The 56491-nt window shown below is 66.6% G+C and carries 52 protein-coding genes and 2 riboswitches (1 of these 54 running past the window's edge); of the genes, 28 read left to right on the top strand and 24 right to left on the bottom strand.

What is annotated here, in order from left to right:
* The first annotated feature begins 16 nt into the window (after positions 1-16).
* Genes mmsB through CVV68_RS03835 form a run of 4 tightly spaced genes read left to right on the top strand, consistent with a single transcriptional unit; the run spans position 17 to position 4610 of the window.
* Complete coding sequence (gene mmsB / locus CVV68_RS03820) at positions 17-985, top strand: 3-hydroxyisobutyrate dehydrogenase (protein WP_110499694.1); 969 nt, start codon at positions 17-19, stop codon at positions 983-985.
* A gap of 13 nt (positions 986-998) precedes the next feature.
* A complete protein-coding gene (locus CVV68_RS03825) occupies positions 999-2495 on the top strand; it encodes an aldehyde dehydrogenase family protein (RefSeq protein WP_110499695.1) in 1497 nt (498 codons plus the stop codon).
* Positions 2488-3768, top strand: coding sequence for a CaiB/BaiF CoA transferase family protein (locus CVV68_RS03830; RefSeq protein WP_110499696.1), 1281 nt, complete (start codon positions 2488-2490; stop codon positions 3766-3768). The genes CVV68_RS03825 and CVV68_RS03830 overlap by 8 nt, the downstream gene beginning before the upstream one ends.
* Positions 3769-3821: 53 nt before the next feature.
* The gene (locus tag CVV68_RS03835) at positions 3822-4610 is read left to right on the top strand and encodes an enoyl-CoA hydratase/isomerase family protein (RefSeq protein WP_110499697.1); all 789 of its coding nucleotides are present in this window, start codon (positions 3822-3824) and stop codon (positions 4608-4610) included.
* A 133-nt stretch (positions 4611-4743) separates the two neighbouring features.
* On the opposite strand, the gene CVV68_RS03840 is transcribed toward CVV68_RS03835, so the two are convergent.
* Positions 4744-5418 carry an ABC transporter ATP-binding protein gene (locus CVV68_RS03840; RefSeq protein WP_110499698.1) on the bottom strand — a complete coding sequence of 225 codons (675 nt, stop codon included), beginning with the start codon at positions 5416-5418 and terminating at the stop codon, positions 4744-4746.
* 3 nt (positions 5419-5421) lie between these two features.
* Positions 5422-6888, bottom strand: coding sequence for an ABC transporter permease (locus tag CVV68_RS03845; protein ID WP_110499699.1), 1467 nt, complete (start codon positions 6886-6888; stop codon positions 5422-5424).
* A gap of 162 nt (positions 6889-7050) precedes the next feature.
* Here CVV68_RS03845 and CVV68_RS03850 point away from each other — a divergent pair, with 162 nt between their 5' ends.
* Positions 7051-8124 carry a lipid II:glycine glycyltransferase FemX gene (locus tag CVV68_RS03850; RefSeq protein WP_110499700.1) on the top strand — a complete coding sequence of 358 codons (1074 nt, stop codon included), beginning with the start codon at positions 7051-7053 and terminating at the stop codon, positions 8122-8124.
* A gap of 576 nt (positions 8125-8700) precedes the next feature.
* Positions 8701-10155 carry a threonine/serine exporter family protein gene (locus CVV68_RS03855; protein ID WP_110499854.1) on the top strand — a complete coding sequence of 485 codons (1455 nt, stop codon included), beginning with the start codon at positions 8701-8703 and terminating at the stop codon, positions 10153-10155.
* 294 nt (positions 10156-10449) lie between these two features.
* On the opposite strand, the gene CVV68_RS03860 is transcribed toward CVV68_RS03855, so the two are convergent.
* A complete protein-coding gene (locus tag CVV68_RS03860; protein WP_438502609.1) occupies positions 10450-11304 on the bottom strand; it encodes a siderophore-interacting protein in 855 nt (284 codons plus the stop codon).
* Positions 11305-11386: 82 nt separating this feature from the next.
* A complete protein-coding gene (locus CVV68_RS03865; RefSeq protein ID WP_110499701.1) occupies positions 11387-12142 on the bottom strand; it encodes a uracil-DNA glycosylase in 756 nt (251 codons plus the stop codon).
* Between the two features lie 233 nt (positions 12143-12375).
* Between CVV68_RS03865 and CVV68_RS03870 the strand changes: the two genes are divergently transcribed.
* Together CVV68_RS03870 and CVV68_RS03875 are read left to right on the top strand one after the other, a co-directional pair.
* Complete coding sequence (locus CVV68_RS03870) at positions 12376-12678, top strand: DUF3263 domain-containing protein (protein WP_110499856.1); 303 nt, start codon at positions 12376-12378, stop codon at positions 12676-12678.
* A gap of 42 nt (positions 12679-12720) precedes the next feature.
* Positions 12721-13326, top strand: coding sequence for a LytR C-terminal domain-containing protein (locus CVV68_RS03875; RefSeq protein ID WP_110499702.1), 606 nt, complete (start codon positions 12721-12723; stop codon positions 13324-13326).
* Positions 13327-13439: 113 nt separating this feature from the next.
* Here the strand turns inward: CVV68_RS03875 and CVV68_RS23780 are convergent, their stop codons facing one another.
* Entirely contained in the window at positions 13440-13922 is a 483-nt protein-coding gene (locus CVV68_RS23780) for a TM2 domain-containing protein (RefSeq protein WP_245933319.1), read from the bottom strand.
* A gap of 430 nt (positions 13923-14352) precedes the next feature.
* Here CVV68_RS23780 and groL point away from each other — a divergent pair, with 430 nt between their 5' ends.
* Complete coding sequence (groL, locus tag CVV68_RS03885) at positions 14353-15981, top strand: chaperonin GroEL (protein WP_110499703.1); 1629 nt, start codon at positions 14353-14355, stop codon at positions 15979-15981.
* A 203-nt stretch (positions 15982-16184) separates the two neighbouring features.
* Positions 16185-17126: a ribonuclease HI family protein gene (locus CVV68_RS03890; RefSeq protein WP_110499704.1), complete on the top strand. Its 942-nt coding sequence runs from the start codon at positions 16185-16187 to the stop codon at positions 17124-17126.
* 332 nt (positions 17127-17458) lie between these two features.
* Here CVV68_RS03890 and CVV68_RS03895 read toward each other — a convergent pair whose 3' ends face one another.
* The 3 genes from CVV68_RS03895 to CVV68_RS03905 all read right to left on the bottom strand — a co-directional run bounded on the left by CVV68_RS03895 (position 17459) and on the right by CVV68_RS03905 (position 20202).
* The gene (locus tag CVV68_RS03895) at positions 17459-17752 is read right to left on the bottom strand and encodes a WXG100 family type VII secretion target (RefSeq protein WP_110499705.1); all 294 of its coding nucleotides are present in this window, start codon (positions 17750-17752) and stop codon (positions 17459-17461) included.
* Positions 17753-17922: 170 nt separating this feature from the next.
* Complete coding sequence (locus CVV68_RS03900; RefSeq protein ID WP_306415680.1) at positions 17923-19467, bottom strand: sensor histidine kinase; 1545 nt, start codon at positions 19465-19467, stop codon at positions 17923-17925.
* A 24-nt stretch (positions 19468-19491) separates the two neighbouring features.
* Positions 19492-20202, bottom strand: a complete 711-nt coding sequence (locus CVV68_RS03905) for a response regulator transcription factor (RefSeq protein WP_110499858.1) — start codon at positions 20200-20202, stop codon at positions 19492-19494.
* 254 nt (positions 20203-20456) lie between these two features.
* Between CVV68_RS03905 and CVV68_RS03910 the strand changes: the two genes are divergently transcribed.
* From CVV68_RS03910 to CVV68_RS03925, 4 genes are all read left to right on the top strand, one after another.
* On the top strand, positions 20457-21332 hold the full coding sequence (locus tag CVV68_RS03910) for a formylglycine-generating enzyme family protein (protein WP_110499859.1): 876 nt from the start codon (positions 20457-20459) through the stop codon (positions 21330-21332).
* A 105-nt stretch (positions 21333-21437) separates the two neighbouring features.
* Complete coding sequence (locus tag CVV68_RS03915) at positions 21438-22277, top strand: sugar phosphate isomerase/epimerase family protein (RefSeq protein ID WP_110499707.1); 840 nt, start codon at positions 21438-21440, stop codon at positions 22275-22277.
* 72 nt (positions 22278-22349) lie between these two features.
* A complete protein-coding gene (locus CVV68_RS03920) occupies positions 22350-22967 on the top strand; it encodes a TetR/AcrR family transcriptional regulator (RefSeq protein ID WP_110499708.1) in 618 nt (205 codons plus the stop codon).
* Between the two features lie 9 nt (positions 22968-22976).
* Complete coding sequence (locus CVV68_RS03925; RefSeq protein WP_110499709.1) at positions 22977-23816, top strand: maleylpyruvate isomerase family mycothiol-dependent enzyme; 840 nt, start codon at positions 22977-22979, stop codon at positions 23814-23816.
* Positions 23817-23824: 8 nt separating this feature from the next.
* Here the strand turns inward: CVV68_RS03925 and CVV68_RS03930 are convergent, their stop codons facing one another.
* The 4 genes from CVV68_RS03930 to CVV68_RS03945 all read right to left on the bottom strand — a co-directional run bounded on the left by CVV68_RS03930 (position 23825) and on the right by CVV68_RS03945 (position 29524).
* Entirely contained in the window at positions 23825-24616 is a 792-nt protein-coding gene (locus tag CVV68_RS03930; RefSeq protein WP_110499710.1) for a class I SAM-dependent methyltransferase, read from the bottom strand.
* 164 nt (positions 24617-24780) lie between these two features.
* Positions 24781-26439: a DNA repair helicase XPB gene (locus CVV68_RS03935; protein ID WP_110499711.1), complete on the bottom strand. Its 1659-nt coding sequence runs from the start codon at positions 26437-26439 to the stop codon at positions 24781-24783.
* Positions 26436-29249 (bottom strand): helicase-associated domain-containing protein, encoded by a 2814-nt coding sequence (locus CVV68_RS03940; RefSeq protein WP_110499712.1) that lies wholly within the window; start codon positions 29247-29249, stop codon positions 26436-26438. Before CVV68_RS03940 ends, CVV68_RS03935 begins: the two co-directional genes overlap by 4 nt.
* A 35-nt stretch (positions 29250-29284) precedes the next feature.
* On the bottom strand, positions 29285-29524 hold the full coding sequence (locus CVV68_RS03945; RefSeq protein WP_110499713.1) for a hypothetical protein: 240 nt from the start codon (positions 29522-29524) through the stop codon (positions 29285-29287).
* A 200-nt stretch (positions 29525-29724) separates the two neighbouring features.
* On the opposite strand from CVV68_RS03945, the gene CVV68_RS03950 reads away from it, so the two are divergent.
* The 3 genes from CVV68_RS03950 to CVV68_RS03960 all read left to right on the top strand — a co-directional run bounded on the left by CVV68_RS03950 (position 29725) and on the right by CVV68_RS03960 (position 31182).
* Complete coding sequence (locus CVV68_RS03950) at positions 29725-30105, top strand: cold-shock protein (protein WP_110499714.1); 381 nt, start codon at positions 29725-29727, stop codon at positions 30103-30105.
* Between the two features lie 11 nt (positions 30106-30116).
* The gene (locus CVV68_RS03955; protein ID WP_110499860.1) at positions 30117-30647 is read left to right on the top strand and encodes a DUF3027 domain-containing protein; all 531 of its coding nucleotides are present in this window, start codon (positions 30117-30119) and stop codon (positions 30645-30647) included.
* Positions 30648-30780: 133 nt separating this feature from the next.
* Complete coding sequence (locus CVV68_RS03960; RefSeq protein WP_110499715.1) at positions 30781-31182, top strand: nuclear transport factor 2 family protein; 402 nt, start codon at positions 30781-30783, stop codon at positions 31180-31182.
* A gap of 165 nt (positions 31183-31347) precedes the next feature.
* On the opposite strand, the gene serC is transcribed toward CVV68_RS03960, so the two are convergent.
* The gene (gene serC, locus CVV68_RS03965; RefSeq protein WP_110499861.1) at positions 31348-32463 is read right to left on the bottom strand and encodes a phosphoserine transaminase; all 1116 of its coding nucleotides are present in this window, start codon (positions 32461-32463) and stop codon (positions 31348-31350) included.
* 253 nt (positions 32464-32716) lie between these two features.
* Between serC and CVV68_RS03970 the strand changes: the two genes are divergently transcribed.
* From CVV68_RS03970 to CVV68_RS03980, 3 genes are all read left to right on the top strand, one after another.
* The gene (locus CVV68_RS03970) at positions 32717-33412 is read left to right on the top strand and encodes an iron-dependent transcriptional repressor DtxR (RefSeq protein ID WP_110499716.1); all 696 of its coding nucleotides are present in this window, start codon (positions 32717-32719) and stop codon (positions 33410-33412) included.
* Positions 33413-33560: 148 nt separating this feature from the next.
* Positions 33561-33788: riboswitch (cyclic di-AMP (ydaO/yuaA leader) on the top strand.
* 2 nt (positions 33789-33790) lie between these two features.
* Positions 33791-34600, top strand: coding sequence for a M23 family metallopeptidase (locus CVV68_RS03975; RefSeq protein ID WP_245933320.1), 810 nt, complete (start codon positions 33791-33793; stop codon positions 34598-34600).
* Between the two features lie 158 nt (positions 34601-34758).
* Positions 34759-34940: riboswitch (cyclic di-AMP (ydaO/yuaA leader) on the top strand.
* 3 nt (positions 34941-34943) lie between these two features.
* Positions 34944-35735 (top strand): NlpC/P60 family protein, encoded by a 792-nt coding sequence (locus CVV68_RS03980; protein WP_110499717.1) that lies wholly within the window; start codon positions 34944-34946, stop codon positions 35733-35735.
* Positions 35736-35862: 127 nt separating this feature from the next.
* Here the strand turns inward: CVV68_RS03980 and CVV68_RS03985 are convergent, their stop codons facing one another.
* Positions 35863-37569 (bottom strand): MDR family MFS transporter, encoded by a 1707-nt coding sequence (locus CVV68_RS03985; protein WP_110499718.1) that lies wholly within the window; start codon positions 37567-37569, stop codon positions 35863-35865.
* A gap of 95 nt (positions 37570-37664) precedes the next feature.
* Positions 37665-38312, bottom strand: a complete 648-nt coding sequence (locus tag CVV68_RS03990; protein WP_110499863.1) for a TetR/AcrR family transcriptional regulator — start codon at positions 38310-38312, stop codon at positions 37665-37667.
* A gap of 254 nt (positions 38313-38566) precedes the next feature.
* Between CVV68_RS03990 and mobA the strand changes: the two genes are divergently transcribed.
* The 4 genes from mobA (at position 38567) to CVV68_RS04005 (ending at position 41865) form a co-directional block, all read left to right on the top strand.
* A complete protein-coding gene (gene mobA / locus CVV68_RS03995) occupies positions 38567-39199 on the top strand; it encodes a molybdenum cofactor guanylyltransferase (protein WP_245933321.1) in 633 nt (210 codons plus the stop codon).
* Positions 39200-39235: 36 nt separating this feature from the next.
* Positions 39236-39526: a DUF6457 domain-containing protein gene (locus CVV68_RS24130; RefSeq protein ID WP_245933322.1), complete on the top strand. Its 291-nt coding sequence runs from the start codon at positions 39236-39238 to the stop codon at positions 39524-39526.
* A 273-nt stretch (positions 39527-39799) separates the two neighbouring features.
* Positions 39800-41011, top strand: a complete 1212-nt coding sequence (locus CVV68_RS04000) for a molybdopterin molybdotransferase MoeA (protein ID WP_110499719.1) — start codon at positions 39800-39802, stop codon at positions 41009-41011.
* Entirely contained in the window at positions 41002-41865 is an 864-nt protein-coding gene (locus tag CVV68_RS04005) for an alpha/beta hydrolase family protein (protein ID WP_245933323.1), read from the top strand. The genes CVV68_RS04000 and CVV68_RS04005 overlap by 10 nt, the downstream gene beginning before the upstream one ends.
* An 81-nt stretch (positions 41866-41946) precedes the next feature.
* Here CVV68_RS04005 and CVV68_RS04010 read toward each other — a convergent pair whose 3' ends face one another.
* Entirely contained in the window at positions 41947-43395 is a 1449-nt protein-coding gene (locus tag CVV68_RS04010; protein WP_110499720.1) for an MFS transporter, read from the bottom strand.
* Positions 43396-43475: 80 nt separating this feature from the next.
* Between CVV68_RS04010 and CVV68_RS04015 the strand changes: the two genes are divergently transcribed.
* Positions 43476-44159, top strand: a complete 684-nt coding sequence (locus CVV68_RS04015) for a TetR/AcrR family transcriptional regulator (RefSeq protein ID WP_170133079.1) — start codon at positions 43476-43478, stop codon at positions 44157-44159.
* Positions 44160-44185: 26 nt separating this feature from the next.
* Here the strand turns inward: CVV68_RS04015 and CVV68_RS04020 are convergent, their stop codons facing one another.
* A complete protein-coding gene (locus tag CVV68_RS04020; protein ID WP_110499722.1) occupies positions 44186-44617 on the bottom strand; it encodes an Lrp/AsnC family transcriptional regulator in 432 nt (143 codons plus the stop codon).
* Positions 44618-44744: 127 nt separating this feature from the next.
* Between CVV68_RS04020 and ocd the strand changes: the two genes are divergently transcribed.
* Positions 44745-45773 carry an ornithine cyclodeaminase gene (gene ocd / locus CVV68_RS04025; RefSeq protein ID WP_110499723.1) on the top strand — a complete coding sequence of 343 codons (1029 nt, stop codon included), beginning with the start codon at positions 44745-44747 and terminating at the stop codon, positions 45771-45773.
* A gap of 115 nt (positions 45774-45888) precedes the next feature.
* Here the strand turns inward: ocd and CVV68_RS04030 are convergent, their stop codons facing one another.
* Positions 45889-48216 (bottom strand): FdhF/YdeP family oxidoreductase, encoded by a 2328-nt coding sequence (locus tag CVV68_RS04030; protein WP_110499724.1) that lies wholly within the window; start codon positions 48214-48216, stop codon positions 45889-45891.
* Between the two features lie 125 nt (positions 48217-48341).
* Between CVV68_RS04030 and fdhD the strand changes: the two genes are divergently transcribed.
* Positions 48342-49178, top strand: a complete 837-nt coding sequence (gene fdhD / locus CVV68_RS04035) for a formate dehydrogenase accessory sulfurtransferase FdhD (RefSeq protein WP_110499725.1) — start codon at positions 48342-48344, stop codon at positions 49176-49178.
* A 2-nt stretch (positions 49179-49180) separates the two neighbouring features.
* On the opposite strand, the gene CVV68_RS04040 is transcribed toward fdhD, so the two are convergent.
* The 6 genes from CVV68_RS04040 to CVV68_RS04065 form a co-directional block, all read right to left on the bottom strand.
* The gene (locus tag CVV68_RS04040) at positions 49181-49579 is read right to left on the bottom strand and encodes a hypothetical protein (protein WP_146238816.1); all 399 of its coding nucleotides are present in this window, start codon (positions 49577-49579) and stop codon (positions 49181-49183) included.
* Between the two features lie 15 nt (positions 49580-49594).
* On the bottom strand, positions 49595-51049 hold the full coding sequence (locus CVV68_RS04045; RefSeq protein ID WP_110499727.1) for an alpha/beta hydrolase family protein: 1455 nt from the start codon (positions 51047-51049) through the stop codon (positions 49595-49597).
* A complete protein-coding gene (locus CVV68_RS04050; protein ID WP_110499728.1) occupies positions 51046-51894 on the bottom strand; it encodes a hypothetical protein in 849 nt (282 codons plus the stop codon). The genes CVV68_RS04045 and CVV68_RS04050 overlap by 4 nt, the downstream gene beginning before the upstream one ends.
* A 226-nt stretch (positions 51895-52120) precedes the next feature.
* Positions 52121-52966 (bottom strand): amino acid ABC transporter ATP-binding protein, encoded by an 846-nt coding sequence (locus tag CVV68_RS04055; RefSeq protein WP_110499729.1) that lies wholly within the window; start codon positions 52964-52966, stop codon positions 52121-52123.
* Positions 52953-53606 carry an amino acid ABC transporter permease gene (locus tag CVV68_RS04060; RefSeq protein WP_110499730.1) on the bottom strand — a complete coding sequence of 218 codons (654 nt, stop codon included), beginning with the start codon at positions 53604-53606 and terminating at the stop codon, positions 52953-52955. Before CVV68_RS04060 ends, CVV68_RS04055 begins: the two co-directional genes overlap by 14 nt.
* Before the next feature lie 23 nt (positions 53607-53629).
* On the bottom strand, positions 53630-54451 hold the full coding sequence (locus CVV68_RS04065; protein WP_110499731.1) for an amino acid ABC transporter substrate-binding protein: 822 nt from the start codon (positions 54449-54451) through the stop codon (positions 53630-53632).
* Positions 54452-54849: 398 nt separating this feature from the next.
* Between CVV68_RS04065 and CVV68_RS04070 the strand changes: the two genes are divergently transcribed.
* Positions 54850-56491 carry the 5' portion of an ABC transporter ATP-binding protein gene (locus tag CVV68_RS04070; RefSeq protein WP_110499732.1) on the top strand. Its footprint extends 260 nt past the window's final position, so only the first 1642 of its 1902 coding nucleotides appear in the window; its start codon is at positions 54850-54852; its stop codon lies beyond the right edge, outside the window.

The raw sequence follows: 56491 nt of genomic DNA on the forward strand, positions 1-56491 counted from the left end.
CAAAGGGGCTTTCATCATGGCAGTTGTGGCATGGATAGGTTTGGGCAACATGGGCGGGCCCATGACGGCGAACATGGTCAAGGCGGGGCACACCGTCAAGGGATTTGACCTCAGCCCCAACGCGCTCGCCGCCGCCGGCGCCCACGGGGTGGAAGCCGCGGCCTCGATCGCGGCGGCAGTACAGGGGGCCGACGTCGTCTTCACCATGCTCCCCAAGGGCGACCACGTCCGCAGCGTGTACTTTGGCGAAGCCGGCATCCTCGCCAACGCCGCCACGGCAACCCTGCTCATCGACTCCTCCACCATTGACATTGACTCCGCACAGGCCGTGCACGACGCCGCCGCTGCCGCCGGCTTCCGCTTTGTGGACGCCCCGGTTTCGGGCGGCATGAGCGGCGCCACTGCCGGAACGCTCACTTTCATGATCGGCGGCGAAAGCGGCGCCGTGGCGGACGCCTCCGGGTTCATCGAGCCGATGTCCGCGAACATTATCCCCACGGGCGGCGCCACCACCGGCCAGGCCGCGAAGATCTGCAACAACCTGATGCTGTTCATCAACCTGGCCTCCACCTCTGAAGGCGCGGTGCTGGCCGACCGACTGGGCCTGGACAAGCAGGTCTTTTGGGATATCGCCTCCGTATCCTCCGGCGACAGCTGGGCGCTGCGCACCTGGTACCCGGTGGCCGGCGTCGTGCCCACCTCGGCAGCCAACAACGACTTTGCCCCCACTTTTACTGCCGAACTGGCCAACAAGGACATCGGCCTGGCCATCGCCGCGGCCCGCAGCACGGACACCCCGCTGGAAATTGGCGAGCACGTCCAGCAGTTGTTCCAGCGCCTCATTGACGGCGGGCAGGGCGCCAAGGACTGCTCCATGATTGTGTCCCTGGTGGACGGCTCACTCCAGACGGGCGAGGCTGCACCCGGCCCCAACGCGGCCGCATCCAATCAGGCCACACCCGGCCCCGCCGCATCCAACGCATAGGAAGGCACCTGCCATGACTGAGGTTTCAACGAATGCCGCCGTCCGGGACTGGCCCATGTGGATCGGGGGAGAGGAACAGCCCTCTTCCGGTGCACAGTGGCGCGAGGTGTTCAATCCCGCCCGCCGCGAAGCGGTTATCGCCCGTGTCCCAGCCGGCACGGTGGAGGACGTGGACCGCGCCGTGGCCGCAGCCCGTGCGGCCTACCCGGCCTGGCGCGCCCAGCACTTCACCGGCCGGGCCAAGGCGCTGCTCGCCATCGCCGACGAACTGGAGCAGCGGACCGAGGAATTTGCCCGCCTGACCGCACTGGACACCGGCAATGCCCTGCGCACCCAGGCCCGCCCCGAATCCACCACCATGGTGGCGATGTTCCGGTACTTCGCCGGGATCGCCGGGGAAGTCAAGGGCACCACGCTGCCGGCCGGCGAGAACCAACTGCAGTACACGCGGCTGGAACCCCTGGGCGTGGTGGCCGCCATCCTGCCCTGGAACTCGCCGCTGATGATCGCAGCGTTCAAGATTCCGGCCGCGCTCGCGGCCGGCAACACCGTCATCATGAAGGCGGCCGACGACGCCCCGCTCACCATCCTGCTGCTGGCGGAGGTGTGCAACAAGCACCTGCCCGCCGGCGTCGTCAACGCCCTGACCGGGCGTGGCGCCGTCATTGGGGACGCCCTGGCCACCCACCCCGGCGTCGACAAGGTCTCCTTCACCGGCTCCACCGAGGTGGGCCGGATGGTGGCCGGCCAGGCCGGCACCCGGTTGGCGCACATGTCGCTTGAACTGGGCGGGAAGAACCCCTCCATCGTTTTCCCCGACGCGGCCGACGACGACGAACTCATCGACGGCCTGCTCCTGGCCTCCCGCTTCACCCGCCAGGGCCAAAGCTGCACGGCCGGCTCCCGCCTCTTCCTCCACGAGGACATTTACGACGACGTCCTGGGCCGGCTCAGCGCCAAGCTTGGCGCCCTGAAAGTGGGCGATCCCATGGACGAGGCATCGGACATGGGCGCCATCATCAATGCCAAGCAGCACAGCTCCATCACCGGCTTCCTTGACGAAGGCCGCGCCACCCCCGGCATGAAGGCCGTGCTGGGCGGCAGCGCCCCCACCGAAGGCGCCCTGACCGAGGGCTACTACCACCTGCCCACCATTTTTGGCGGGGCCAGCAACGAATTCCGGTTGGCACAGGAGGAAATCTTCGGCCCCGTCCTGGTAGCCATCCCGTGGAAGGACACGGCGGAGGTGATCGGCATGGCCAACGACACCAACTACGGGCTGGCCGCCTACGTCTGGAGCCACGACCTGGACAACGCCCTGAACACCGCGCACCGGATCGACGCCGGCTGGGTGCAGGTCAACCAGGGCGGAGGCCAGGTGGTGGGCCAGTCCTACGGCGGGTACAAGCAAAGCGGCATTGGCCGGGAAGTGTCATTGGAGGGCATGCTGGCCGGGTTCACCCAGACCAAGCAGATCAACGTGAAGCTGCGCGGGGTGCCCAATGCCTGACACCACGGGGCTGCCGCTGGAGGGCGTGCGCATCCTGGACCTGAGCCGCGCGCTCGCCGGCCCCTACGCCACCGCCCTGCTGGCCGATCTCGGCGCGGACATCATCAAGACCGAAAGCATCAAGGGCGGGGATTCCAGCAGGTCCTGGCCGCCGTTTGAAAACGACCACAGCCTGTACTTCGACTCCGCCAACCGCGGCAAGTCCTCCATCGCCATCGATTTCTACACGCCCGAAGGCAGGGAACTGCTGTGGCAGCTGGCGGTGGGCTCCGACGTCGTGGTGGAAAACTTCCGCCCCGGAGTGCTGGCCACCATGGGCCTGGACCCGGAGGCACTGCGGGCCGCGAAACCGGGGCTCATTGTGGCCTCCGTCAGCGGCTTCGGCGCCACCGGCCCGCTGAGCCAGGCACCGGGCCTGGACCAGGTGGCCCAGGGCATGACCGGGCTGATGTCAGTCACCGGCGCCGACGCCGACACCATGTACCGGGTGGGCGTGCCGATCATTGACATGGTCTCCGGCATTAACACGGCCCTGGCCATCGCCGCCGCCCTGGTGGGCCGGAACCGGACGGGCCAGGGGATGGAGGTCTCGACGTCGCTTCTGGAAACGGGACTGGCGCTCGGTGCCTTCCAGGGCCAGAAATACCTGAGCACCGGCGAGGTTCCCGTGCCGCAGGGCAACAACCACCCGGTCCTGTCCCCGTATGGGGTGTTCGCCACGGCGGACATTCCCGTCATCATCGCCGTGGGCAACCAAAAGCAGTGGCGGGACGTGTGCGTGCTGCTGGGGGACCCGAAGCTGGCCGACAACCCGGACTACGCCACCGGAAAATTGCGCAACGTGAACCGGGAGGCGCTGAAGGTGGTGCTCGAGGGCCTGCTGAAACACCGCGCCGCCGGCGAATGGCTGCCGCTGCTGCGCGGTGCCGCCATTCCGGCCGGGCCCATCTACAACTACGAACAGGCCTTTGCCGATCCGCAGGTCCGGGCGCTGGACATGGTGGACACCGTGCACCGCGCCGACGGTTCGGCGCTGCCGCTGGTCCGCGGCCCCATCTCCGTCAACCGGCAGGCGCCGCGGATCCGCAAGGCCCCGCCGTCGCTGGGCGAGGACACCCTGGCCGTGCTCGCCGGCCTTGGCCTGAGCCCGGAGCAGGTCGCCGGGCTGGTGGATGCCGGGATAGTGCTGGCGGCACCGGCCGGTGCGGCACCCGCAGTGCCGTCGGGTGCGGCGTCGGCTGCGTCCGGAGCACCGTCGGGCGCGGCGGCATGAGCGCGCCGCCGGCAAAACCGGCCGGGCCCATGAAGGCAAGGAGACGGACTGGCATGCTGCGCACTGAACAGCACGGGCCGGTGGCAACCCTGGTCATGGACAATCCCGGCATGCGCAACGCCATCACGGCGGACATGTGGCAGCAGTTCGCCGACCTCCTGGCGCAGCTGGAGGCAGACGACACCGTGAAGGTGGTGGTGGTGCGCGGGGCCGGGGGGCACTTCTCCGCCGGCGCCGACATCGCCTCGCTGCAGCAGATCCTGCACGATCCCGCCACCGGTCAGCGGGACGGCGGCGACATCACCGTCGCCGAGGATGCCCTGGCCCGCTTCCGCAAGCCCACCGTCGGCGCCGTCGACGGCTACTGCGTGGGCGGCGGCTGGCAGATCGCCGGCGCCTGCGACATCAGGCTGGCATCGGAAAACGCGATCTTTGGCATTACGCCCGCCAAGATCGGCATTGTCTACCCGCTTTCCGGGATCCGGCGGCTGGTGCAGCTGGTGGGCCCGGCGGCCGCCAAGTACCTGCTGTTCAGCGGCGACTTTGTCAACGCCGTGGAAGCCCAGCGGCTCGGCCTGGCCATGCAGGTGCTGCCCGCGGACAGCTTCTGGGATGACGTCCACGCCTTTGCCCTGCACCTGGCCGGGCGCTCGCAGTTCTCCCTCCAGTCCCAAAAGGACCTGGTCAACGCCATCAGCGACCGCGTCCCGGAGGCGGACCTGGCCGAACGCAACGCTTATTGGCAGCGCGAGATGGCCGCCAGCGCGGACCCCCGGATCGGGATTGCAGCCTTCCTGGCCAAGGAGACGCCGCAGTTCACCTGGCTCCGCCCCTCCGAGTGACGCGGCGGCGCCGTCGGCTGCATGCCCACCTACTTTCCGATGGACACCGGCTGCTCGTGCGCCGTTGTGGCGCAGTTGCTGAATTTTCAGCCGCTGCGCCACGGTGGTTTAAGCGTGTTTAGGCGGCCAGGTCTTAATGGTCTTCGGTGATCTTGCCGCGGGCCAGGCGGAACTGCCTGTCCGTCTGCGATGCCAGGGCCTGGTCGTGGGTAACCACCAGGATCGTGGTTTTCTTTTCGTGGGCCAGCTGGCGCAGCAGCGCAATGATGAGCTCGCCTGTTTCATCGTCCAGGTTGCCCGTGGGCTCGTCCGCCAGAATCAGCTTCGGGTTGTTGGCCAGCGCCCGGGCAATGGCCACGCGCTGCTGCATGCCGCCGGAGAGCCGGTTGGCCAGCCGGCCGTGCATCTCCTCCGTCAGCTCCACCTGGTTCAGCAGCTCGGCGGCACGCTTGGTTCGCTCGGAGCGGGAGACGCCCGCGAACTCCATGGGCAGCATGACGTTTTCCCGCGCGGACAGGTTTGGGATGAGGTTGTACTGCTGGAACACGAACCCGATGTCGTCGCGCCGGTACGCCGTCAGCTTCCTGTCCGGCAGCGTGGAAAGGTTCACGTCGTCCACGACGACGTCCCCCGAGGTTGCCTTGTCCAGTGCGCCCAGGAGCGATAGCAGCGTGCTTTTGCCGCTGCCGCTCTTGCCCAGGATGGCGGCGAAGGTGCCCTGTTCCAGGCTGAAGCTCACCCCGTTCACGGGCTTGATGGTGCGGTCCCCGGAATTGAACGACTTGACAACGTCTTTGACACTGAGCATGGCTTACTCTCCTCGCAGGACTTCGATGGGGCGGACCTTGGCGGTCAGCAGGGCCGGGATCAAGGCCCCGATGGCGGCGATCACCAGGATGCCGACGACGCCCAGCACCAGGGTCTGCCAGCCGATGGACGTGCTGATGGTGCCAATGAGCTGGTCGGCGCCGGCGAACGCGCCGCGGGTCCGGGTGAACCCGCCGCCGCCGCCGCCTCCGCCGAAGCCGCCGCCCGCACCGCGCACCGGGCCGGCCGCCGAACTGGTGGAGGCGGTGTTCCCGGCCACCAGGGCGCTGACAATCGGATTGCTGCTGAAGGCGGCCACCACGCCGCCCACCACGGTACCCAGGACCACCAGCACCATGGCCTCCAGGACGAACTGCACGCCGATGGTGCGGTTGGAGGCGCCGATCGCCTTCAACACGCCAATCTCCCGGCGCCGTTCACGCACCACCATGATCATGATCAGCAGGACGATCAGCCCGGCCGTGACCAGTGAGGCGATGAAGGCGATCAAGGAAATGCTCTGCACGCTGCCCAGCGAGGTGATGGCCGATTCCAGGTTGGTGGATCCGGCGGTGACATCAACCTTGTCCGCGCCCAGGGCCGTGGTGAGCGATGCCTGCGTGGCGGAGACGTTCTCGATGGTGTCCACCACCACGTTCAGGCTGCTCAGCTGGCCCGCCTGGGACGTCAAGGTCTGGGTGGCGGCGAGGGGCAGGTAGATGCCGTTGTTGTCGAACGCGTCGCCGGCGTCGAAAATGCCGGTGACCTTCATGGTCCGGTCCTGGATGGTAAAGGTGGAGCCGACCTTCAGGGAGTTCTTCGTGGCGAGCGTGGAGCCCACCAGCGCCTGGGTTGACGAGGCGGCAAAGTCGGTCAGCTGTGCACCGCCGGTCACGTTGATGGCCGTCCCGGTGGCGGTGGTGGAGGTGGAAACGCCCGTTGCCTGGATCGGGATGGTGAACGCCGGCCGGGTGGTGGTGCTGCCCGTTGTCCCTCCGGTGGCGTCCGAGGAACTGCCGTTGCTGTTGTTGCGCTGCCCGAGGACCCCCGGATCCACGGCCGACTTCAGGCTGGTGGTGCCGCTGGAGCCGAAGCCGCCGCCGGGGCCGCCCCGGTCACCGCTGGAGGAACCGGTGCCCGTACCCGTACTGCCTGACGTGGCGGCCGCGTTGGACAGCCGCACAGACAATGTCCCATTGACGCTCACCAAATGGGCAACGGTGGCCGCCTTGGTGGCGTCCGCCGTCGTCAGCGGGTTGCCGCCGCCCAGGCCGCCCCGGGAGCCGGCCGGGTTGACAGTGAGGTTGTTGCCCACCGACGCCTTGAGGGAGTCGACCTTGGCGCCCACCGCCTGGTTGGCCACCAGCATGGCCAGCGCCAAACCAATGGCCACCGCCAAAATGACCACCACGGCGCCGCTGCGCACCTTGTTGCGGAACGCATTGCCCACGCTCCGGGAAACCACACCCATGTCTTGCTCCCTGCACCTGTGGCTGCCCGAGCGGCAGCCGTCCTGTTTATATGTTGTGGCGGCATGCAGGGTGTTTCGTATGGACAGGCTGTGCGTGGGATGTGAGAAGCCCGGCCGCTAGACTTGAAGCAGCGAACACATGCCGACGTGATTGAGGGTCTCTTGCTGGAATTTACCGCCCGATTTGCCACCGCCGCCGAGATCGACCAGTGGGACACACTGGTCACCGCGAACCCCAACGGTGGCAACCTGCTCCAGTCCGCCTCCTTTGCGGCCGTGAAGAAAAACTACGGCTGGGCACCCCAGTTCCTGGCGTTTGAGAGCGCGGACTACACGAGCTACAACTTGGCGCTGGAGAAGAAATTCCCCGGTTTGGGCCGCCTGTGGTACCTGATCAAGGGTCCGGACACCAGGGACGTGGCGCACATTCCGGCCATGATGGAGGCGCTGCACGATTTCACCAGGCGCGCCCGGCTGAATGTGTTTGCCGCCAAGATCGAGCCGGACGTCATTGCCTCCGCCCAGGCACGCGCTGTCCTTGCGGGCGCCGGATTCATCAAGGTGCCGGACCTGCAGCCCAACGACAGCACGGCCCTGCTGGACATCTCCCCGGAACCGAACCAGCTCCTGCGCAACCTGCACTCGCGGGGTCGCAATGCGGTGCGCCGTGCCCTGCGCGAAGAGGTCGAGGTGGTCCGTCCCGAAGCCACCGAGGCCACACAGCGGGCCCTGTACGAGCTCATGGTGGGCACCTTTGAGGCCAAGAATGCCGGGGCGGCCCGCGAGTTTGCCTACTTCCGGCAGTTCTGGAGCGAGTTCGCAAGCCGCGGCCAGGGCCGGTTTTATTTTGTCCACGAGAACGGGGTCCCTTCGGTGGGCGCGTTCGTCATCAACTACGGCACCAAGGCCACGTACAAGGACGGCGGCTCGCTGCAAAAGCGCTCGCAGTACGGCGATTCGCACCTGATCCAGTGGGAGGCCATCCTGGACATGAAGGAGCTCGGAGCCGTCCAGTACGACTTCTGCGGCACACCGCCGTCGGACAAGCTCAAGGACCCCACGCACCCCCACCACGGACTGGGTCTGTTCAAGACCAGCTTTACGAAGACGGTCACCGACTTTGTCGGCTGTTGGGACGTGGCGTTCAGTCCCGTGCGGTATAAATTGTGGACGGCCGTGGGCGAACGGGTGCTCCGCCAGCTTTACACCCGTCGCACCGGACAAAAGTTTTACTAGCATTCGACAACGACAACGACAACGACAACGACAACGACAACGACGACGGCGGCCCGTCCGGCCGCTGTTGGATTCGGCGGGGCGTGGCCCCAGGGAGAGTGGATGAGCAGCAGCCCCAGTGATCGGGAACGGCAGGAACGGGAACGGCTAAACACGGGTTCCGCCGGTGACGGCGTCGCGCCCGCGGGCAGCCACGACGGCACGATGGCCGCCCGCGGGGCTGCGAAACCCGCGCGCAACGGTGCGAATGCTGCCCTCGGGGCCGTGAAGCCTGGTGGTGGCGGTGCGAAGGCTCCCCTCGGGGCCGTGAAGCCTGGTGGTGGCGGTGCGAAGGCTCCCCTCGGGGCCGTGAAGCCTGGTGGTGGCGGTGCGAAGGCTCCCCTCGGGGCCGTGAAGCCTGGTGGTGGCGGTGCGAAGGCTCCCCTCGGGGCCGTGAAGCCTGGTGGTGGCGGTGCGAAGGCTCCCCTCGGGGCCGTGAAGCCTGGTGGTGGCGGTGCGAAGGCTGCCCTCGGGGCTGTGAAGGCTGCCGGTGGCCCCACGAAGGCTGCCCGGGATGGCGCGGCGCCGGCGGCCGGGATGATCCCCCGCGTTCCGATACCGGTCGTATCGCCCTTGTTGCCGCCGTCGCGCCCCAACCGGGCCGCCCGCAATGTGCTGCGCCGCCTGGTGCAGGGCGAGACGCCGCCCACGGCACCCATGAACATTGTGGAGCGGTTGGCTGGCAGCCCGTACGCCAACCCCATGATCCAGGTGGGGAAGGCGGACGAATCCGCCCGCAAGACCATCGACTTCGCGCTGCGCCTGGCCGAGACCATGTTCCGGTACGGGGCCGGCGCCCTGGAAGTGGAGACGTCCATCATTGCCGTGACGGCCGCCTTTGGCCTGCGCAACATTGAAGTGGACATCACCAACCAGTCGGTCATCATCAACTACGCCCACCGCGACGGCGTGCCCATCACGCTGCTGCGCGTTGTCCGGTCCTGGACCAACAACTATGCCGGACTTGTACAGGTGCACGAGCTCGTGACGGACATTGTCACCGGCGGCGTGGCCCGGGCCGAGGCTTATCGCCGGCTGGACACCATCATCAAGCGGCCCAAGCCCTTCCCTCGATGGATGGTGTCACTGGCCGAGGCCGTGTTCGCCGCTGCCGTGGTCGGTGTCATCGGCGGCAGCCCGTTTGGCATGGGCGTGGCGTTGCTGACCATCCTGCTGGCCGGGCAGGTTGCCAGGGTGCTTGGCAAGTGGCGGGTGCCTGACTTCTTTGTCACTGCCTTCACCTCCTTCATCGTCACGATGGTGGCCGTGGTGTGTTTCATGGTGCACGTTCCCCTGAGTCCGTCGATGGTGGTGGCCGGCGGAATCCTGCTTCTGCTGCCATCGGGACGGCTGGTCTCGGCCGTGCAGGATGCCATCAACGGCTTCCCGGTCACGGCCTCCGGGCGGTTCCTCTCCGCGTTCCTGACGTTTGGCGCCATCGTTGCGGGCATCGCCGTCGCACTCGTCGCGGCCGCGATGCTGGGCGGGGACCGGATCACCGTGGCCGAGCCGATTGTCGGCGCACTGCCCCTCTATGTGATTTTGCCGCTGGTGGCGCTCGCCACGGTGGCCATCTGCATCGCCGAACAAACGTCGGTCAGGCTGCTGGTGCCGACCATGGCCGTGGCCCTGGTCGGCTACATGGCCTACTATTTCGGCATGCAGCTGGGCCTGGGCGGACGGTTTGCGCCGGCACTGGCTGCCGTGGTGATCGGCATCCTGGCCCGCGTCATTGCGCTGCGGCTGGGAGCGCCGCAATTGGTGGTGGCCGTGCCGTCGATCATCTTTCTGCTGGTGGGGCTGTCCATCTTCCGCGCCATGTTCGTCATGACGCTCACGCCGGGGGACTCGGTGACTGGCGCCGTGGGCATCTTCAACGCACTCGTGGTCATCCTGGCCGTGGCCGCCGGCGTGGTCCTGGGCGACAACATGGCCCGCCCGCTCACCCGCACCAACGGGCACAAGGACCGGCGCCGGAACCGGCGGCGGTAAGCGGGAGGCCGGGATCCGGCGTGTCGGCCTGGGGGCCTGCAGGTATCGCGTCAAAGCCATCACGTGGGCTGGTCCCAGCCGCCGATTGTTCACGTGGGCTGGTGTTAGCGACGAAAACGGCGTTGTAACTACCGGTCCAACGGCCAACCCCCGACCCAACGTATGGGCGCCTGGGAGTCGGCCACACTTCCCCGTCCAGGTTCGAGATAACCACCGATTGTGACAACAGCGGGGTGTCGTTTTCTCGAACGTCACGAGCCGGGGCGTTGTTTTCTCGAACGGGGGGGGTACCGGCTACAGGATCTTGCCGATCGGCTGTTTCTTCTCCGCCTGGAAGTAGTCCTCGGTGCGGCCGTAGGCCCAGTAGCCGGAGAGTGAAACCTGGCTGCGGGGCAGCCCGCGCTGTTTGAACAGGACGTCGCGCAGGGCCTTCATGTATTCGCGTTCACCATGGACGAAGGCGTCGACGTCGCCTGCGGGCCACGGGCCGTTGGCGACGGCGTCCGCCAACAAGGTCCTTTCGGCCGGGGTGGCGCCCTCGCGGAACAGCCACGTCACCTCGACGGCGGCCGGTGCGGCAAGGGGCTGGATGTCCGCGGCGGTATCCACCTCAAGGTAGGCATGGCCCGAGGCATCCGCAGGAAGCGACTCCACGGCCGCAGCGATGGCCGGCAGCGCCGCCTCGTCGCCGGCAAACAGGTACCAGTCCGCCTCCGGGTTGGGCCGGTACGCGCCGCCGGGACCGGAAAAGATGATGCGGTCCCCGGGCGCCGCAGCCTCGGCCCACGGCCCGGCGAGACCGGAGTCGCCGTGAACCACGAAGTCGATCGCAATCTCCGCCGCGGCCAAATCCACCCAGCGGACGGTGTACGTGCGGGTCGCCGGCCACTGCTCCCGCGGCATGGATTCGCGCAGCGCAAAAACGTCCACGGGCTCGGCATAGTCCACTCCGGGCTGCAGAAAATGGATCTTCACATACATGTCCGTGGCGTCCTTGGCCACAAACTCGGCCAGGCCCGGTCCGCCCGCCACCACGCGCACCATGTGCGGGCTGAGCCGCTCCTTGCGCACCACGTTCAGGACGAATTGGGTTCGGCGCTTCACGGCCGGCGCAACGAACGCTTCCGTGCTGGTCTGGGCGGGGTTCACAAATCACTCCTGGAAGGGGGGCCGGCAGCACCATCGGCCGCCCGCTTAGCTTGCCCTTACACTATCAGGGGTGGCTGTGCCGTTAGGCGGGCAAATCCCAATCGATGGCTCGGCTGCCCTGTGCCTCCAAGGATGCATTGATCCGGCTGAACGGCCGCGAGCCAAAGAATCCCCGCGACGCCGACAGCGGACTGGGGTGGGCGGACTCAATGACGGCAGTCCCGGCCAGCAGCGGCCCGAGTTTTTGTGCGTCCCGTCCCCAGAGCACGCTGACCAGTGGCTGCCCCCGGACCGCCAGCGTCCTGATGACGGCCTCGGTCACCCCTTCCCAACCACGACGCCGGTGTGAACCTGCCGCGCCCGGTGCCACCGTGAGCACCCTGTTGAGCAGGAGAACGCCCTGGTCGGCCCACGCGCTGAGGTCGCCATGCGCTGCCGGAGCAATGCCCAGGTCCTGCTGCCGTTCCTTGTAGATGTTGTTCAGGCTGCGCGGCAGGGGTCGGGTGGCGCGGTCCACGGCAAAGGCCAGGCCCACGGAGTGTCCCGGCGTGGGGTAGGGGTCCTGCCCCACAATCAGGACCCTGACCCCGGACAGGGGCGCGGCCAAGGCACGCAGCACCCGGGTGGGCGGAGGCAGGAAGGAGGTCCCGGCGTCGTACTCCCGGCGCAGCATGCGGCCAAGCCTCCGCAGGGTGGGCGCCTGGACTGCCAGCGCATCGGCCCAGTCGGCGGCCAGCAGCGACAGCGGATCCTCACCCAGCACATCAAGGGCATGCAGCTGGGCGGCGTCCCAGGCGGCAGGGGAGGGAAGATCGAAGAGGCCGCGGGAGGAGTCCATGGTTCCATTCTCGGTCATTCGGGCCGGGATGGGCCCTCGCCCGAGGCGCCCCGGCTGAGGCAAAAGGCTGGGAGAAAAAGGGGAATGCTCCCTCCACAGGCGGGGCTGGAGGCGGTGCTGTCCACCATGCCGGGAATGACACGCGTGTGATTCGCCTTTATCATGGAGGAATGGAGCTGCCAGTTGGGCGCCCCGTATCCAAAGCGAAGATGTGCAAAGCAAGGGAGTGTGCCGTGGCGCAAGCAGCCGAACCGCCGCAGCACACACCGGCACCCGCGGTGGACGACGCCGCCGGGCTGAGTGGGCGGGATGCCCAAATGCTGGCCCTGGAGCGGCAGTGGTGGAAATACGCCGGGGCGAAGGAACAGGCCATCCGCGAGATGTTCGATCTCTCCGCCACGCACTACTACCAAATCCTCAATGCGCTGATCGACACGGAAGCCGCACTTGAGCACGACCCCATGCTGGTCAAGCGGTTGCGTAGACTACGTACGTCGCGCCAAAAGGCCCGGACCGCACGGCGGCTCGGAAACTGACGCACGCTTCCACGGCCCCACCCACAAGGACTGCACTGCACCATGACTAATTACCCGCGCGACGAATTTGACCGTGTACCGGAGAACTCTGCCCGCCATGGCGTTCACCGCGCCTCGCTGGAAGTCGCCACGCGCAGCCTGATGCCGTTGATGATCTTTGGTGTCGCGGCGCTGTGCATCGGCCTGCTGGCGTTCCTGATAGTGCCCAAGATCAGCGGACACGACACGGCCACCAAGCCTCTGGCCGGGCAGAGCAGCTCCGCTCCTGCCACTCCGACCGGCGGGCAGCCGGCAAAATCAGCCACCCCGAGCGTGGCACCGAGCACCGCGCCGGCGCGCACGCCGTCGGCCACTCCGACACCCGGCGCCGTGGTGGACAAGGGCATTCCCGTCGCCATCTTCAACGCCACCGGAATCGGCGGGCTCGCGGCCAAATACACCGGCACGGTCACGGCCAACGGCTGGACGGTCTCCCAGGCCGCCAACTGGGCCGGGGCACCCCAGTCCGTCTCATCCATCATCTACAGCGGCCCGACGGAGAAGGCCAACGCACAGGCGTTGGGTGCGCTGTTGAATATCACCACGCTGCTCGACTCCGCGGAGCTCGGGATCCCGCTGACGGTGGTCCTGGGACCCGGGGCGCAGTAGGCGCCTCGGCTTTCCAAGCCCCCGGTTGCGGACGCACCATCGAGAGCGCAGATAGGGCGGGCAACTCGTGAAGTTGCCCGCCCTATCTGCGCTCTCGGCGCGTATTTTGCGTGTCAGTCCTTAAGCGGGATGCCCCTGGCATCGGTGCGGAAACCTTCGTTGCCCACCAGGATCAGGATGCCTTCGACGAGGCCCCAAATGGCCATGGCCCAAGCGAGGAAGCCCACGCTTAGGACAGAGACGAGCAGCTGGATCAGCGCCTTCTTCGTGTAGCCCAGGTAGAAGTTGTGGATGCCGAGGCCGCCGAGGAGGATGCCCAGGATGCCGGCCGCGACCTTGGACTTCTGCTCGCTGTAGGGCTGGCCGTAGGCGGGTTGCCGGTATTGCTGCTGGTACGGCGGCTGCGCGGACGGCTGCTGATACGGCTGGCCTTGGTAGGCGGGCGGAGCCTGTTCCATGGGCTGCTGGTAGGCGGGCTGGCCGTAATCCGGGGCGGCGGGCTGGGCCGGCTGGTCGTATCCCGCCGGGGCGCCGGAGGGCGGCGAGGGGTGGCCGTGGGGGTCGGCGGGCTTGTCGAGGCTTGGATTCTCACTCACGGTGACTCCTTCAGTGGTGCCGTTTCGGCAGTGCCCTTGATTTTGAAATCGGTACACTGGGTTCATATGCGCTGTTTGGAATATTCTTCGGTCAACGCTAGCCGCATATTCCAAGCAGCGGAAGCGTTCCGGCCGAACCTGATGGGAGTCACGACGCCGGCAGGGGCGCTTGCGCGTTCGCCCGCAGCACACAGGGGGACGCTGCGCTTGCACTCTCGGGTGCCGAGTGCTAATTATTGAGTTAGCACTCTGAGGTGGTGACTGCTAGATCCTAGCCAGCCAGCCGCCGTCGGAGGTCAAGAACTTTCCTCATGTGGTGAGGATTCCGTGGCCGGCGTGAAAGAGATCGCCGGCACCGGGTCCGTCCGTCGCGGGCACCGCACGGGGAAGCTGAGTCCATAATGACTGTCCCGAAAGGACTGAAGCCTACATGGCCAAGATCATTGCATTCGATGAAGAGGCACGCCGCGGCCTTGAGCGTGGGTTGAACATCCTCGCCGACGCCGTCAAGGTCACCTTGGGCCCGCGCGGCCGCAACGTTGTCCTGGAAAAGAAGTGGGGCGCCCCCACGATCACCAACGATGGTGTTTCCATCGCCAAGGAGATCGAGCTGGACGACCCTTACGAAAAGATCGGCGCCGAGCTGGTCAAGGAAGTTGCCAAGAAGACCGACGACATCGCCGGTGACGGCACGACGACGGCCACCGTTCTGGCCCAGGCACTGGTCAAGGAAGGCCTGCGCAACGTCGCAGCCGGCGCTGATCCGCTGTCCCTCAAGCGCGGAATCGAGAAGGCTGTCGCAGCCGTCATCGAGCAGCTGCTTGCCTCCGCCAAGGAAATCGAGACGAAGGAAGAGATCGCGGCCACGGCCTCCATCTCCGCCGGCGATCCCGAGATCGGTGCACTCATTGCCGAAGCCCTGGACAAGGTTGGCAAGGAAGGCGTCATCACGGTCGAGGAGTCCAACACCTTCGGCCTGGAGCTCGAACTGACCGAAGGCATGCGCTTCGACAAGGGTTACATCTCCGCTTACTTCGTCACCGACACCGAGCGCCAGGAAACGGTTCTTGAAGACCCGTACATCCTGATCGTGAACTCCAAGATCTCCAACGTAAAGGACCTCGTTGCCGTTCTGGAAAAGGTCATGGCGTCCAACAAGCCGTTGCTGATCATTGCAGAGGACGTTGAAGGCGAGGCACTGGCCACGTTGATCGTCAACAAGATCCGCGGCCTGTTCAAGTCCGTTGCCGTCAAGGCCCCGGGCTTCGGCGACCGCCGGAAGGCACAGCTTGCCGATATCGCCGTCCTCACCGGTGGCCAGGTCATCGCCGAGGAAGTCGGCCTCAAGCTGGAAAACACCACCCTTGACCTGTTGGGCAAGGCCCGCAAGGTGGTTGTCACCAAGGACGAGACCACCATTGTTGAAGGTGCCGGCGAAGCCGACGCCATCGCAGGCCGTGTGGCCCAGATCCGCGCCGAGATCGAAAACTCCGATTCCGACTATGACCGCGAGAAGCTGCAGGAACGCCTGGCCAAGCTGGCCGGCGGCGTTGCAGTCATCAAGGCCGGTGCCGCAACCGAAGTGGAGCTCAAGGAGCGTAAGCACCGCATCGAAGATGCCGTGCGCAACGCCAAGGCTGCTGTTGAGGAAGGCATCGTCCCCGGCGGCGGCGTCGCACTTATCCAGGCTGGCGTCAAGGCTTTCGAAGGCTTGAACCTGACCGGCGACGAGGCCACTGGCGCCAACATCGTCAAGGTTGCCATCGATGCCCCGCTGAAGCAGATTGCCTTCAACGCGGGCATGGAGCCCGGCGTAGTGGTGGACAAGGTTCGCGGGCTGCCTGTTGGCCACGGCCTCAACGCGGCAACCGGCGTCTATGAGGACCTGCTGGCTGCCGGCGTCAACGACCCGGTAAAGGTAACCCGTTCCGCACTGCAGAACGCGGCTTCCATCGCCGGACTGTTCCTCACCACCGAAGCCGTTGTGGCCGACAAGCCCGAAAAGGCTGCACCTGCCGGCGGCGGCGGGGACGACATGGGCGGCATGGGCGGCTTCTAGTCCCCAGCCTCTCCCCAATCGCGGTTCGCTAGCGAACCGCGATTGGGGGCCCTCGAGGCTGAGGGCCCAGGCGCGTGGGCCCATATGTGGGTTGACGCCTTGGGCGGGTATGTCACCAGGGTCTTGTCACAAAGGCGTCCTTTCCATCACGGAAGGGGCGCCTTTGGCATTTAAGTGTCGGTGGAATCTGAAAGTATGGACCCATGACAATTGTTGCGGCAGCCGACGGCTCGGCTTTGGGTAATCCCGGTCCCTCGGGCTGGGCCTGGTATGTGGACGACTCTCGCTGGCGTGCCGGAGGCTGGCCGCACGGCACGAACAATATGGGTGAGCTCATGGCCGTCCTTGACCTCTTCAAGTCCACGGCGCACCTGCCCCAGGAGCCGCTGCACATTTTGTGTGACAGCCAATATGTCATCAATTGCATCACCAAGTGGATGCCGGGATGGAAACGTAAGGGCTGGCGCAAGGCTGACGGCAAGCCCGTACTGAATGTGGACCTCCTGAAGGAGATCGACGCCGCCATTGTGGGCCGGAGCTACAAATTTGAGTGGGTCAAGGGTCATGCCGGCCACGACCTCAACGAGGCAGCGGACGACCGTGCCCGCGCGGCTGCCACGGCCTACCAGGCCAACCGGGCACCCATTCAAGGGCCCGGCTATCCGGGTGCCAGGCCTACCGCGGCGGCTGCGACGCCCGCGCTGGCCCCCGCAGCTGTCCCTGCACCGGTGGACGAGACCGCGCAGGCTGACCTGTTTTCCATGCTCGACGACGAACCCGACCCCGCCTTTCCGGCCTCCCGTGACGCTTCGCTCGAGACAGTCGTGGAGCTGGAACGCGAGCTCCTGGACCCGGCGGTGCGGGCAGACCCGCTCCGTGCCGGAGAGCTGCTCCACCCGGACTTTGAGGAGATTGGCGCCTCCGGCCGACGCTGGTCGCGGCAGGAGATCCTGGCCATGTTCAGCGACGGGGAAGCCGCGGAGGCCAGCCTGGAGGTCCTTGCGCTCAACCGCCTGGACGCTGCCACCGCCCTCCTGACCTACCGCAGCGTGGCCCCGCGGGGGAGTGCGCTGCGCAGTTCCATCTGGCAGCACGAAAACGGCCGCTGGCAGGTGCGCTTCCATCAGGGCACGCTCGAGGCGTAGCCCGCCCCCAACGCCCCCGAGGGGCCCGCTGCGGAGGCTCACGCTCCCGAGGGACCCTGTGCGAGCTTGCGAGCGCTGGGAGCGGTTGGGGATTGCGAGCAGTGGCGCGGAGTATGGACCCACGCTCCCGAGGTTCTCGCTGCGGGGGCCCGGGGCCGCGAGGGACCCTGTGCGAGCTTGGGAGCGCTGGGAGCGGTTGGGGATTGCGAGCAGTGGCGCGAAGTATGGGCCCACGCTCCCGAGGTTCCCGCTGCGGGGGCGCGAGGGACCCTGTGCGAGCTTGCGAGCGCTGGGAGCGGTTGGGGATTGCGAGCAGTGGGAGGGAGTGGGGACTAGCGAGCAGTAAACATACGGGTGTTCGCATCCTCTGCCTGCGCGTATTGGGTTGCGGCCATGGACAGGGCTGAATTGATGCTCTCCAGGGAGGCCTCAACCTTGACCTGGGTTGCATGCCACTCCTGAAGCAGGGCCTGGAAGTTGGTGGCCGCCGATCCCGTCCAGGTGGACTGCAGGTCCATCAGGTTGCGCTTCATGCCGTCCACCTCGATTCGGATGCGGTCCACGGAGCCCTTGACGGCAGTGCTTTTGAGGGCGAGGTCGTCGCTGTTGACGTTGAACTGTGCCATGGGATGACTCCTGGCTGTTGGTTCCACCGGGTGGAAGGCTGGCTGGTGCCTTCCACGTTAGGACGCCAACGCGCGGGCCAACAGGGCCGCGCTGGCATTTGTGGGACTGCCAGTCCGCAGGCCAGGCTGTGGAGGGAGCAGCGTCGTGATATGCCGGGTGGCCAGCCGTGCTACGCCGGCCGGCCGGTCGAGCGCGGCGCCCGCGAGGGCACGGGCGGGACATACCCGTCGGTCGACGACGTGTCCTGGCTGCCGGCGTCGTCGGGGTCCTCAAAGGGGAGTTCAATGGCCATGGTGGCGCCTCCTTCGGGAGTCTGCTCCAGGCGCACGGTGCCGTGATGCGATGCCACAATGGCTGCGACAATCGCCAGCCCCAGGCCACTGCCGCCGGTGTTGCGGTCGCGGGAGGAGTCGGCGCGGTAGAACCGCTCAAAAATGCGCGGTGCCTGCTCGTCGGAGATGCCAGGGCCGTGGTCGCGGATCTTGATGACAGATGTTTTTTGTCCACCAACCTGGTGCGTTCCAACCATGATTTCCACGGGCGAACCCTCCGGGGTGTACCGCAGCGCATTGCCCATGAGGTTGGCCACCACCTGGCGCAGCTTGGCTTCGTCCCCCATGGTGGGTGCGGGCATCCCCGGGCCGCCGTCCAGCCCGACCACGGAGAATGCCCGGTCGCGTGCCGAGGCGCGTGCGTCCAGAACAGTGTCGTGGCCAATGATCAACAGGTCCACGGGTTTGAGCACCAGCGGGCGTTGTTCGTCAATGCGGGCCAGCATGAGCAGGTCCTCCACGAGCTCGCCCATGCGCTTGGCTTCACTTTCAATGCGGCTCATGGCCGTCCCGACGTCGTCGGGCGTCTGCAGTGCACCGTGGCGGTACAGTTCCGAAAAGCCGCGGATGGTGACCAAGGGGGTGCGCAGTTCATGGGACGCGTCGGCTACGAAGCGGCGCATTCTTTTCTCGGACGCGGTGCGTGCGGCAAAGGCATGCTCAATGTGGGCCAGCATGGTGTTCAGCGAGCCCGAGAGCCGGCCGACCTCCGTGGACGGGTTTTCAATATCCACACGGCGGGAGAGGTCCCCGGCAGCAATGGCGGCGGCGGTCTTTTCCACCCGGCTGAGCGGCCGGAAGGACCGGCTGACGGTCCAGTAGGCGATCATGGTGCCCAGGGTGATGGCCAGGAGGGCCACGCCGGTGATGACCACCGCCAGCCGTTCCATGGTGGTGTTGAGGCTTTCATAGGGCAGGCCCACCACCGCATAGCCGGTGAACAGCTGTGTCGCGACAACTGAATTCGCGGGGCCGCGGCTGAAGCTCACAGGCGCGACGACGGTGACCCGCCACGGTGCCCCGCCGTCGGTGCTGGGAACGGTGAATTTCTTTCCGCTCAGCGCCATGGCCTGCGCCAGCGTGTAGTTGGGATAGACGGGCTTGTCCTCGCCCGAGCGGTTTTGTTTGGCCAGGCTGGAGTCGCCGTAGTGGATGCCCACGTAGTAGTCGAAGCCAAACGGGGTCTGGTCGGTGTTTTCCGAGTCCACGGGACCGTATTCGACAATTGACCTTTGGAAGGTGGTCAGCTGCGTGTCCATCTGGTCTTCCAGAAAGGTGTGCAGCAAAAGGAACGTTGTGGCGCCGAGAGCCAGGAGGGAAAGCGTCAGCAGGGCGCTGATAATCGCCACCAGCTGCGAACGCAGTGATGCGTTCTTCCACAACGTAATCAATGTCTTCGCAGGGTGCTAGCGCTTGTCGGCTGTCCGCAGCACGTAGCCCACGCCGCGCTTGGTCTGGATCAGTGCGGGCAGCGTGGAGTCGGTGTCAACCTTGCGCCGCAGATAGGAGATGTAGGACTCCACAATTGAGGCGTCCCCGTTGAAGTCGTACTCCCAGACATGGTCGAGGATCTGCGCCTTGGACAGCACCCGGTTCGGGTTCAGCATCAGGTAACGCAGCAGCTTGAACTCGGTGGGGGAGAGCTCCACGGTCCTGCCGGCGCGGCGGACCTCGTGGGCGTCGTCGTCGAGCTCCAGATCGGCGACACGCAGCACGGCGTCGTCGTCGTCCATGGGCTGGGTGCGCCGCAGCACGGCGCGGATGCGCGCCACCACCTCGTCCAGGCTGAACGGCTTGGTCACGTAGTCGTCGCCGCCGACGGTGAGGCCGGTGACTTTGTCCTCGGTGTCGTCGCGGGCCGTCAGGAACAGCACGGGGAAGTGCCGTCCGGCCGCACGCAGGCGGCGAGTGACGGTGAACCCGTCCATATCCGGGAGCATGACGTCCAGCACCGCAAGGTCTGGGTTGTGCTCTTCAGCCGCGGCCAGGGCCTCGCGGCCGTTGGCGGCGGCCACCACTTCAAATCCGGCGAACCGGAGGGAAGTGGAGAGCAGTTCGCGAATGTTGGGCTCGTCGTCAACAACGAGCAGCTTTGCTTCAGGTCCGGTCTTCTTCACCATTTAAGTCTCCGACCATTGGCTGGGAATAAGCTGGCTATTCCATGGGTAATATCTGTCAGCCTACGCTCAGGCAGTTCCCAGCGCCTAGTGGGGAGCCGTGGGAATCCGTCCGGGCGCCTCACCGGAAGTGCTTCCCGGCGGCTGGCGGAGGCTCCTGCGGAATCCGCCTTGTGCGCCCTCGACGCGTCCTTGTCCCGGCGGGAACGACGGCGGTTGTGGGGCCGGGCTGCATTGTGCGGGACACTGGGGGCATGGAATATTTGCCCGGTGAATCTGCGCCGCCCGTGCCCGGCGCTGGCGGGGGAACAACCCGCGCCCGGGACCTGGGACTGCGGCTCGCTGCGATTCCCGGCGGCATCGTTGAACTTCGCGACGCCCGTACGGGAACCGTCAATGAGGTGGAGCTGGTGCCCTTCGAGCTGGGCCGTACCCAGCTCACCTGGGGTGAATGGGGAGCGGTGGACGGTGTTCCCGCTGGTGCCGGGTTGACTGGTCCCGCTGCTGCCGGTTCGACGCCGGACGTGCCTGCCCATCCGGTGACCTGGCTGGGTGCCGTGCTGTGGTGCAATGCGGCGTCGAACGCCGCGGGCCTGGTGCCGGCCTACCGCATCAACGGCCGGAATGTCGCCTGGGATGTGGCTGCGAGCGGTTTCCGGCTGCCCACCGAGGCAGAATGGGAATGGGCCTGCCGGGCCGGCGCGCGCGGAGCGCAGACAGGGTCGCCGGCCGTGGCGCTGGCAGGCTCGGCCTGGACGGCCTTGGACCGCGTTGCCGGCCCGCAGCCCGTGGCCGGCAGGGAAGCCAATGCTTTCGGCGTTTTCGACATGCTCGGCAATGTGTGGGAATGGTGCTGGAACTATGCCGACACCGCCCGCTATGGGGACTACAGAAGCCTCCGGGGCGGGGGGGCGGACCGGGAGTGGAGCGTCCGGCCGTCCGTGCGACGTGGCAGTGCGCCGGATGCCGTCCTCGAGGATGTCGGATTCCGGGTGGCCCGCGGCGCCGTCGGCAGCAAAGCCGGGCAGTCCGCCCAGGGCTGGTCCGCAGCGGCCGATCGGGAGCGGGCCGCCATCCGCGGCCCGCTTCCCATGGGCTGGACGCCGCTGTGCAGCCTTCTGAAGGGCTGATGGCTCGGCCCAGCGAACCGTGGAAGCAGCATTCTTGGAAAGCGTTTACCAATCACACCGTGCGGCGGTAGGGTGTGAAAACCGACGTGCAATGAAAGGACCGCCATGCCTCTGGCTTTTTCCACCCTCGGCTGCCCCGGGGAATCCCTTGACCAAGTGATTGAACTGGCACATTCATCCGGGGCCACGGGGCTGGAACTGCGCGCGGCCGACGGGGAGTTTGTGTATCCGCGCATGCCCGCCGCCGAACGCGGCGCGGTGGCCAAGGCCGTGGCCGACGCCGGGCTGGCGGTCCTTGCGCTGGCCAGCTACGTCCGGGTCTGTGCGCCCGGCGACGGGGGCAGTGAAGGCGGGATCGACGCCGAACTTGGCGCCGCCGTCGACCTCGCCGCAGACCTTGGCGCCCCCAATGTGCGCGTCTTCCCGGGGGCGGGCCTGCCTCCGGCGCTGGGCAACGGCGTGCCGGCGGACATGGCGGCAGCCGATGAGCGCGGCGCCCGCCGGCTCAACCGCGCTGCCGGGCACGCCCGCGACCGCGGGGTGGCCCTCCTGCTCGAGACCCATGATTCGCACCCGCGCGGCGAAGACCTCGCCCGGATCCTGGCCCGGGTCGATGCCGATGCACCGGTGCGGGTCATTTGGGATCTCATGCACCCGTGGCGCCACGACGAAACTCCCGAACGCACGGCGGAATTGCTGGCCGGCGCCGTGGCCTACGCCCAGTACAAGGACGGGGTGCGGATCCCCGGCGGCAACAACGTCACGCTGACCCTCCCCGGCGACGGCGAACTGCCGCTGCGCCGGATGCAGTCGCTGCTGGCCGGCATCGCCGCAGCTCAGGGCGCTGCGGATCCGTGGGCCTCGCTGGAGTGGGAGCGCACCTGGCACCCCGAACTCCCGCCGCTGGCCGAGGCGCTCGCGGCATTGCGGGCCGTCCTCGGCTGAGGCCTTCGAGGCGCGGTCAACTCACCCTCACGCCCCCTTGTTTTCCTAATACCGTTAGGCGGATAATGTGGTATGGAAACAGTCCAGGACCGCCGCAAGGTGCGCAGGGACGCCACCATCGCTGAGATCCTCGGCGCCGCCGTCGAACTGATGGCCAGGGACGGGGTGGCGGGCATGTCGCTGTCGGCCGTGGCGCGCCGGGTGGGAATGCGCCCACCGTCGCTGTATGGGTACTTTTCGTCCAAGAACGCCCTGTACGATGCCCTCTTTGAACGGGGTGCCGCGGGCCTGCGGGATGCCGTGTTGGCGGCCGGCGCCAAACACCCGGATGACGCCCTGGCCGCCCTGCGTGCCGGGGCCAGGGCCTTCGTGGAGTGGTCGGTGGGGAACCCGGTGGCGGCGCAGCTGCTGAACTGGCGGCCCGTGCCCGGCTTTGAACCGTCGCCCCAGGCCTTCAAGCCCAGCCTGGAGGTGGTGTCGCTGCTTCGCGAGCGAATCCAGCTGGCCGTTTCGCGCAAGCAGTTGCGCGCTGCCGCCGCCACGGAGGACGGCATGCTGCTGTTCACCACGGTGGTGGCCGGAGTGGTCTCACAACAATTGGCCAACGATCCGACGGGCAGGGGAGACGGGCGCTACGCACGCCTGGCCGAGCCCGCGGTGACACTGTGGCTGGAACATTACGTAACCTAAGAAGGAACCATGCCCATTTCCGCCACGGCCATTCCGGCCGCCAAACGCGCCGACTCAGCCGCCCTCTACCTCACCGTCATGGCCGGCACCGCCGACTTCCTGGCCGCGTTGCCGGCCGGGCTGTGGGACGCCGCCACCGACTGTGCCGGATGGACCGTCCGGGACGTCGTCGGCCACCTGGTCGGGGCTCAGGAAGACATCCTCAGCGTCCGCTCCACGCTCCGCCACCGCCAAACCGGACGACGCCGGTACCCCAGCCTTTCGCCGTTGGACGCCGCAAACCAGGCGCAGGTCGACGACCATGCGGGGCAAACCACCACTGACCTCGTCGCCCTCTACCGGGCCAACGCGCCCAAGGTGGCGGCAAGGGTGGCGTCGTTTTCGCGGCTGATGGGCCGGATCTCTGTACAGGCGGACATGGCGCCGGGCGGGGCGGCGCTGCGGCTCGGATACCTCTACAACGTGATCTACCTGCGGGATGCGTGGATGCACGGCATCGACCTGGCCCGGGCGACCGGACTGCCCCGGCCGGCCACGGATGCCGACGGGCCGATTCTCGAGCAGATCATGCGCGACGCCTCCGTGGAATGGGTTTCCCGGCGCGGCGCGTCCCGGGACGCGCCGCGCGGCACATCGCCCGTTTCGGCACACAGTCTCACGGTGGAACTGAGCGGCGAGATTTCCGGCGCGTGGCACCTGGGCGGGGAGGGCCCGCAGGCCCGGGTGTCCGGCGTCGGGCTTGAAACAGTCAGGGGACTCTCCGGGCGTACCCCCGATTCGGGCCTCATCTGCCTCGAGGGCGACCCCGACCAGGTGGGGCGGCTTGCTGCGCTCAGGATCCTGTTCTAACAAGCGGGTCAGGGGCGGTGGGCATAGATTTCCACGGGGGCCAGGAGGCCGGCGCGGAAGGCGTCCAACAGGTTGGCCAGGGCCGGCCCGGCCAGCCCCAGGGGGCCGCCGGAGTCGAGGGCGCGTTCGAGGAACTCGATGCCCTCGGCCAGGGTCTTGGCTTCCGAATCCACCTCGAGGCCGGCCTGGCCGAGCGCGTCGCTGTAAGCCAGTGGCGGCTGCGGGAAGGACGTCTCTGCGGAGGCAGCCCACGGCAGCGGATAGGTCTCCGTCCCGCCGCCCAGGAGCATGATGTCGTACACGGCCAGGATGCCTCCTGGCCGCAGGACGCGGCCGGCCTCGGCAAACATCCGGTCCTTGTCGCGAATGTTCATGCCCACATGGACCACGACGGCCGCGTCGAAGGAGGCGTCCGCCAAGGGGAGCTCCAGCGCACTGCCCTGGGTGAATTCCACGGATCCGGCCAGCCCGGTGCGCTGCGTGAGTTCCTTGGCGACGGCCACAAACTCCGGTGTCAGGTCCACCCCGTGGACCGTGGCACCGAATTCGCCAGCCAGATGCCGGGCCACGCCGCCCATGCCCGAACCAATGTCCAGGACCCGGGTTCCGGCGCCAATTCCGGCCCGCGCGGCAACCCGTGAGGTGGCGGCGGGGCCGCCAATGTGGAGCTGGTCGGCGCCGCGGAGGTCCGCCGAAGCAAAGTGATCCGGATCGCCTCCGGCGTTGCGCACCGCGGCCAGCAGCCGCTCCAGGACATCGCCACTGCCGTAATGTTCGGCCACCGACTCTTCGTAATCCATGACGCCTCCATACAAATCGCAGGAACCCCGTGGTGACTGATCCTACTCCGGCCCGATACTGCCGGTAAGCGCCTCAACGCTCCCTCTCTTCGGGTGGCTTTTCCCCGACGCTCCTTCACCCATGTGAGAGCGTCGGGGGGAAGTGCCACTGACGTGAGCGTCGGTCAGGGGGCGTCGATGATGCGGTAGGCGTACCCCTGCTCGGCGAGGAACCGCTGGCGCTTGGCCGCGAAGTCCGCGTCGACGGTGTCCCGGGCCACCAGCGTGTAAAAGCGAGCGGTCCTGCCGTCGGCCTTGGGGCGCATGAGCCGCCCCAGCCGCTGTGCTTCCTCCTGCCGGGAGCCAAAGGACCCCGACACCTGGATCGCCACGGACGCCTCCGGCAGGTCGATGGAAAAGTTCGCCACCTTCGACACCACCAGCGTGTGGATGACTCCGCGCCGGAACTCGTCGAAGAGCCGCTCACGTTCCTTCACGGACGTTTCGCCTTTGATCAGCGGGGCGCCCAGGCGTTCGGCGATCTCGTCCAGCTGGTCGATGTACTGGCCAATAACCAGGAGCTGTTCGCCGGCGTGGGTGGCCACGAGCCGTTCCACCACCTCGGACTTGCTCTCGCTCGAGGCACACAGGCGGTACTTGTCGGCGTCGTCCGCCATGGCGTAGGCCATGCGCTCGTCCCGCGGTAGGTCGATGCGCACCTCGACGCAATCGGCCGGGGCGATGTAGCCCTGGGCCTCAATGTCCTTCCACGGGGCGTCGTACCGCTTGGGCCCGATCAGGGAGAACACCTCGCCCTCGCGGCCGTCCTCGCGCACCAACGTGGCTGTCAGCCCCAGCCGGCGACGCGCCTGCAGGTCCGCCGTCATGCGGAAGATGGGGGCCGGCAGGAGATGGACCTCGTCGTAGATGATCAACCCCCAGTCGTTGCCATCCAGGAGCTCGAGGTGCGGATACAGCCCGCCGCGGCGCATGGTCAACACCTGGTACGTGGCGATCGTGACGGGCCGGACCTCCTTGACGGCGCCGGAATATTCGCCAATTTCCGCCTCCGTCAAGGAGGTGCGCTTGAGCAGCTCGGCCTTCCACTGCCGGGCCGAGAGGGTGTTGGTCACCAGGATCAGCGTGGTGGTGCCCGAGACGGCCATGGCCGCCGCGCCAACAATGGTTTTCCCGGCACCGCACGGCAAAACCACCACGCCGGAGCCGCCGGCCCAAAAGTTCTCCACGGCCAGGTTTTGATAGGGGCGCAACGACCACGCTCCGCTCTTGGGGGCCACCGCATCAGCATCCCCTGCCGTCAGCGCAATGGGGTGCGGCGTGCCGTCAACGTACCCGGCGAGGTCCTCCGCGGGCCAGCCGGCCTTGAGCAGCAGCTGCTTGAGCGCCCCGCGTTGCGAGGAGTGCACCACCACGGTCAGCGGGTCGATCCGCGGCCCCAGCAGAGGCCCGATCTTTTTGGCGTGGATCACCTCCTCCAGCACGGGGAAGTCGTTGGTGCGCATGACCAGCCCGTGGATCGGGTCCTTCTCCAGCCGCAGCCGCCCGTACCGGGCCATGACCTCCTCGATGTCGATCAGCAGCGGGTGCGGCACCGGAAACCGTGAGTACATCAGCAGCGTGTCCAGCACCTGCTCGGCGTCGAGCCCTGCCGCCCGGGCATTCCAGAGCCCCAGCGGCGTGATCCGGTAGCTGTGCATGTGCTCGGGGGCTCGTTCCAGCTCGGCAAACGCCGCAATCGCGTGGCGCGCCTCAGTGGCCTGCGGGTGGCCGGTCTCCAGCAGGATGGTCTTGTCGCTTTGGACAATCAACGGCCCGTCGTTCATGGTGTGCCTTTCTTGCCGGAACCATCAATCAATTCCACCTCCATGACCCGGTGGATGCTGAAAATCCGTTCGCTGGCACGGTCGGGGTCAAACGCGCGCACGCGCCCCTCCATCACGGTCACCGGGTGCAGCCGGAGCCGTTCGGGGCCGCCGTCGCTGCGCACGGTGGTCAGCCAGACGTCCGTCCCGGCCCGGATGGCCCGCTGCAACTGCTCTCGGACCAGCGCCGGGGCCGATTCCCCCAGGCCCGGACTCCATGCCGGGCGGCTGCGCAGCAGGTTAAGCTGCGCCGCGGCCAGACCAAGGGGAAGCCCGACGGCGTTGCCCCGCCGGGTCTCATCGGTCCCCGTCTCTTCGGGCCCCGTCTCTTCGGCTGCCAGCAGCCGGGCTGTCTCATACGGTGCCACGGCCTCGTGCTTTGCCGGGAGCGCGGCCCGCCGGGTGCCCCCGACAACCTCGTTGGGCTCCGGGGTCGAATCCGAGTCGGCAAGGGCGGGGGAGTGGCCGGCGTCGAGCATGCCCCGGGCAAGTTCTGCCGAAGTCAGCGTTGAGACGGCCACGGTGGGCGAGATGGCGGTCAGCCCCAGGTGGGCATCCATGTCACCGGCCAGCAGTTCCGCCAGGAGTTCGGGATTCTCCGTGCTGATGAACGCGGAGGCTGCTCCCACCGTGAACCGGCCGTGGCGTGCCGCTGCGTCCTGCACCAGGTATTCCAGCGGCTGCGGGACGGGCGTGACCGAATGCGTGGCGAGGAAGTTTAAGATGCCGGATGCCGTGCGGCCTGCGGCAAGGGCCCGCTGGATCGACGCGGGCGTGAAACGGAATACCCCGGCCGTGCCACTGCCTTCCGGCTCCGCGAGCAGCGACAGCTCCGCGGACAACGCGGGGGAGAGGAATCCTGGAGCCACGGCGGTGAGGTCGCCCTGGAGCAGGACATGCTCCACCGGTTCCGGCAGGGCTCCGGTGAGGAGGGCAAGTGCCGCATCCCAGTCCCTGTCGATCACGGCCAGGCCAAGGTCCGTCAGAGCGGCGGCGCCGGTCAGGCCCAGGATTTCCGCTTCGGCGAGAAACCCGGCCAGTGCGTTGGCAACCCTCCGGGCGGGGCGCGGGTGGTGCCACGCGTAGTGCTCCAGAACCTGGCCGATGGTGGGTGCCGGGACCATGGACGCGAGGATTGCGGCTGCCTGGTCTGCCCCTGATACGCCCGCTCCATCCTGCCCCGCGATTGCCTGGCCCGTCCCCTCCTGGGAGGACCCTGCGGCAACGGTTGCCGGCACTGCTCCCTGGGTCAGGCTCAGGTGCAAAGCCGCCAGCACCTGCAGGGACGTGTTGCGCAGTGCGGGTGCATCCGCGCGGTTCGCCTCGCCGGCCAACACATTGACCGCCGGGGAGCCGGAGCCCACCAGCGACGGCATCCTCCCTGCGTCAAGCCAGGCGGATGTGAGCCACAGCCATTGTTCGGCGCGGTCGCGCGATCGCCAGGCCGACGCCGTGGCCCTCCACTGCGAGGTGTCTGGATCCAAGCTGATGAGCTTTGCCATGGCCGCGAGCTCAAGGTAAAAGTACGACTGTGCCATTTCAACGTCGAGGTCGCGTGCCAGGGTGCGTACGGAACGAACGCCGACCCCGCCGGCCCGCAGCGTGGCCAGTGGGGCATCTTCCACGGAGTCCAGCAGCCGGGCCATGGTGCGCAGCACCGAGGCGACGGCGCCCATGGACGCGTTGTCCCGCAGCGTTGCGCGGATGTGGGCGGCCGGCCGGGACGGCGACTCCGGAGCGAAGCTGGTGATCACGCTGCCGTGACGCAGCAGGAGCCCCACTTCGCGGGGAAGCTCAACGTGGTCGTCGTCCAGCGGAATGAGCAGTCCCCGGCGCAACAGCCATTCGACGGCGCCGCCGGGATTGTGCCGGGCAGCGTTTTGGGACGCTGCCGCCGAGCTGACGCCCTCCCCACCTCCGGGGGCGGAGGCTGGGCTGAGGTCGCGGAGGGCGTGTCCCACCCGACCCATGGGGCCGGATTCAAACTTCGCCAGGAGCTCCGAGGTGCCTTCGGGGGCACCCTCGAGCAACAGCTCCGGGCCGGTGAACGACGCAAGAAAGCGCTGCATTTCCGCAGCAGGATCGGTCCTCTGGCCGGGCACCGAGGGAGCGGGACCGGCCTGCTGGCCGGGCACCTCGGGAGCGGGACCGGCCTGCTGGCCGGTGGCGTCGGGACCCCCGTCGGTCCGCTGGCGGGCCAGTTCCCCGTCCGGCGGATTGCCGGCCGGTGGGGCCGCCCTTCCGGGCACTGATCCGTGACCATGCCCCATTCTGGCGACAATCCCGGCCAGCCTGTCCCGGCAGCCCGGCAGGGCTTCGGCCAGTTCCACATAGTTGCGGCCCAGGCCGGCAGGATGTGCTCCCAACACTTCGCGCAGGGAGGTGACGGCAAGGAAGAGGCGGGGTCCGGCGTCGTCCGTGTCCGGAGGGTCCAGGGGCGCATGGAGCACCAGGGCCAGCTCATGCAGCTGGTCGAGAAGTGGCGCCACCTGCTCAACGGTGGCGCCGGCAACGGCGGACGCAATCCGGGCCGCGGTGGCGCCGGAATCGGGATCCGCCATGACAATCAGCGAGGTCAGGACCTGGAGCTGGGGCTGGTTCAGCAGGTCCAGGGCACGAGCCAAACCGGCCCGGCTGGACGCGCGGGTGGCGAGCGCGGCAAAGTCGGCCGCCGCGGGATCCATCAGCTCCGGACGCAGCGAAAGCAGCCGCAGCAGCGAGGAATCGGGCCGGGCAGCAAGGTCGGAGATCAAAAGCCGCAGGGTGGACATCAGCTCAACGCTACCGCCAAAAGCTGCCCGCTGCCCTACAATCGTCGGCGTCGGGAAACCGCGTGCAACACGCTGCCGCCCATCATCAGGAATGCAGCGGGCAGGCAGAGCATGGCAATCCAGTCGAAGCCAGTCCAGGGATCGCCCCCGGCCCACTTGGTCAGCAGCACAATGATCAGGGAGGCCAATGCGGCCAGTGCCAGCACAACGGCAGCCATGTTGAATGCCTGCCAGCCCCGGCCGGCCGCTGCTGGTGCTAAGTTGTGGATGCCCATGGTCATAACGCTAACAGCGGACAGGTGTGGCACAAAGCGCACCGGGTGTTCGCCGACGCGGTAACCTTGAGATAAATAGGCCAGCACATCATGCGCCTGTTGGTACCGGCTGCACATTTCACAGCCACCGGGTACGGCGGCCAACCCCCGCGCAGGCGTCAGGCGTGATTCCAACCAATGAAATATACGAGGTAAAGCAAGTGCCGATCGGCAAAGTGAAGTGGTACGACAACGAAAAGGGCTTCGGCATCCTGACGGCCGACGACGGCAAGGAAGTCTTTCTGCGCGCCAATGCCCTCGCGCCCGACGCCGGTGAGATCAAGCCCGGAATGCGCATGGAATTCGGAGTGGCCGACGGCCGCAAGGGTGCCCAGGCCATGGCCGCAAAGATCATGGACCGGGGCCCGTCCGTGGCCAAGGCCAAGCGCATGCCCGCCCGCGACCTCGCCCCGATCGTGCAGGACCTGGTGTCCTTGCTGGAGCGCTCCGTAGGATCCCTGACCAACGGCAAGTACCCGGAAGGCGACGCGAGCAAGATTGCCGCCGCGTTGCGCAAGGTTGCCGACAACTTCGACGCATAGTGGTGCCCGTCATGACCGAACTTCCCACCGAATCCGCCGACTCTCCGGTGCCCGCTGAAACGGGGGCTGTTGCCTCGCGCCCGGGCGTGCCCGTTTGGCGGGTGGGCAAGCCGGATGCGTTTCTGGCCGAGTCCACCGACGTGGCCCGTTCAGCAGTGCGGGAGATTACGGCCGATGACAACATTGGTCCGCACGTGGCAGCGCGCAGCGAGGGTGTCCGGACGGTCACGCACCTCTTTGAATGCACCATGCCCGGTTACGTTGGCTGGCAGTGGTTCGCCACGCTGGCCCGCGTCTCCCGCTCCAAGGACGCAACGGTCAATGAGGTGGGGCTGCTGCCCACCAACGACTCTGTGCTGGCCCCGCCGTGGGTGCCGTGGGCCGAGCGTGTCCGCCCCGAGGATGCCAAGGCGGACGAGCAGGCCGACGCCGAGGTCGATCCCGCGGACGGCGATACCGCGGACGACGACACGATGGTCGAGCTTGTAGAGACCGGGGACGACGCCGGGCACCCGGCGGACGCTGACGAAGCCGAAGACTGAGCCGACCCGGACCTGCCGCCTTTCACTGGACAGTTGTGGCTGCTTTGACGCGTCAAAGCAGCCACAACTGTCCAGTGGGCGCATTCGTCGGGAGCCCTTGACGCCGGTGCCACCGCAAGACCATGCTTTGTCCATGAACGAGTCGGCAGTGGATGTGGTGCGGCGTTTTTACGAGTCCGTCGCGGAGCAGGACCTGGCCAAGGCTGAGGCGTGCTTTGCCCCCGATGCCCTGTGGCATCTCCCCGGCAAGGGGCCGATTGCCGGCGACCACGTGGGATGGTCCGCCATCCGGGACGGGTTTCTGGCTAAGCTGGCGCCCCTGTCCGGTGGCACCTTCAGGGCGGAGCTGCTGGACGTCGCAGTGGGCGATCGTTACGTCGTGGCCATCCAGCATGCCACCGGGGATTTTGGCGGGCGGGTCCTGGACATCACCGGCTGCCAGTTGATGCGCGTGCAGGACGGGCTGATCCACGAGGTCCGCGGGCACTATTCGGACCAGGAACAGCTTGACGGGTTCTGGGCGGAACCTGCCTGACGCCTTCCGACGGCCGCAACTGCTCCGAGCCGGCAGGCAGAATATACGGCGTTGGCCCCCTGGTGAGGTCTTGGTGCAGGTGCGGTTGCCTGGCAAAACCGCAGGTACAGCAAAGGTGGCTTCCGATGTCCGGGAGCCGCCTTAGCTGTCACCTCGACGGGTGGGTTAGAGGTTCTCAATCACGTAGTCAATGCACTTGGTTAGTGCCGTGATGTCGTCCGGTTCGATGGCCACAAAGGTGGCAATGCGCAGCTGGTTGCGGCCGAGCTTGCGGTACGGCTCGGTGTCCACGATCCCGTTGGCGCGCAACACTTTGGCGACGGCGGCGGCATCCACTGACTCGTCAAAGTCGATGGTGACGATCACGTTGGAGCGGTCCTGCGCCCTGGCCACGAACGGGGTGGCGGCGCTGGAGGACTCGGCCCAGGAGTACAGGCGGCCTGCGGAGTCGGCCGTGCGCCGGGAGGCAAAGTCCAGGCCGCCGTTGCCGTTGAGCCACCTGACCTGCTCGTTGAGGGTGACCAGTGTGGAGAGGGCGGGCGTGTTGTACGTCTGGTTCTTCAGCGAGTTGTCGATGGCCGTGGTGAGGCTCAGGAAGTCCGGCACCCAGCGCTCCGTGGCACCGATGCGCGCGGCCCGCTCCAGCGCGGCGGGGGAGAACAGCCCAAGCCAGAGTCCGCCGTCGGACGCAAAATTCTTCTGCGGCGCAAAGTAGTACACATCGGCCTCGGTGACGTCCACGTGCAGGCCGCCGGCGGCGGAGGTGGCATCCACCAGGACCAGTGCGCCGTCGTCAGCCCCGGCAACACGCTCGACGGGAGCGGCCACGCCGGTGGAGGTTTCGTTTTGGGGCCAGGCATAAACGTCGACTCCGGACTCGGCCACCGCATCGGGGCGCGTGCCCGGCGCGGAGCTGATGATGGAGGAAGACTCCAGGAACGGTGCCTTGTTGGTGGCGGAGGCAAACTTGGAGCCGAACTCGCCAAAGGAGAGGTGTTGGGCCTTCTTCTCGACCAGGCCAAACGATGCCACGTCCCAGAATGCGGTGGAACCGCCCACGCCCAGGATGACCTCGTAGCCGTCCGGCGCCCGGAAGAAGGTCTTCAGGCCGCTGCGGATCTCGCCCACGAGATTCTTTACTGGGGCCTGGCGGTGGGAGGTGCCCAGCAGGGCCGCTCCGGCGGCGGACAAGGCAGCCACCTGTTCGGGACGGACTTTGGATGGGCCTGCACCAAAGCGGCCGTCGGCCGGGCGCAGGTTGGCGGGGATGGTGAGAGGCATGGATTCGCTCACGGGTCTGCTCCAAAATTTAAGCGATGGAAGTAAAGGCGCCAAGGGCCTGCTGCCAATTCTGCCGGAAGGGGTACCTCATCCTCAAATGTGGGCCGCATGGTGAAACTATTCTCGGCGCCGGCCGGGCAGGAGGGCAGTGAACGGGAACAAGCGGACGTTTTCACCCCTTGTATTAAGCAGGATATCGTAGAGGCAAAAGGCCGCCGCCCGGAATCTCGCCAAAACTCAGGAGGAATCTGACGTGACAGATTTGATTGACACGACGGAAATGTATCTGCGCACCATCCTGGAGTTGGAAGAAGAGAACATTGTGGCGCTGCGTGCCCGGATTGCCGAGCGCCTGCACCATTCTGGCCCCACCGTTTCCCAGACCGTGGGGCGCATGGAACGCGACGGGCTGGTCATCGTCTCCGGCGACCGGCACCTGGAGCTGACCCCTGCCGGCCGGGACAAGGCCACCCGCGTCATGCGCAAGCACCGCCTGGCCGAGCGCCTGCTCTCCGACGTCATTGGCTTGGACTGGGCCTACGTCCACGAAGAGGCCTGCCGCTGGGAACACGTCATGAGCGAGCGGGTGGAACAGCGGTTGTTTGAACTGCTGGGCAAGCCCGAGGAATCGCCGTACGGCAACCCGATCCCCGGACTGGAGGAACTCGGCGGAAAGGTGTCGCCCGTCTTTGCCGCCGGCCTGGTGACGTTGGTGGAGGCCATGAACACCTATTCCCCTGAACAGTCGGTCACCATCCACCGGCTGTCCGAGCGGATCCAGGTGGAGCCGGAGTTGTTGACCCAGCTCGACGAGGGCGGCCTGCGCCCCGGTGCCACCATTTCGCTGGCCCAGGTGGGCGAATACATTTCGGTGCGCGTGCCCGGAATTGACGGGGCGCTGGAGCTTCCTCCCGAGGTGGCGGCGCACGTTTTTGTCTCCATGAACTAGGCCGTCCGCCCAGCCGCCGTTAGGCGCTTGACATTGAAATTGTCAAATATAACGGAATTATCACGGTGGCAATTTGTACCGTATAGTAACAACTTGGCGCTGTAACCGAAGCGTTACCGTCCTCTGACACCGAGCCTTGCCTTCAGAGTGCGGAATTAAGCAATTTCTGGCAAGGACGGGGGAACCACAACCGGCGGACCGACCAGTCCGCCTTGGGGTGAAGCCAGGTCTGGAACCACTCGCAACTCATTGACGTACCCTCCATGGCGGGGCTGTGCGTTGGGTATGGCGCGTGCCAAGGGCCGGCCGGATCAAAAGTTACACTCTCTGATCCGAATCCGACAGCTAACTCCGCAGGTGCTTTCAGAGAGGTAATTAGTGTCAGAGGTCAAGCAGCACGGACGCCGCAGGGCGATTTCGCCCTCCACCTTCGTTGAAGAGTCCTTCGCGCCAACCCGCCGCGAAGTACTTGCGGCCGAGCGTTCCACCGCCACGCCGCACGGTTCGCTGGGTGCCCTGATTCGCACCGGCCTGGCCAACGGCGCCAGCCAGAAGGTGGGGATTGCGCTGGCTGCCACGGGCCTGGCCCTTGCCGTCACCATGCCGTCCGCCACCGGCGTTTCACTGGCTAGCGTTGACACCACCCCCGCCACTGTCGCCGAGTCAGTGGTGACCGCAGCCTCCGACGTTGCCATCAACTTCGATTCACCCGTTGTTGCCAGTGCGTTGAACCCCGACGGACAGCTGAAGGAAACGCTGAAGGTCAAGGCCTCCAACGTCACGCCCCAGGCCTCGAAGGGAACGCTGTCCACACCCCTTAAGGTCCTTACGCCGTCGTCGCCGTTTGGCGGACGCATCAACCCGCTCACCGGCGCGCCGGGTGAAGTGCACACCGGCCAGGACTATGCCGTGCAGTGCTCCACAGACGTCTTTGCCGCCGCAGGCGGGACCGTGACGTTTGCCGGCTGGCACCAGTTTGGCGGAGGCAACCGTGTGGTGATTGACCACGGCAACGGCCTGTCGACGTCGTACAACCACCTGAGCTCCATTGGCGTCAAGGTCGGCCAAAAGGTTGAGCGCGGGGACAAGGTGGCCCTTAGCGGCACCACGGGCGCCTCCACTGGCTGCCACCTGCACTTTGAGGTCATCATCGATGACGAGACCGTAGACCCCCTGGGATGGCTTTAGTCCCTGCACAAGGGGGTCTAGGTCACGACTTAGAGACACTACCGTGACCTGAACGTGACATTGGCAAAAAACTGTTGTACCGTCATAACCGCGCCAACTTCGAATCAAGCTGGCGCCTGTGAGTGGATTGCCTAGCTCTGCCACCGCTCACGGTCCGTTCGTATCAATCGTCTGGCAGGGGCGGGGGAACCAATATCGGGCTTCTTTTATTAGAAGAAGTCCTAGGGGTGAAGTCGCAAAGCATTCGCCAGGGAAAACAATTCCTTGACAGGGTGCGGAGCGGCCGGGTGACTCCCATCCGAATCCGACAGCTTACCTCGCAGGCTTTGGGAGAGGATCCTTCTTGTCTTCAAACACTGCCCTCGGGCGCCACCGCGCCGAGGTTGTTAAGACCAGCCCGATCTCCGTCATCACGAAAGCCGTCAGCTCCAATGTCGGCGGTGTCGGACGCCAGGCCGCTGTAATCGCAGCAGCCTCCGGACTAGTCCTTACTTCCGGCATTGCAGCCAATGCAGCCACCCCCACCGTGGAGCGCGCCTCCGACGGTGGAACCACGCTTAGCCAAAACTCGGAGCTGGCCTCCGCAGTCACGGCGGCTTCCACGGTGAAGATCTCCTTCGCCAGCCCTGTCATCAAGTCCACGCCGGCGCCTGTTGTTGAAGCACCCGTCGTGGCAGTCCAGAGCAATGAAGTTGTTGCAGCGCCGGCCGCTCAGGCGGCTCCGGCACCGGCAGCAGCGCCGGCAGCAACCATCACCACCACTGAAGCTCCCGCAGCACCGGCTCCCAAGCCCGCTGCAAAGAGCGGCATTGGCGCCACCATCGCAGCTGCGGCCCTGGCCCAGCTGGGCGTGGCACAGGATTGCACCATGCTGGTCACCCACGCCATTGCCGCAGCCGGCATCAACTTCCACGGCTGGCCGGCAGGCTACCTCGCCCTGGGCCGTACGGTTTCCCAGGGTGAAGCACAGCCCGGAGACCTCATTTACTACGCAGACGGTGGCGTGGGCATGGCCCACATCGCCGTTTACATTGGTAACGGCCAGGCCGTCCATGGCGGCTTCCAGGGCAGCACCGTTGTCTACTCGGTCAACGTCGGCGGCTCCGCCCCCGTCTTCATCGCGATGGGCCACTAAGCAACAAGCAACAAAACAGCACCGAAAAGGGACCCGCCCACAAGACGGGTTCCTTTTCGTTAACATGCTCGTCCAACATGCAGAGCTTCACTTCCGGGCACCCGCAACTGCGGGTACCCGGAAGTGGTCATTCAGCCTGCGTCGACCGATGGCGGCCGGTGGCTGGATTGCCGCCGGCTGCCAGTGGGGTGGCGGGCGCCATCGGGGTGCCGGCTGCCAGTGGGGTGGCGGGCGCCAGCGGGGTGGCGGCAGCATCGCCTTCGGACGGCCCGCCAACTATTCCTGCCTCGGCAGCCACCGCCGGCTCCCTGTCAATGGTGGTGGCCAGTGGGATCTCCTTGACGAAGCACAGGAGGATCCCGGCCAGCAGCAGCAGGGGAACCATGTAAACAAAGATCGGGGTCAGCGCGTCGCTGTACGCGCCAATGATGACGCTGCGCACCTGCTCCGGGAGCTGGCGCACAATGGCTGGGGTCAGGGAATTGATGCTGCCCTGGGTGCCGGTGCCGCCGGCAGACATGCGCTCGGTGAGTATCTGGGCCAGCCGGTGTGCAAAGAGGCTGCCTACGACGGCGGAGCCCAGGGACGCCCCGATCTGCCGGAAGTAGTTGTTGGAGGCAGTGGCCATGCCCACCTGCGAATTGGGGAACTGGTTTTGGACGATCAGCACCAGGATCTGCATGCAGGTTCCCAACCCGATCCCCATGATGGCCAGGTAGACGCAAATCAGGTAGACGGGCATGGTGGCGGTCATGGTGGAGAGCAGCACCAGGGCGCCTGCCACGATGAACATGCCCGTGATGGGCAGCCACTTGTACCGGCCGGTCTTGCTGACCAGCTGGCCTGAGACGATGGACGTCACCAGCAGTCCGGCCATCATGGGGATCATGAGGAACCCGGCCTGCGTGGCGTTGGCGCCGGTGACCATCTGCAGGAATGTGGGCAGGTAGGCCAGCGTGCCGAACATGGCGATGCCGGTGATGAGGCCGGCCGCCGTCGTCAGGTTGAAGTTGCGGTCCTTGAACAGGTGCAGGGACATGATGGGGTGCTCCGCCTTGTGCTCAACCCAGATGAAAGCGGCGGCCGCAATCAGTGTGCCGGCGCCCATGCCGATGATCTGGGGGGAACCCCAGTCGTACTTGGTGCCGCCCCAGGTGCTGACCAGCACCAGCAGGGTTGAGGTGATGCCCAGCAGTGCCATGCCGGCCACGTCCACCCGGGCCTTCTGGCGCGGGTGTGCCGGCAGCCGCAGGAAGAAGATGGCTGAAATGATCGCCAGGATACCCAGCGGAATGTTCATCCACAGGCCCCAACGCCACCCGATGCCGTCCGTGAACCAGCCGCCCAGCAGGGGGCCGGCCACGGAGGACAGGGCAAAGACGCCGCCCATGATTCCCATGTAGCGCCCGCGCTCCCGGGCGGGCACCACATCGGCGATGATGGCCTGCGAAAGCAGCATCAAGCCGCCTCCGCCCAGACCCTGCACGCCGCGGCCAATGATCAGCCACGTCATGTCCTGGGCGAATCCGCCAACGATGGAACCGAGGATGAACACTGAAATGGCACCGATGAACAGGCCCTTGCGGCCCATCAGGTCGCCCAGCTTGCCATAGATGGGCAGCATGATGGTGGACGCCAGGATGTAGATGGTGATGACCCACAGCATCTCGCTCACGCCGTTAAGTTCGCCCACGATGGTGGGCAGTGCCGTGCTGAAGATGGTCTGGTCAAGCGAAGCGAGCAGCATGGTCAGCATCAGGCCGGCAAAAACGAGCAGGATGCTGCGGTGGTCGGAGACGGTGGGCGGCTGCGCCGATTGGGTGGTTGTTGCCATGGTGTGTTCCTTGCGAGGGGGAGTGTGAAACCGGTGCTTTGAAAGTGTGTGAAGGTCCGACGGCGCCGCTGCCGCCGGCTTTGCGCGAAGCGGGCTTACGGCCAGTGCTCGTTAACGGTGATGCGTTGGATCAGTTCAGAGGCTCCACGCACCAGGTCCTCGCGCGTCTGCGTGAAATTTCCCGCCACCCACTTTTGCATGGCGTAGCGCATGGCACCGGAGACCAGGGACACCACCATCCGGGCCTCGTCTTCGAGGTCCGGGGTGGCCGCCACGCTGCGTCCCTGAAACAGGTAGCGCGCCATGACATAGCCGACGAACGATTCCTCGGCCTCGCTGATGCGGACCTTTTCCTGGTTTAACAATTCCGGCGTTTGGTGGATCAGCTGGTGGCGGGCGCGGAACAGTTCCAGGTTTGCATCGCTGTCCACCACGGTTCCGGCGATCATGTTGAACAGGTCGCCAAAAACGCTGGAACCGGTGCCTTCGACAAAGCCGGCCACCAGTTCCGCCGATGGAAGCGCCTTTTCGGCGGAGAGATAGACCCCTTCCCTGGAGCCGAAATAGTTGAAGAAGGTGCGCTGGGAGACCATGCTGGCCTCGCAGATCATCTCCACCGTGACGTTTTCATAGCCGTGGTCCAGGGCCAGGGCGATGGCTGCGCGCCGGATGGCCAGGCTCGTTGCGGCGCGCTTCCTAGACCGGAGCGTGCCAGCGGGGCCGGAGCTAGCCGGCAAGGACATGGTCACGGTTTTCTCCTTCGTTATGCGAACCGTCGGGTGCGGATCGGGTGGCCACTGTGCGGCGGTTAATCGGAACATCAACCACTATAAGTGCAGACCCTGAATAAATGCAGTGAATGCAAGTTTGGAATCCCAGTCCCTTGCACCCCCGTCTGGGCGCCAGATCTGTGTTCTCGGGCAGGGCCGAGTCCACGGCCAAGGCCTGGGCTTCTCCCGGCTAGCATGGGATCCATGGTCATTGGAACAAGGTGCCCGTGCAGGCCGTGATCCTGGCCGGCGGGCTGTCGCGGCGCCTGGGCGGCGTGCCCAAGGCCGGGCTGCTGGTCGGCGGAGAAACGCTGTTGTCCCGGACCGTCCGCGCTGCCAAATCCGCGATGGACACGGAGGGTGGTGCGGGCGCCCGGGGGAGGGTCTCCATCGTCGGTCCCGTGGATGGCGTGGCGGGATGGCTGGGGATCCGGCCGCGGTCCGCCCAAGTGTTACTGGTCCAGGAGGAACCGCCATTTTCCGGACCGGCGTCGGGCATCGCCGCTGGGCTGGCAGCGCTCGAAGGCACAGAGGGGTGCGTGCTGGTCCTGGCGTGTGACATGCCGCAGGCGGGCCAAATCGCCGCACTGCTGGTTGTGGCATTGGCAGAATGCGCGGAGGGGGAGGGCGTCATGGCCGTCGACGGCGGCCGCAGGCAGCCGCTGGCCGCAATCTACCCGCTGGGGCCCCTTCGTGACGCGGTCGAGGCGGCGCGGGCGGCGCACCGGTTGGACAATGCCTCGGTTTTCTCCCTGGTTGCTAGTGTGAACACCAAGGAATGTGCCGTGCCGGCGGGACTGGCGTCGGACATTGACACGTGGGACGACGCGCGCTTGCACGGAATCGCCGCTCCGCTTTGAGCTGGCCCGGGGGACCGGGACGGGAAGGTCACAGGGATGGACAACAACGACGAGGTTTTGGACGCGTGGCTGGCAAAACTGCTCGCGGCCTTTGAGATTGCCGATATTGATGTCGACGTCCATGCCGTGCTGAACTTGGCCGGGGTGGCGGCACACTCGGTGGTGCGCCCGGCAGCGCCGCTGACCACCTTCGTGGCCGGGCTGGCGGCCGGGCTTGCGGCAGGGTCCGGCCAGGCAGGCGAGGGCCCGGCGATGGCTGCGGCACTGGACCTTGCCAAGCAGCTGGCCGCGGCACAGGCCCCCGCAGCGTCCCCCGCGTCCGAATAGGTGCCGCACGTGCCATCCAACTCCGAGGCGGCGGCGCCTGGATCACCGGCAACGCAGGTATCACCGGCGCCTGGATCACCGGCCCCGCAGGAAACACCGGCGCCTGGATCACCGGCAACGCAGGAAACACCGGCAACGCAGGAAACACCGGCGCCTGGATCACCGGCAACGCAGGAGACACCGGCAACGCAGGAAACACCGGCGCCGCAGGAAACCCCGGCAACGCGCGGAGCCGAAGCAGGGCAGCAAGCACCGCGGACGGAAGGGGCGCAAGTGCCGGCCGCACCGCAGGAACCGGCGGCGCGCGTCCTGCCGCACACCTGGGACGAGGCCCGGGCCGCGGCGTATGGCGCGGCCGAGCCGCTGCCGGCCCATGCGGTGCCGCTGGCCCAGGCGGTCGGGCGAAAACTGGCTATCGACGTCCTGGCACTCCACGACATGCCGCACTACGCCTCCTCCGCCATGGACGGCTGGGCCATTGCGGGCAGCCCGCCGTGGATCCTGGCCGAACGCGGCCGCCGCCTGTCGTCCGGCCAGGCCGCGCCCATCGTCACCGGTGGACTGCTCCCCGCCGGCGCCAAGGCGGTCCTGCGCAGCGAGTCCGGCATGCTTTCCACGGACGACGACGGCCTGCCCGTTTTGGTGCGCGGCGGTGCCTCCCGCCCGGGAGAGCCGAAAAACGGCCAGCACATCCGGCCCGCCGCCCAGGAGGCGAAGCTGGGGGAACTTCTGGTCAAGGCAGGCACAACGCTGAACCCGGCCCATGTTGCCCTGGCCGCGCTGGGCGGCCTGGACGAACTTTCCGTGCTGGGGCGGCCGGCTGTGCAGCTCGTCCTGACGGGCGACGAGGTGGTGGCGGCCGGCATCCCCGCCCCCGGCCACGTGCGCGACGCCTTTTCCCCGCAGCTGGGCAGTGTCGTGGAGCTGCTGGGCGGCACCGTCACCGGACTGCGGCGTGCCGCGGACAGCCTGGCGTCCACCTTGGAAGCCTTGGCCGACAGCGAGGACAACCCTGCCGACGTCGTCATCACCACGGGTGCCACTGGGCACTCCACCGTTGATTTCCTCCGCGACGCCATCGCCGCGATGGGCGGAACCCTTCACATCGACGGCATCGCCATGCGCCCGGGACACCCGACACTGCTGGCCGAATTCCCCGACGGCCGCTTTCTGGTGGGTCTGCCGGGCAACCCGCTGGCCGCCATGATTGCGCTGCTGACCGTCGGTGCGCCGCTGCTGGCCAGGCTCGGCAGCCGGCCGCTGCCGGGCACATTTGAGGTGGCCTGCGGCTCGCCGCTCAAGGAGTACCACGGCCCCACCCGGCTCATGCCCTACCGGCTTGTCTACGGGCTCGCGTCGCCGTGCTCCCACACCGACTCCGCCATGATGCGCGGATTTGCCGCCGCCGACGGCGTCATGGTGGTGCCGCCGCACGGGGCCAAAATGGGCGAGGCCCTCACCGCATTCTCACTGCCGTGGAAGTAACTTTCACGTGTGCGGACGGGCGTGTTCTGGCCGGAGACGAATTCCCCGTGCCCGAGGGTGTGGAAAGGCTGGGGACCGTGGTCGTTGCCAGCGCCACGGCGGTAAAGGCCGGCTACTATCACCGGTATGCCGCGTTCCTGGCTGCCAACGGCTTTGACGCCGTTACTTTTGACTACCGGGGGATCGGCCAATCCCGCGGAGGTTCGCTGCGGGGGCAGCGTATCCGCTGGCATGAATGGGGATCCCTGGACATCGACGCCGTGCTTGCGTGGGCACTGGCGCGGGCCGACGGGCTGCCGGTGCACCTGGTGGGCCACAGCTTTGGCGGCTTTGGCTCGGGGCTTGCGGGGCGTGCAGCCGCCCTGTCCCGAATCCTGACGGTGGGGGCGCAACACGCGTATTGGCGCGACCTCCGCATTCCGGGCCAGGCGGCGCACTGGGGCCGTTCCCTTGTGACACTGCTGTTGGTGGGAGTCTTCGGCTACTTTCCGGCGAAGCGGCTTGGCCTGATGGAGGACCTTCCTGCCGGGGTGGCGCTCGACTGGGCGCGCAGCCGCAGGGACTTTACGACGGCAGTGAAGGGGCCGGACCGGGAGGCGCTGCTGGCCCACCTGGCGGCTGTCACGGCGCCCCTACTGGCCTTGGCGCCCGACGACGACTCCTTCGCCACCATCCCCGCCATGGAACGGGCCGTGGCCTATACGCCCAACAGCCCGGCCCGGATCATCCACCTGCGCCCCGAAGACTACGGCGAAGCGTCCCTGGGGCACTTTGCCTTGTTCCACAGTCGCTACCGGGACACGTTCTGGGAACAGACCCTTGGGTGGCTCAAGGACGGCAGCTGGACTGGCTGACACCGCTGCGCACATCTCGAACCTCAACGGACGGGGCGGAGATCAACCCCAGGTGATGTGCATGTCGAAGCCCCGGCCTGGTCAGGCGTTGGCGGGAGAGGGCAGCGCCACTGGGGTGCCGGCGTCGTGCAGGTCATCAGCGACCGCGGCAGCGAGTTCCCGGGCCTGGTTCCGCGAGGGCAGCCACAGGGCCGCGACTGTTGCGATGACCAGGACGGCCGCCCCAACGTAGACGGCGGGGATGGCGGCACCGACGAATCCGGTGGGCGTCAGCTGCCCGCCCGCGCCGGTGAATACGGCTGTCAGGACGGCGACGCCCAGGGCCACGCCGACTTCGCGCAGGGTGGCGTTGGCACCGGACGCCTTGGCGTGGTCGTCCTGGTGCATGTTGGCGAGCACGGCCGTCGACATCGGGGCGAAGACCAGCCCCATGCCGATGCCGGCCGCCAGGAAGCCGGGAACCATCATGGGGTACGTGACATCCGCGTTGAGGGTGGCGGCGAGCCAGAACATGCCGCCGGCCAACAGGGCCAGGCCCGTAATCATGAGGGTGCGGGTGCCCAGGCGTGGCGCCAGCAGGCCGGCCAGCGGCGCCACGACCATGGGCGCCAGGGTCCACGGCATGGTGAGCACGCCGGCCTCCAGCGGGCTGTAGCCCTGAACCACCTGCAGGAACTGGATCAAGATGAACACCGCGCCGAAGATGCCGAAGCTGAACGTAAGCCCCACGATGTTGGCAACGGTGAAGCTGCGGTCCCGGAACAGTCGCAGGGGCAGCAGCGGTGCCGCCGTGCGGGACTCCCTCAGGACGAACGCCAGGAGCAGGACGCTGCCGCCAATCAGGGGGACCAGCACCTGGGCGCTGGACCAGCCGGCCGCGTTGCCCCGCACGATGCCAAACACCAGGCCCAGCAGGCCAAGGCCGGAGAGCACCAGGCCGATGACGTCGGCACGGACCCGGGCGCCGAAGCTGTTGGGCAGGCCCAGCAGTACCAGGGGGACTGCGATGATGCCCAGCGGGACGTTGAGCCAGAAGATGGCCTGCCAGTTCCAGCCTTCCACCACGGCCCCGCCAACCAGCGGGCCGACGGCGACACCGAGGCCGGATACGCCGCCCCAAATGCCGATGGCCAGCGGACGGCCTGCCCTGCTGACCGAGCCGGCGAGCAAGGTCAGGGACAACGGCATGATGGCTGCCGCGCCGAGGCCCTGGACGGCCCGGGCAGCGATGAGCGCCATGGGGTCGGTGCTCAGGGCAGCTGCCGCCGAGGCCAGGGTGAAAATGGCAAGTCCGGCCAAAAAGACGCGGCGGCGCCCGAGCCTGTCGCCGAGGCCCACGGCGAGCAGCATGAAGGTGGCGAAACTGAGCGCGTAGGCGTTGACCACCCACTGCAGTTCCTCGACGCCGGCGCCGAGTTTCTCGTGGATCACCGGCAGGGCGTTGGTGACCACGAGGTTGTCCAGGGTGGCCATGAAGACAGGCAGTGAGGCTGCGGTGATCGCCAGCCAAACGGGGATTCGGCGTTTCATGATGAGGCTTCCTTGGGATTGAGGTAATCGAATGATTACTTAAAAACCAAATGTAGTAATCAACTGATAACATGTCAAGCATGGTGAAGAAATTAGTTCAGGAAGCTGCGGGGAGGGCCGTGCGCATGCCAGCGGAGGAGCGACGCGAACTGATCCTCCAGGCGGCGACGGCCGTTTTTTCCGAGCGCGGCTACGCCGGATCGACCACCGACCAAGTGGCGCGGGCGGCCGGGATCAGCCAGCCGTACGTGGTGCGGATGTTCGGCACCAAGGAAAATCTGTTCCTTGAGGCGCTGGACCGCGCACTGGGGAAACTGCAGGACAATTTCCGTTACGTCATCGCCGACTTCGACGCCGGCCGCCTTTCCGAGCAGGCGGCGGCGCTGGATCCGAGCGGTGGTGCCAGCCGCCAGGAACGACTTAGGCCCATCTTGGGGGCGGCCTATGCCGATCTCATCCAGGACCGGGGCATTCTCCTGATCCTGATGCAGTCATTCCTCGCCGGCCACGAACCCGTCATTGGAGCGCGTGCACGGGAAGGCTTCCTGGCCATATACCGGCTGCTCCGCGAGGAAGCAGGGATGGACGAAGACTCGGCCCAAGACTTTTTGGCCCACGGCATGCTCATGAACACCCTTATCAGCATGCGCCTGCCCGAACTTTACGGTCAGGATGCCACGGCCGATGAGCTGTTGGAATGCACCCTGCGCACCAAGCTGGACGTGGTCCTGGCTGCCAGCAAACGGGACGGGGTCCGCCCGTAAAAACACCGGCCCGCAGCTATCCATGCTCAGCGCAGCACTGAGCTGAGCAGCAGGCTGGTCTCGCTGTTGACGATGCCTTCGATGGAGCGGATCCGGCCCAGTACCTTGTCAAATTCGGCCAGATTTTCCATGCCGAGCTCGGCCACCAGGTCCCATGCTCCGTTGGTGGTGTGGAGGGCCCTGATTTCCGGCAGGCCCCTGAGTGCGCGGATCACCTTGTCCGTGGCGCGGCCCTCAACTTCCAGCAGCGAGACTGCCCGGATGGTCAGCGGGTCGCTCTCATCGCGCACCCGAACGGAAAATCCCACCACGGTACCCGACGCCAGGAGCCGATCCAGCCGGCTGTTGATGGTGGCGCGCGAGACGTCGAGCTTGCGGGCCAGGCTGGCCACGGGCTCCCGGCCGTTCTCACGCAATGCCGATAGCAGCCGCCGGTCCAAGTCATCCAAGGAAGCCATGTACACATTGTAGGAACGAATTGTTCATTCTGTGCCATTTTTGTGCTGAATATCGGTGATTTGTCCATTGAACATGCGAATCGACCAGATTTAGAGTGTAAGCAACAATAACTATGGAAGGGTCGCAATGACGCGCTTTGTGGATGTACGGAACATGGTCCGGTGGGCTGCCGCCCGCGGGCCCGAACGCATTCTCTCCGAAATGGTGGGCTACGTCGAAGCCGACTTCGGGCGCTGGGAAGAATTCGACAAGACGCCACGCGTTGCCAGCCACACTCCCTATGGGGTCATCGAACTGATGCCTGCCAGCGACAGTGAAACTTACGGCTTTAAATACGTGAACGGCCACCCGTCCAACCCCGCACACGGCTTCCAGACCGTCACTGCGTTTGGCGTGCTTGCAGACGTCAGCAACGGCTACCCAACGTTCATGTCGGAGATGACACTCCTGACGGCCTTCCGGACGGCGGCGACGTCGGCCATGGTTGCCAGGAAGCTGGCCCGGCCCGATGCCAAACGGGTGGCCCTCATCGGCACGGGCAGCCAGTCGGAATTCCAGGCCCTGGCATTTCGGAGCGTACTGGGGATCGCCAAACTCTCCGTTTGGGACACCGATCCGGCCGCCGTCGAAAAGTTTGTGCGCAACATGGCCCCGCTCGGCTTTGACATTGCCGTGGCGCCGTCTGCCGCCGAAGCCGTGCGCGGCGCCGACATCGTCACCACCTGCACCGCGGATAAGGCAAAGGCTGTCATTCTCTCGGCTGACATGGTTGAACCCGGCATGCACATCAACGCCATGGGCGGGGACTGCCCCGGCAAGACGGAACTGGATCCCGCCATCCTGGACCGCGGCGACGTCTTTGTGGAATTCGACCCCCAGACCCGCGTTGAAGGGGAGATCCAACAGATGCCGGCGGACTTTCCAGTCACCGAATTCTGGCAGGTTCTCAACGGCCAGGCCGCCGGACGCACCTCCGCGGACCAGGTGACCATCTTCGACTCTGTGGGCTTCGCCATCGAGGACTTTTCAGCACTGCGTTACGTCCGCGACGCTGTCGCCACCACGGACTTCTTCGACGAGATCGACCTCGTGGCAAACCCCGACGACCCCAAAGACCTGTTTGGCCTCATCGGAGCGCTCGTTCCCACCGGCTGAGCCTGTGGGCGGCAGATGCGGCATTTTTTGTAGGCGACGTAAAGGAGACGCCAAAGGCCGTCCGCGGCCGACGCGTCGGATAGTCGCCGGAAAAATGGCGGGCCCGCCGCGCCGGCTACGCGACCGGTTCCAACCGGATGACCACCGACTTGGAGGTTGGCGTGCCGCTGACGTCGGCCTTGGAATCCAGCGGCACCAGGACGTTGGTTTCCGGGTAGTAGGCGGCGGCGCAACCCACGGGGGTTGAGTAGGCAACCACACGGAACTCGGGGGCACGGCGGTCCACGCCGTCCTTCCACTCCGAGACCAGGTCCACCATGGCGCCGTCGGCGAGGCCCAGCGAATCCAGGTCCGCCTGGTTCACAAACACCACGCGGCGCCCGCCCTTGATGCCGCGGTAGCGATCGTCCTTGCCGTAAATGGTGGTGTTGTACTGGTCATGGGAGCGCAGGGTCTGCAGCAGGAGCCGGCCCTCGGGCACCCTGGGATATTGAAGTTCGTTGGCCGTGAAGTGGGCCTTGCCGGAGTCCGTGGAAAACGAACGCGAATCACGGGGGCCGTGCGGCAGGATGAACCCGCCCGGCCGGTCGATCTTCGCCTCGAAGTCCTCAAAGCCGGGGACCACGCGGGCAATGTGTGTGCGGATGCCCGAGTAGTCCGCAGCCAGTCCCCGCCAGTCCGCCACGGGCGCACCCACCCGGGTGCCGCCGTCGTCCGTGGAAAAAAGCAGCTCGGCGAGCCGGGCGACGATGGCAACCTCTGAGAGCAGATTGCCGGAGGCCGGTGTCAGGCGCCCGCGGGAGGCGTGGACGGCGCTCATGGAGTCCTCAACGGTGACGCGCTGGTCGCCCCCGGCCTGGGTGTCGCGCTCGGTGCGGCCCAGGGTGGGCAGGATGAGGGCCTGGCGGCCCACATGCAGGTGCGATTTGTTCAGCTTGGTGGAGATCTGCACCGTCAGCTCCAGCTTGGCCAGCGCAGCTTCGGTGACGTCGGAGTCGGGAGTGGCGCGCACAAAATTGCCGCCCATGCCCACGAACACGCGCGCCTTGCCGTCGCGCATGGCCTCGATCGCGGCGACGGTGTCGAAGCCGTGGGCCCGGGGCGAGGTGAAGGAAAACTCCCGGTCCAGGGCGTCGTGGAACCCGGCCGGCATGCGCTCAAAGATGCCCATGGTGCGGTCGCCCTGGACATTGGAGTGGCCGCGCACGGGGCAGACGCCGGCGCCGGGCTTGCCGATGTTGCCCTGCAGGAGCAGCACGTTGACCACGTCGCGCAGCATCGCCACGGAGTGCTTGTGCTGCGTCAGGCCCATGGCCCAGCACACCACGGTGGCCTTGGATGCCAGCAGCCGCTCGCCGGTGGCCCGGATTTGCGCCTCGCTGAGCCCCGTGGCCGTGACGATCTCGTCCCAGGTGACGGCCTCCAGCTGGGCCAGGTACCCGCCCAGGCCGGCGGTGTGTGCTTCGATGAACGCGGTGTCGAACACACGGCCCTCCCGGGCGGAACCGGGCCGCCGCTGTGCCTCCAGCAGGAACTTTCCCAATCCCTGGAACAGCGCCTGGTCCCCGCCGAGCTTGATTTGCAGGAAGTCGTCAGCCAGCGCGGTGCCGCCGCCCACCAGGCCGCGCACCGTTTGGGGGTTCTCAAAGCGCATGAGGCCGGCTTCCGGCAGCGGGTTGACGGCCACAATCACGGCGCCGTTCTTCTTGGCCTTTTCCAGGGCGCTGAGCATGCGCGGGTGGTTGGTGCCCGGATTCTGGCCGGCGATGATGATCAGCTCGGCCTTGTACATGTCCTCCAGGGACACCGAACCCTTGCCGATGCCAATGGTTTCCGTCAGGGCCGAACCGCTGGACTCGTGGCACATGTTGGAGCAGTCGGGCAGGTTGTTGGTCCCCAGCCCGCGGACCATGAGCTGGTACAGGAACGCGGCCTCGTTGGAGGTGCGCCCGGACGTGTAGAAAATCCCCTGGTTGGGGTCATCGAGCCCGCGCAGCTCATCGGCCAGCAGCCCCAGCGCCCGCTCCCACGACACCGGCACGTAGTGGTCGCTGCCCTCGGCCAGGAACATCGGATCGGTCAGGCGGCCCTGCTGGCCGAGCCGGAAGTCGTCCCATTCGCGCAGCTCGCTGATGGAATGCTGGGCAAAGAACGACGGCGGCACCCGCCTTTTGGTGCCTTCCTCCGCCACTGCCTTGGCCCCGTTCTCACAAAATTCCGCGGCGTGGCGCTTGTCGCCCTCGGGCCAGGCGCAGCCGGGGCAGTCGAAGCCGTCCTTTTGATTGATTTTCAGCAGCGTCTGCGCGCTGCGCAGTGCCCCCATCTGGTTCAGGGAGACCTCCATGGAATGGAGGATGCCAGGGATGCCGACGGCCTTCTTTTGGGCCTGGCCAACGGTGAGCTTGCGCTCGTCGATGTTTTCCCGGGGTGCCTTGCTGGCCATGAAAATCCCTTCAACGGTGAAGTGTGCCCGCCGGGCAACCGGTCCCGCGGTTGACGGTCCAGGGCTGTGAAATGGTAGCGAACGATCTACTCTGATCTTAGGGGCTAATTCAACCGGAGGGACCAATGGGACGTCTTATTCACCGAGTCAAGGCAACACGGCTGGATCTTGCCACGCAACGCCGCGTGGTGCGTGAGGAGGCGCTGGCGGCGGAAGAGCCCCTGGAAATCCGGCTCGGCCACGAGCCGTTCACCGTCACCATGCGCACGCCGGGCGACGACTTCGACCTGGTGGCCGGCTTCCTGGTTTCCGAGGCCATCATTTTTGAGCCCGAACAGCTGATCTCCCTGCGTTTCTGCGCGGGGGAGGACGAGAACGGGCAGCAGACGTTCAACGTGGTGGAGGCCCAGCTGCGCCCGGACGTTGCCTTGCCGGGGGCGTCGGCCCAGCGCCATGTCACCACCACAAGTGCGTGCGGCATCTGCGGCACGGCCTCCATCGACGCCGTGCGGAAGTCGTCGCATTACCCCATCACGGCGCCCCCGGACCAGCCGCTGATCAAGGCCGAGGTCCTGGCCGGACTGCCGGACGAGCTGCGCGAGCGGCAGAAGCTCTTTGAGAAAACTGGCGGCGTCCATGCGGCGGCCTTGTTCGCCCCGGACGGCGAGTTGCTCAGGTTGCGCGAGGATGTGGGCCGGCACAACGCCGTGGACAAGGTCGTCGGCGCAGCGTTCCGCGACAGGGAGCTGCCGCTGCGCGACACCATTCTTCAGGTTTCCGGGCGTGCCTCGTTTGAGCTCGTCCAAAAGGCCGCGATGGCGGGGATCCCGGTCCTCGCGGCCGTGAGTGCGCCGTCGTCCCTGGCCGTGGAGCTCGCCCGGGAGTCCGGGCTGACGCTGGTGGGCTTTAGCCGGGGGAGGACCCTGAACGTGTACACACACGATGGCCGGATCGGCGACTGACGCTATTTCCCGGAGCTGGCGAATTCCCGGATTTCATCCACACTGGGGGAGACGCTCATTCCATATGCTTCGGGTCCAATGCCGTTCTTCTCCGCCCCATCGGTGAAGACGTAGAAGGCCACGGAGATGGTCCCCTTGGCGGAACCGGATGACTTGGCAAAGGCACGCAACGTTCCGTCCAGGACGGTTTTCAGGTCGGCATCGGGGGCGGCAGTGACCCGCACCCCCATGGAGGTGCTCATGCCTGCGCTGTTTTTGTACGTGGTCGCAGTCGTGACCACGCCGGGCACCTGGCGCATGGCCGAATCCACGTCCTTGACCACACCGGAGCCGCTGCTGCAGGCGGCGAGGATTGAGGCAAGGAGTCCCATAAGTAAAACGATACTAAGCCTGCGGGTCATGATGTCCATTCTCGATTATTGCCGGCCCACGGGGATGTCCACTGCGCTGACCTTCGTGGGATCATTGCTTAGGAAAACCCGCATGGAAGGATCCTGCCCATAGGCACCCACCGACGGGTACTCGGACGTGTTTGCCAAGTCTGACTTGTAGCTGCCGGTCGCGTGGTTATTGGCGATGTCCCGGACATCCTGCACCAGGTTGCCAACGGGCGAAGGCGCATAGTGGAGGACATTACCCAGCACATCGCGCGGCGGATCCGCCATGGTGACGGTGGCGATGTTTGGTGGGGAACCGGGCATCTGCAGCTGCGTGTTCATGCCGCCCAGGTCAAACTTGGGAACAATATCGTGCTGGTGTTGGGCACCGAGGACTTTGATGTTCGGATCCATGGAGTCGATGTCGATGGGGGAGCCGGCCGTCAAAACATTGGTCACATGGAACTGGGATTTGAAACCGGGATCGGAGGCCAGCTGTCCGGCAATCATGCCGCCTTGGCTGTGCCCGGCAAGCATGACGGGCGCATCCGCAGGGATTCCCGCCTTTTGCATGGCGAGGACGACATCCTGGGAAGCAGTGGTTGACTGCCCTGCGACGAGCAGGAGGTTGCTCGTGAGGTCGCGGGCCGCGCCGCTGCCGGTGATGCCCCAATTTTCGGTTCCTGGAATGTTGACGATATAGGCGGATGTACCGTCGGGTTGTTCGACCCGGAGGATGCGAATGTCCCCGTCAGGGGTCGCCGGCTCGCCATTCATGGCATAGGCATCCTCGACACTGCCGAAGATTTCACTGACAGAGCTCGGCAGCCGGACGCGTCTGGCTGTAGCGCCGTCGACCGGTACTGGATCGCCTGCCTTGGGGGATCCGTCATCGAACATATGGGGATTCGCCAGGCCCAGATGGCTGGCAGTCACGGACAGGTTGAAACCGGTCCCCGCGGTGAGGACAAGCTGGGACACCAGACCGGCCAGGGACGGCGGCTTGCCGGTCAGGCCGTCCAGCCCCATCTCCCCCAAGTGGCCCAATTGGTTGAGGAAATTTCCGCCTGCGTCCGTGAAATTGCCCGAAATGCGGTCCGCAACCCAGCCGAGCCCGTCCCGTAGGGTGTCAACCGCGTCGCCAGCGGCGTCTCCCACGCCGCCGGTGACGTCGTCCCAGAGGTCCTTGGCGCCATCGATCGCCCCGTCCAACAGACCGCCGCCGGCCACGGCGCTGGCACGCTCCTGCTCCGCAATGTTGCGCAGCACCACCTCCGCCTGCGCCTCGAAGGCGCGGGCGGAACGCTTAAGTTCCGCGTGCTGGCCCGGCCACTGCGACCGGAAGCGCTGGCTGTCCGGCCCCTGCCAGCTGGTGCGTGCCACCGTCTGGCTCAACTGCCAGCCGGCCTGCTCGAGCTGCCGTGCGGACTGCTTGAGCAGCTTGACCAGGTCGAGGCAGTCCTGCGGGTCGAGGCCCTGCATGGTTCCGGTCACGGTCCTGCCACCGCCCCCGCGCCAGCCAGTGCGTCGTGCGCGCCCACCACGGCGAAAACCAGCTCATGGGCAATATGCCCGGCCGGCACTTCGGTCACAGTGACTTCCGGCATGTCCCCGGCCTGCGCAGCCGGTGCCTGCGTGTTCCTTGTCCGCACGGAATACAAGTGCCCGCCCGCCACCGACCACATGGCTGTCCAGAGGCGCGCGGGTTGACCCTCGGGGGCGGCTGTGACGCTCAAGGTGACGTTGGCGTCCTCGCCGGCCACCAGGCTTGCCGCAGGCTCCGGCAGGGCGCCCAAGTCCGTCGCGGCACCAAGCACGGCGGCCGGCGTCGCACTTAAGGGTGCGGCCTTCGCCGGGGCGCGGACCGCTTCCAGCGGCGGGAGCAGGCGCTCCAGGGCGGGCCAAAGCTTTTCCTCGTCAAAAAGCGTCACCTCCACGCTGTCCTCGCTGCCGGTCACCACGGTGCCGGAGCCGGTGGACTCGGAGAGGTGGCGCTGGTGAACGGCAATGCCGCGCGCACCGCGCAGTCCCAGCGCGCTGGTGGTGCTGACGCCGTTATAGGTGGCGCGGGCAGTGACGGTGAGGGGTGCGGCCAGAAGAAGTGCGACGGCGCCGAGCCACTGCCACCGCACCTCGCCGGCAGCGGGGGACAGGCCCAGTTCGTGGAGCTCGGTCCAGGCGGCTGCCGCGGAATCTTCGGTCCAGGGCGTTTCGACATGCTCCGGAGCCTGCGGAAGTTGGAGTGCCGCCGCTGCCGTTTCACTGAGCAGCTGCCACGCCGCAGTGCTGAGCTGGAGCCGGCGCAAAATAATGGGGCGCGGCGTGGCTGGTTCGGTCATCTATTCCCCCGGTGCAAGGTCCGTCGGCCCCATCCGCGGGGCCGCGCGATCAACTGTGTATCAAGCTATGTGAGTATGCCGCACGTTGCGATGGGCTGTACTGCCCATGGGTCTGGTCTGCGCGGGCAAACCCTCCCTCAGCTTCGGGGCGAAAACGGCAAACCCTCCGTCAGCGGCTGAGGGAGGGTCGTGGGGAAGTGGCCGTTATGTGAGGGAGGGTCGTGGGCTAGATTTCGTGCAGGAGCCTGCGGACGAACTGCTGCGTGCGCTCTTCGCGCGGGTTGCGCAGCACCTGGCTGGCCGGGCCGCGCTCCACGACAACGCCGCCGTCCATGAACACCACTTCGTCGGCCGTCTGCCGGGCAAAGGCGAGCTCGTGCGTCACAATCACCATGGTCCAGCCTTCGTCGGCGAGTTCCTTGATGACAGCCAGGACGTCGTCCACCAGCTCGGGATCCAGGGCCGAAGTGGGCTCGTCAAAGAGCAGCAGCTGCGGCTTGAGTGCCAGCGCCCGCACTATGCCCACGCGCTGCGCCTGCCCGCCGGACAGCTCAAAGGGGTAGGCATCCTTCTTTTCCAGCAGCCCCACACGGTCCAGCAGCTTGTCCGCCTCCGCAACGGCCTCGGTGCGCGGCCGTTTCTGCACATGGACCGGCCCCTCAATGACGTTTTGCAGCACCGTCATGTGCGGGAAAAGGTTGTAGTGCTGGAACACCATGGCGCTGCGGTCGCGCAGCGCGGCAATCTCCTTGGGCGTGACCTTGGCGTCAAAGTCCAGCGACAGCGCCGGCAGTTGGGGCACGACGCCGGAGCCCCCTGCGCCGGCTGGCTCACTGCCCGCGGTGGCACCGCGGGCACCCACGGTGACGGATCCGGCGTCGGGCATCTCCAGGCCGTTCAGGGACCGCAGGATGGTGGTCTTGCCGGAGCCGGACGGGCCGATCAGGGCCACGACCTTGCCGCGGGGCACGTCCAGGTCAATGCCGCGGAGCACGGCATTGGCCCCGAAGGACTTGTTCAGGCCGCGGACCTGCAGGACCGCCGGTCCAACGGTGGCATCAGTGGGCGACATAGCGGTCCAACCTCTTTTCCAGCTGTGTTTGTGCCGTGGACAGGACAAGGCAGATCACCCAGTAAATGAGCGCCGCCTCCAGGTAGAGCAGCATGAATTCCTGGCTGAACGCCGCCACCTGCTGCGCCACCCGGAACATCTCCGTGACCAGGATCAGCGACGCCAGGGACGTGTCCTTCACGAGCGAGATGAAGGTGTTGGACAGCGGCGGCACGGACACCCGGGCGGCCTGCGGCAGGATGATGCGCAGAAGCGTCTGGCCGCGCGACATGCCGATCATGTGCCCGGCCTCCCACTGGCCCTGCGGCACCGACAGGATGGCCGCGCGGATCACCTCAGCCGCGTAGCCGCCCACGTTCAGGGAGAACGCGATGATGGCGCTGGGCCAGGGGTCGAGCTTCACGCCCACTGCCGGGAGCCCGTAAAAGATCACGAAAAGCTGCACCAGCAGTGGCGTGCCGCGGATGACCGAGACGTAGAACCTGCCCACAGCGCCGGCGATCCGGTTGCGGCTGATCCGCAGCATGGCAACCAACAGCGCCAGGACCAGGCCGATGGCGAAGGAGGCCAATGCCAGCGGGATGGTGCCCTTGGCGGCGCCCAGGAGCATTGGCCCGAGCGAACTCCAAAATAAGTCCATGGCTGTACCCTAGCGCCCGGGTGCTACTTGGACACGTCAGCACCGAAGTACTTTTGGCTCAGCTTTGACAAGGTGCCGTCGGCGGCCAGATCCTTCAATGCCGTGTTGACGGCCTCATCCAAGGCCTTGGAACCCTTGTGGAAGGCAAATACGGAATCGGAGGAATCCTTGGTGGTCGCGGCGATCTTCAAGCCGGAGTTCGGGTTGGTGAGCTGGTAGTCCAGGAAAGTCAGCTTGTCGTTGACAATGGCGTCGACCCGGCCGTCCTTGAGCAGCGACACGGACTGGGCCCAGCCTTCCACCGGCTCCACGTTGGCGCCGCTGTCCTTGGCGAGCGTGTACCAGTTGCTCGTCAGCGACTGCGCCGTGGTCTTGCCCTTGAGATCGGCGAAGGAGGTGACGGAGGTGTTGTCGGACTTCGTCACAATCACGCCCTGCGAGACGGTGTAGGGCGTGGAGAGCTCGTATTTGGCCTTGCGTTCCGGGGTGGCCGTAACCTGGTTGGCGATGGCGTCAAAGCGCTTGGCCTCCAGCCCGGCAAAGATGGAATCCCACTGGGTTTCCTCAAATTTGGCCTTTACCCCCAGCTTGTCCGCCACAGCCTTGGCGACCTCGACATCGTAGCCGGTCAGCTCGCCCGCGCCGCCCTGATGAAAACTGAACGGCTTGTAGGTGCCTTCGGTGGCGAAGATGATCTCACCGGCGTTCTTGACGTTGCTCAGGGAGGCGTCCCCGCCCGCGGCAGGGGTGGCTGAAGCGCCAGTGCCGGAGGTGCCGCCGCAGGCTGCAAGGGCGATCGAGGCCGCTGCGAGCATGCCGACAAGTCCAAAAGTACGACGATTCATGTCCTGTGTTCCTTCAAGGTCAAAGCGGGAAGCGCCCGCAACATCTGTGCCCGCGCACTGTGTGGGCTGCGGGCCGTCCATGTTTGGAGATTACCACTGGTCACGCGGATGGGAAGAGGGAATATGACATTGTGTTACGCTCTTTTTGCGCTCGTGATTTGACGCACATTGCGGGACTGTACTAAGGCTCCAAAATAAGGCATCCCGCCCGGACCGCGCTGGACCAGTCCCCTGACGGGGGGTGGAATGGGAACCGAAGCCGGAAGCCGGAGCACGGGTGGCGGAGCCCCGGCGTCGGGCGGGGAGTTACCCGGCAGCACGCAGCACGCGGGAATTCCCAGCAGCCCGCGGGTCGCTTAAGCTGGTAGCTTGCCCAACCCTCTATTAAGGAACACCGCATGAGTATGGAAGGCGCCGCCTGGAGCTCCCTGTGGAGCACCATGCGATCCAGCAAGAGCAACGCCGGCATCTCCAAGGACACGCTGCGCCGGACGGTGGCGTTTGCCAAGCCGTACAGCCGCAAACTGCTGGTGTTTGTGGTGCTGTCCGTGATCTCCGCCGCGCTCGCCGTGGCCACCCCGGTGCTGGCCGGACGCGTGGTGAACGCGATCGTGGCGAAGGCCGCCGTGGACGTGGTGGTCAACCTGGCGCTGCTGATAGCCCTGGTGGCCGTGCTCGACGCCGGGCTGTCGCTGGTGATCCGCTGGATTTCGGCAAACCTGGGCGAGGGCGTCATCCTGGACCTGAGAACCGCCGTGTTCAACCACGTGCAGCGCATGCCGATCGCCTTTTTCACGCGGACCCGCACAGGCGCGTTGGTCAGCCGGCTCAACAACGACGTCATCGGCGCCCAGCAGGCCTTCTCCGGCACGCTGTCCGGCATTGTTTCCAACTCCGTTCAGCTGGTGCTGACCCTCATCGTCATGCTGAACACTTCCTGGCTGGTGACACTGCTCGCCCTGGTGCTGCTGCCGATCTTCCTGATGCCTGCCCGCCGCTTCGGCAGCCGGCTGGCCGGGCTGCGGCGCGAGGCCGCCGACCTGAACGCGGACATGAGCACCCAAATGACGGAGCGCTTCTCCGCCCCGGGTGCCACGCTCGTGAAGCTCTTTGGCCGCCCGGCCGAGGAATCACGCGAATTCTCCTCGCGCGCCAACCGCGTCCGCGACATCGGCGTGCGCACGGCCGTCATGCAGTTTGTGTTCTTTTCCGCCCTGATGCTGGTCTCCTCGCTGGCCCTGGCCCTGGTGTACGGCCTGGGCGGCGCGCTGGCCATCGGCGGCACGCTCAACGCGGGCGACGTCGTCGTGCTGGCCCTGTTGCTGACGCGCCTCTACGCCCCGCTCACCGCCCTGGCGAACGCCCGCGTGGACATTATGAGCGCGCTGGTCAGCTTTGACCGCGTGTTTGAGATCCTGGACCTGAAGCCGCTCATCAAGGAGAAGGAGCTGACGGTGGCTTTGCCGGCAGGGCCGCTGGGCGTTGAATTTTCCGGCGTCCGCTTCGCCTACCCCTCGGCCGACAAGGTATCGCTCGCCTCGCTGGAGGACGTGGCCGTGCTGGACACCCGCGGCGGCGAGGAGGTGCTCCACGGCATCTCCTTCCGCGCCGAGCCGGGGCAGACCATCGCCCTGGTGGGTTCCTCCGGCGCCGGCAAGTCCACCATTGCGCAGCTGCTCTCCCGCCTGTACGACGTCGACTCCGGCGCCGTGCGCATTGGCGGCGTCGACGTGCGTGACCTGTCCTTCGACGGGCTTCGCGCCGGCATTGGCATGGTCACCCAGGACGGGCACCTGTTCCACGAATCGATCCGCTCCAACCTGCGCCTGGCCAAGCCGACGGCCACCGACGGCGAGATCTGGGACGTGTTGGGCAGGGCGCGTCTTGAGGACTTTGCCCGCGCGCTGCCGGACGGCCTGGACACCGTGGTGGGGGAGCGCGGCTACCGGCTCTCCGGCGGCGAACGCCAGCGCCTGACCATCGCCCGGCTGCTGCTGGTCCAGCCCGCCGTCGTCATTTTGGATGAGGCGACGGCGGCAC

Source organism: Arthrobacter livingstonensis (assembly GCF_003219815.1).
In the GTDB taxonomy this organism is placed as follows: domain Bacteria; phylum Actinomycetota; class Actinomycetes; order Actinomycetales; family Micrococcaceae; genus Specibacter; species Specibacter livingstonensis.

Excerpts from the sequence above, each read along its gene's own strand:
- CVV68_RS03915 (WP_110499707.1), top strand. The coding sequence starts at position 21,438 with ATGCCTCTGGCTTTTTCCACCCTCGGCTGCCCCGGGGAATCCCTTGAC.
- CVV68_RS04040 (WP_146238816.1), bottom strand. The coding sequence starts at position 49,579 with ATGACCCGCAGGCTTAGTATCGTTTTACTTATGGGACTCCTTGCCTCA.
- CVV68_RS04065 (WP_110499731.1), bottom strand. The coding sequence starts at position 54,451 with ATGAATCGTCGTACTTTTGGACTTGTCGGCATGCTCGCAGCGGCCTCG.
- CVV68_RS03865 (WP_110499701.1), bottom strand. The coding sequence starts at position 12,142 with ATGGACTCCTCCCGCGGCCTCTTCGATCTTCCCTCCCCTGCCGCCTGG.
- CVV68_RS03835 (WP_110499697.1), top strand. The coding sequence starts at position 3,822 with ATGCTGCGCACTGAACAGCACGGGCCGGTGGCAACCCTGGTCATGGAC.
- CVV68_RS03845 (WP_110499699.1), bottom strand. The coding sequence starts at position 6,888 with ATGGGTGTGGTTTCCCGGAGCGTGGGCAATGCGTTCCGCAACAAGGTG.
- groL (WP_110499703.1), top strand. The coding sequence starts at position 14,353 with ATGGCCAAGATCATTGCATTCGATGAAGAGGCACGCCGCGGCCTTGAG.
- CVV68_RS04055 (WP_110499729.1), bottom strand. The coding sequence starts at position 52,966 with ATGTCGCCCACTGATGCCACCGTTGGACCGGCGGTCCTGCAGGTCCGC.
- ocd (WP_110499723.1), top strand. The coding sequence starts at position 44,745 with ATGACGCGCTTTGTGGATGTACGGAACATGGTCCGGTGGGCTGCCGCC.
- CVV68_RS03920 (WP_110499708.1), top strand. The coding sequence starts at position 22,350 with ATGGAAACAGTCCAGGACCGCCGCAAGGTGCGCAGGGACGCCACCATC.
- CVV68_RS04020 (WP_110499722.1), bottom strand. The coding sequence starts at position 44,617 with ATGGCTTCCTTGGATGACTTGGACCGGCGGCTGCTATCGGCATTGCGT.
- mmsB (WP_110499694.1), top strand. The coding sequence starts at position 17 with ATGGCAGTTGTGGCATGGATAGGTTTGGGCAACATGGGCGGGCCCATG.
- CVV68_RS04060 (WP_110499730.1), bottom strand. The coding sequence starts at position 53,606 with ATGGACTTATTTTGGAGTTCGCTCGGGCCAATGCTCCTGGGCGCCGCC.
- CVV68_RS03985 (WP_110499718.1), bottom strand. The coding sequence starts at position 37,569 with ATGGCAACAACCACCCAATCGGCGCAGCCGCCCACCGTCTCCGACCAC.
- CVV68_RS03910 (WP_110499859.1), top strand. The coding sequence starts at position 20,457 with ATGGAATATTTGCCCGGTGAATCTGCGCCGCCCGTGCCCGGCGCTGGC.
- CVV68_RS03955 (WP_110499860.1), top strand. The coding sequence starts at position 30,117 with ATGACCGAACTTCCCACCGAATCCGCCGACTCTCCGGTGCCCGCTGAA.
- CVV68_RS03945 (WP_110499713.1), bottom strand. The coding sequence starts at position 29,524 with ATGGGCATCCACAACTTAGCACCAGCAGCGGCCGGCCGGGGCTGGCAG.
- CVV68_RS03935 (WP_110499711.1), bottom strand. The coding sequence starts at position 26,439 with ATGAACGACGGGCCGTTGATTGTCCAAAGCGACAAGACCATCCTGCTG.
- CVV68_RS03930 (WP_110499710.1), bottom strand. The coding sequence starts at position 24,616 with ATGGATTACGAAGAGTCGGTGGCCGAACATTACGGCAGTGGCGATGTC.
- CVV68_RS03830 (WP_110499696.1), top strand. The coding sequence starts at position 2,488 with ATGCCTGACACCACGGGGCTGCCGCTGGAGGGCGTGCGCATCCTGGAC.
- CVV68_RS24130 (WP_245933322.1), top strand. The coding sequence starts at position 39,236 with ATGGACAACAACGACGAGGTTTTGGACGCGTGGCTGGCAAAACTGCTC.
- CVV68_RS03855 (WP_110499854.1), top strand. The coding sequence starts at position 8,701 with ATGATCCCCCGCGTTCCGATACCGGTCGTATCGCCCTTGTTGCCGCCG.
- CVV68_RS03925 (WP_110499709.1), top strand. The coding sequence starts at position 22,977 with ATGCCCATTTCCGCCACGGCCATTCCGGCCGCCAAACGCGCCGACTCA.
- serC (WP_110499861.1), bottom strand. The coding sequence starts at position 32,463 with ATGCCTCTCACCATCCCCGCCAACCTGCGCCCGGCCGACGGCCGCTTT.
- CVV68_RS03960 (WP_110499715.1), top strand. The coding sequence starts at position 30,781 with ATGAACGAGTCGGCAGTGGATGTGGTGCGGCGTTTTTACGAGTCCGTC.
- CVV68_RS03825 (WP_110499695.1), top strand. The coding sequence starts at position 999 with ATGACTGAGGTTTCAACGAATGCCGCCGTCCGGGACTGGCCCATGTGG.
- CVV68_RS03895 (WP_110499705.1), bottom strand. The coding sequence starts at position 17,752 with ATGGCACAGTTCAACGTCAACAGCGACGACCTCGCCCTCAAAAGCACT.
- CVV68_RS03990 (WP_110499863.1), bottom strand. The coding sequence starts at position 38,312 with ATGTCCTTGCCGGCTAGCTCCGGCCCCGCTGGCACGCTCCGGTCTAGG.
- CVV68_RS04050 (WP_110499728.1), bottom strand. The coding sequence starts at position 51,894 with ATGACCGAACCAGCCACGCCGCGCCCCATTATTTTGCGCCGGCTCCAG.
- CVV68_RS03875 (WP_110499702.1), top strand. The coding sequence starts at position 12,721 with ATGACTAATTACCCGCGCGACGAATTTGACCGTGTACCGGAGAACTCT.
- CVV68_RS04015 (WP_170133079.1), top strand. The coding sequence starts at position 43,476 with ATGGTGAAGAAATTAGTTCAGGAAGCTGCGGGGAGGGCCGTGCGCATG.
- CVV68_RS03890 (WP_110499704.1), top strand. The coding sequence starts at position 16,185 with ATGACAATTGTTGCGGCAGCCGACGGCTCGGCTTTGGGTAATCCCGGT.
- CVV68_RS03840 (WP_110499698.1), bottom strand. The coding sequence starts at position 5,418 with ATGCTCAGTGTCAAAGACGTTGTCAAGTCGTTCAATTCCGGGGACCGC.
- CVV68_RS04010 (WP_110499720.1), bottom strand. The coding sequence starts at position 43,395 with ATGAAACGCCGAATCCCCGTTTGGCTGGCGATCACCGCAGCCTCACTG.
- fdhD (WP_110499725.1), top strand. The coding sequence starts at position 48,342 with ATGGGACGTCTTATTCACCGAGTCAAGGCAACACGGCTGGATCTTGCC.
- CVV68_RS03940 (WP_110499712.1), bottom strand. The coding sequence starts at position 29,249 with ATGTCCACCCTGCGGCTTTTGATCTCCGACCTTGCTGCCCGGCCCGAT.
- CVV68_RS04030 (WP_110499724.1), bottom strand. The coding sequence starts at position 48,216 with ATGGCCAGCAAGGCACCCCGGGAAAACATCGACGAGCGCAAGCTCACC.